Origin of the sequence: Actinoalloteichus sp. AHMU CJ021 (assembly GCF_002895405.1) — a bacterium.
GTDB lineage: Bacteria > Actinomycetota > Actinomycetes > Mycobacteriales > Pseudonocardiaceae > Actinoalloteichus_B > Actinoalloteichus_B caeruleus.
Genome location: NZ_CP025990.1, coordinates 3,681,226 through 3,738,896 on the forward strand (window position 1 = coordinate 3,681,226; position 57,671 = coordinate 3,738,896).

General features: G+C 72.0%; 47 protein-coding genes and 2 tRNA genes (1 of these 49 running past the window's edge). 30 read left to right on the forward strand and 19 right to left on the reverse strand.

The features are described 5' to 3' along the window. Positions 1–459, reverse strand: the beginning of a protein-coding gene (locus tag C1701_RS15965) for a Gfo/Idh/MocA family protein (protein WP_372492995.1). 702 nt of this gene lie to the left of the window's left edge; the window shows 459 of its 1,161 coding nt (coding positions 1–459); the start codon lies at positions 457–459; its stop codon lies beyond the left edge, outside the window. Positions 460–757: 298 nt separating this feature from the next. On the opposite strand from C1701_RS15965, the gene C1701_RS15970 reads away from it, so the two are divergent. Genes C1701_RS15970 through C1701_RS15990 form a run of 5 tightly spaced genes read left to right on the forward strand, consistent with a single transcriptional unit; the run spans position 758 to position 5,749 of the window. Further along, positions 758–2,005, forward strand: coding sequence for an ABC transporter substrate-binding protein (locus C1701_RS15970; protein WP_026419038.1), 1,248 nt, complete (start codon positions 758–760; stop codon positions 2,003–2,005). A gap of 59 nt (positions 2,006–2,064) precedes the next feature. Then, complete coding sequence (locus C1701_RS15975; RefSeq protein WP_051313997.1) at positions 2,065–3,030, forward strand: carbohydrate ABC transporter permease; 966 nt, start codon at positions 2,065–2,067, stop codon at positions 3,028–3,030. Beyond that, complete coding sequence (locus C1701_RS15980; protein ID WP_026419040.1) at positions 3,030–3,923, forward strand: carbohydrate ABC transporter permease; 894 nt, start codon at positions 3,030–3,032, stop codon at positions 3,921–3,923. Before C1701_RS15975 ends, C1701_RS15980 begins: the two co-directional genes overlap by 1 nt. A 12-nt stretch (positions 3,924–3,935) precedes the next feature. Further along, complete coding sequence (locus C1701_RS15985) at positions 3,936–4,529, forward strand: hypothetical protein (protein ID WP_155886146.1); 594 nt, start codon at positions 3,936–3,938, stop codon at positions 4,527–4,529. After that, positions 4,526–5,749 carry a Gfo/Idh/MocA family protein gene (locus tag C1701_RS15990; RefSeq protein ID WP_030105750.1) on the forward strand — a complete coding sequence of 408 codons (1,224 nt, stop codon included), beginning with the start codon at positions 4,526–4,528 and terminating at the stop codon, positions 5,747–5,749. The genes C1701_RS15985 and C1701_RS15990 overlap by 4 nt, the downstream gene beginning before the upstream one ends. 59 nt (positions 5,750–5,808) lie before the next feature. Here C1701_RS15990 and C1701_RS15995 read toward each other — a convergent pair whose 3' ends face one another. The 3 genes from C1701_RS15995 to C1701_RS16005 all read right to left on the reverse strand — a co-directional run bounded on the left by C1701_RS15995 (position 5,809) and on the right by C1701_RS16005 (position 9,319). Beyond that, positions 5,809–6,681 carry an MHYT domain-containing protein gene (locus C1701_RS15995; RefSeq protein WP_081715464.1) on the reverse strand — a complete coding sequence of 291 codons (873 nt, stop codon included), beginning with the start codon at positions 6,679–6,681 and terminating at the stop codon, positions 5,809–5,811. 196 nt (positions 6,682–6,877) lie between these two features. Further along, positions 6,878–8,188, reverse strand: coding sequence for a pectate lyase family protein (locus tag C1701_RS16000; RefSeq protein WP_103056141.1), 1,311 nt, complete (start codon positions 8,186–8,188; stop codon positions 6,878–6,880). 375 nt (positions 8,189–8,563) lie between these two features. Further along, complete coding sequence (locus C1701_RS16005; protein WP_103056142.1) at positions 8,564–9,319, reverse strand: sugar phosphate isomerase/epimerase family protein; 756 nt, start codon at positions 9,317–9,319, stop codon at positions 8,564–8,566. A 311-nt stretch (positions 9,320–9,630) separates the two neighbouring features. Here C1701_RS16005 and lspA point away from each other — a divergent pair, with 311 nt between their 5' ends. Beyond that, the gene (lspA, locus tag C1701_RS16010; protein WP_026419044.1) at positions 9,631–10,329 is read left to right on the forward strand and encodes a signal peptidase II; all 699 of its coding nucleotides are present in this window, start codon (positions 9,631–9,633) and stop codon (positions 10,327–10,329) included. Between the two features lie 59 nt (positions 10,330–10,388). On the opposite strand, the gene C1701_RS16015 is transcribed toward lspA, so the two are convergent. Next, positions 10,389–12,428, reverse strand: a complete 2,040-nt coding sequence (locus C1701_RS16015) for a DUF2264 domain-containing protein (RefSeq protein ID WP_337661732.1) — start codon at positions 12,426–12,428, stop codon at positions 10,389–10,391. A 148-nt stretch (positions 12,429–12,576) separates the two neighbouring features. Between C1701_RS16015 and C1701_RS16020 the strand changes: the two genes are divergently transcribed. The 4 genes from C1701_RS16020 to C1701_RS16035 all read left to right on the forward strand — a co-directional run bounded on the left by C1701_RS16020 (position 12,577) and on the right by C1701_RS16035 (position 20,437). Continuing rightward, positions 12,577–13,884 carry an ABC transporter substrate-binding protein gene (locus tag C1701_RS16020; protein ID WP_051314001.1) on the forward strand — a complete coding sequence of 436 codons (1,308 nt, stop codon included), beginning with the start codon at positions 12,577–12,579 and terminating at the stop codon, positions 13,882–13,884. 99 nt (positions 13,885–13,983) lie between these two features. Next, positions 13,984–16,698 (forward strand): exo-rhamnogalacturonan lyase family protein, encoded by a 2,715-nt coding sequence (locus tag C1701_RS16025; protein ID WP_103056143.1) that lies wholly within the window; start codon positions 13,984–13,986, stop codon positions 16,696–16,698. Positions 16,699–16,994: 296 nt separating this feature from the next. Further along, positions 16,995–17,243: a hypothetical protein gene (locus tag C1701_RS16030; RefSeq protein ID WP_026419048.1), complete on the forward strand. Its 249-nt coding sequence runs from the start codon at positions 16,995–16,997 to the stop codon at positions 17,241–17,243. Further along, complete coding sequence (locus C1701_RS16035) at positions 17,240–20,437, forward strand: helix-turn-helix transcriptional regulator (protein WP_103056144.1); 3,198 nt, start codon at positions 17,240–17,242, stop codon at positions 20,435–20,437. The genes C1701_RS16030 and C1701_RS16035 overlap by 4 nt, the downstream gene beginning before the upstream one ends. Before the next feature lie 70 nt (positions 20,438–20,507). On the opposite strand, the gene C1701_RS16040 is transcribed toward C1701_RS16035, so the two are convergent. Continuing rightward, positions 20,508–21,779, reverse strand: coding sequence for an ABC transporter substrate-binding protein (locus tag C1701_RS16040; protein WP_103056145.1), 1,272 nt, complete (start codon positions 21,777–21,779; stop codon positions 20,508–20,510). 235 nt (positions 21,780–22,014) lie between these two features. Between C1701_RS16040 and C1701_RS16045 the strand changes: the two genes are divergently transcribed. From C1701_RS16045 to C1701_RS16070, 7 genes are all read left to right on the forward strand, one after another. Beyond that, the gene (locus tag C1701_RS16045) at positions 22,015–22,668 is read left to right on the forward strand and encodes a hypothetical protein (protein ID WP_103056146.1); all 654 of its coding nucleotides are present in this window, start codon (positions 22,015–22,017) and stop codon (positions 22,666–22,668) included. A 41-nt stretch (positions 22,669–22,709) separates the two neighbouring features. After that, a complete protein-coding gene (locus tag C1701_RS16050; RefSeq protein ID WP_026419051.1) occupies positions 22,710–23,210 on the forward strand; it encodes a hypothetical protein in 501 nt (166 codons plus the stop codon). A 249-nt stretch (positions 23,211–23,459) separates the two neighbouring features. Next, complete coding sequence (locus C1701_RS16055; RefSeq protein WP_103056147.1) at positions 23,460–24,311, forward strand: hypothetical protein; 852 nt, start codon at positions 23,460–23,462, stop codon at positions 24,309–24,311. 182 nt (positions 24,312–24,493) lie between these two features. Then, positions 24,494–24,919 (forward strand): hypothetical protein, encoded by a 426-nt coding sequence (locus C1701_RS16060; RefSeq protein WP_103056148.1) that lies wholly within the window; start codon positions 24,494–24,496, stop codon positions 24,917–24,919. Next, a complete protein-coding gene (locus tag C1701_RS16065) occupies positions 24,916–25,509 on the forward strand; it encodes a DUF3558 family protein (RefSeq protein WP_103056149.1) in 594 nt (197 codons plus the stop codon). Before C1701_RS16060 ends, C1701_RS16065 begins: the two co-directional genes overlap by 4 nt. A gap of 249 nt (positions 25,510–25,758) precedes the next feature. Further along, positions 25,759–25,881 carry a hypothetical protein gene (locus tag C1701_RS27515; protein ID WP_272500061.1) on the forward strand — a complete coding sequence of 41 codons (123 nt, stop codon included), beginning with the start codon at positions 25,759–25,761 and terminating at the stop codon, positions 25,879–25,881. Next, the gene (locus C1701_RS16070) at positions 25,878–26,459 is read left to right on the forward strand and encodes a DUF3558 family protein (protein ID WP_026419054.1); all 582 of its coding nucleotides are present in this window, start codon (positions 25,878–25,880) and stop codon (positions 26,457–26,459) included. Before C1701_RS27515 ends, C1701_RS16070 begins: the two co-directional genes overlap by 4 nt. A 225-nt stretch (positions 26,460–26,684) precedes the next feature. On the opposite strand, the gene C1701_RS16075 is transcribed toward C1701_RS16070, so the two are convergent. The 5 genes from C1701_RS16075 to C1701_RS16095 form a co-directional block, all read right to left on the reverse strand. Beyond that, positions 26,685–28,187 carry a rhamnulokinase gene (locus C1701_RS16075; RefSeq protein ID WP_103057067.1) on the reverse strand — a complete coding sequence of 501 codons (1,503 nt, stop codon included), beginning with the start codon at positions 28,185–28,187 and terminating at the stop codon, positions 26,685–26,687. A gap of 189 nt (positions 28,188–28,376) precedes the next feature. Next, positions 28,377–28,652: a LuxR C-terminal-related transcriptional regulator gene (locus tag C1701_RS16080; RefSeq protein ID WP_308208866.1), complete on the reverse strand. Its 276-nt coding sequence runs from the start codon at positions 28,650–28,652 to the stop codon at positions 28,377–28,379. 64 nt (positions 28,653–28,716) lie between these two features. Continuing rightward, a complete protein-coding gene (locus tag C1701_RS16085) occupies positions 28,717–30,771 on the reverse strand; it encodes a bifunctional rhamnulose-1-phosphate aldolase/short-chain dehydrogenase (RefSeq protein WP_026419057.1) in 2,055 nt (684 codons plus the stop codon). Positions 30,772–30,932: 161 nt separating this feature from the next. After that, positions 30,933–32,114, reverse strand: coding sequence for an L-rhamnose isomerase (gene rhaI / locus C1701_RS16090; RefSeq protein WP_030105186.1), 1,182 nt, complete (start codon positions 32,112–32,114; stop codon positions 30,933–30,935). Positions 32,115–32,196: 82 nt separating this feature from the next. Continuing rightward, a complete protein-coding gene (locus C1701_RS16095; RefSeq protein ID WP_026419059.1) occupies positions 32,197–32,520 on the reverse strand; it encodes an L-rhamnose mutarotase in 324 nt (107 codons plus the stop codon). A gap of 383 nt (positions 32,521–32,903) precedes the next feature. Here C1701_RS16095 and C1701_RS16100 point away from each other — a divergent pair, with 383 nt between their 5' ends. Then, the gene (locus tag C1701_RS16100; RefSeq protein WP_103056151.1) at positions 32,904–34,025 is read left to right on the forward strand and encodes a LacI family DNA-binding transcriptional regulator; all 1,122 of its coding nucleotides are present in this window, start codon (positions 32,904–32,906) and stop codon (positions 34,023–34,025) included. 133 nt (positions 34,026–34,158) lie between these two features. Beyond that, positions 34,159–34,800: a DUF3558 family protein gene (locus C1701_RS16105; RefSeq protein WP_337661733.1), complete on the forward strand. Its 642-nt coding sequence runs from the start codon at positions 34,159–34,161 to the stop codon at positions 34,798–34,800. Between the two features lie 38 nt (positions 34,801–34,838). On the opposite strand, the gene C1701_RS16110 is transcribed toward C1701_RS16105, so the two are convergent. Both C1701_RS16110 and C1701_RS16115 read right to left on the reverse strand, forming a co-directional pair. Further along, entirely contained in the window at positions 34,839–36,875 is a 2,037-nt protein-coding gene (locus C1701_RS16110; protein ID WP_337661734.1) for a beta-galactosidase, read from the reverse strand. Between the two features lie 108 nt (positions 36,876–36,983). Then, a complete protein-coding gene (locus C1701_RS16115) occupies positions 36,984–38,306 on the reverse strand; it encodes a Gfo/Idh/MocA family protein (protein ID WP_026419063.1) in 1,323 nt (440 codons plus the stop codon). A 369-nt stretch (positions 38,307–38,675) separates the two neighbouring features. Between C1701_RS16115 and C1701_RS16120 the strand changes: the two genes are divergently transcribed. Beyond that, the gene (locus C1701_RS16120) at positions 38,676–39,707 is read left to right on the forward strand and encodes a LacI family DNA-binding transcriptional regulator (protein WP_026419064.1); all 1,032 of its coding nucleotides are present in this window, start codon (positions 38,676–38,678) and stop codon (positions 39,705–39,707) included. Positions 39,708–40,482: 775 nt separating this feature from the next. Here the strand turns inward: C1701_RS16120 and C1701_RS16125 are convergent. Together C1701_RS16125 and C1701_RS16130 are read right to left on the reverse strand one after the other, a co-directional pair. Then, positions 40,483–41,238, reverse strand: coding sequence for a S1 family peptidase (locus C1701_RS16125; protein WP_026419066.1), 756 nt, complete (start codon positions 41,236–41,238; stop codon positions 40,483–40,485). A 168-nt stretch (positions 41,239–41,406) separates the two neighbouring features. After that, positions 41,407–42,087 carry a DUF305 domain-containing protein gene (locus C1701_RS16130; RefSeq protein ID WP_155886147.1) on the reverse strand — a complete coding sequence of 227 codons (681 nt, stop codon included), beginning with the start codon at positions 42,085–42,087 and terminating at the stop codon, positions 41,407–41,409. Positions 42,088–42,554: 467 nt separating this feature from the next. Here C1701_RS16130 and C1701_RS16135 point away from each other — a divergent pair, with 467 nt between their 5' ends. Then, entirely contained in the window at positions 42,555–44,048 is a 1,494-nt protein-coding gene (locus C1701_RS16135) for an LVIVD repeat-containing protein (protein WP_372493021.1), read from the forward strand. Between the two features lie 408 nt (positions 44,049–44,456). Here the strand turns inward: C1701_RS16135 and C1701_RS16145 are convergent, their stop codons facing one another. Further along, the gene (locus C1701_RS16145; RefSeq protein ID WP_156038394.1) at positions 44,457–45,590 is read right to left on the reverse strand and encodes a hypothetical protein; all 1,134 of its coding nucleotides are present in this window, start codon (positions 45,588–45,590) and stop codon (positions 44,457–44,459) included. 192 nt (positions 45,591–45,782) lie between these two features. Between C1701_RS16145 and C1701_RS16150 the strand changes: the two genes are divergently transcribed. The 7 genes from C1701_RS16150 (at position 45,783) to C1701_RS16180 (ending at position 52,357) form a co-directional block, all read left to right on the forward strand. Beyond that, on the forward strand, positions 45,783–46,298 hold the full coding sequence (locus tag C1701_RS16150) for a GNAT family N-acetyltransferase (RefSeq protein ID WP_103056155.1): 516 nt from the start codon (positions 45,783–45,785) through the stop codon (positions 46,296–46,298). 537 nt (positions 46,299–46,835) lie between these two features. After that, entirely contained in the window at positions 46,836–47,039 is a 204-nt protein-coding gene (locus tag C1701_RS16155; RefSeq protein WP_030105195.1) for a hypothetical protein, read from the forward strand. Between the two features lie 138 nt (positions 47,040–47,177). Then, positions 47,178–48,947: an AMP-binding protein gene (locus C1701_RS16160; protein WP_051713373.1), complete on the forward strand. Its 1,770-nt coding sequence runs from the start codon at positions 47,178–47,180 to the stop codon at positions 48,945–48,947. Between the two features lie 193 nt (positions 48,948–49,140). Further along, positions 49,141–49,665: a PH domain-containing protein gene (locus C1701_RS16165; RefSeq protein WP_030105197.1), complete on the forward strand. Its 525-nt coding sequence runs from the start codon at positions 49,141–49,143 to the stop codon at positions 49,663–49,665. After that, positions 49,662–51,485: a PH domain-containing protein gene (locus tag C1701_RS16170; RefSeq protein ID WP_337661735.1), complete on the forward strand. Its 1,824-nt coding sequence runs from the start codon at positions 49,662–49,664 to the stop codon at positions 51,483–51,485. The genes C1701_RS16165 and C1701_RS16170 overlap by 4 nt, the downstream gene beginning before the upstream one ends. A 10-nt stretch (positions 51,486–51,495) precedes the next feature. Further along, entirely contained in the window at positions 51,496–52,143 is a 648-nt protein-coding gene (orn, locus tag C1701_RS16175) for an oligoribonuclease (protein ID WP_026419070.1), read from the forward strand. Between the two features lie 138 nt (positions 52,144–52,281). Then, positions 52,282–52,357, forward strand: a tRNA-His gene (locus C1701_RS16180). Between the two features lie 115 nt (positions 52,358–52,472). Here the strand turns inward: C1701_RS16180 and C1701_RS16185 are convergent. Together C1701_RS16185 and C1701_RS16190 are read right to left on the reverse strand one after the other, a co-directional pair. Next, complete coding sequence (locus tag C1701_RS16185) at positions 52,473–53,228, reverse strand: ABC transporter permease (RefSeq protein WP_103056156.1); 756 nt, start codon at positions 53,226–53,228, stop codon at positions 52,473–52,475. A 59-nt stretch (positions 53,229–53,287) separates the two neighbouring features. Beyond that, positions 53,288–54,253, reverse strand: coding sequence for an ATP-binding cassette domain-containing protein (locus tag C1701_RS16190; RefSeq protein ID WP_026419072.1), 966 nt, complete (start codon positions 54,251–54,253; stop codon positions 53,288–53,290). 767 nt (positions 54,254–55,020) lie between these two features. Between C1701_RS16190 and C1701_RS16195 the strand changes: the two genes are divergently transcribed. Beyond that, entirely contained in the window at positions 55,021–55,470 is a 450-nt protein-coding gene (locus C1701_RS16195; RefSeq protein ID WP_026419073.1) for a MarR family winged helix-turn-helix transcriptional regulator, read from the forward strand. A 118-nt stretch (positions 55,471–55,588) separates the two neighbouring features. Here C1701_RS16195 and C1701_RS16200 read toward each other — a convergent pair whose 3' ends face one another. Further along, entirely contained in the window at positions 55,589–56,827 is a 1,239-nt protein-coding gene (locus C1701_RS16200) for a L,D-transpeptidase (RefSeq protein ID WP_026419074.1), read from the reverse strand. Between the two features lie 380 nt (positions 56,828–57,207). Here C1701_RS16200 and C1701_RS16205 point away from each other — a divergent pair. Continuing rightward, positions 57,208–57,283, forward strand: a tRNA-Lys gene (locus tag C1701_RS16205). The last annotated feature ends 388 nt before the right edge of the window (positions 57,284–57,671 follow it).

A 57,671-nucleotide genomic window follows, 5' to 3' on the forward strand; every position in this document is an offset into this window, starting at 1 on the left:
CTTGAGCAGGCCCGGCAGGAACAGCTTGTCCTGCACGACCCCCGTCTTCACCCCGGCGTCCCTGGCCACCCTGGCCAGCTCGACCGCGCCCTCCAGGGAGGTGGCGGTGGGCTTCTCCGCGTAGATGTGCTTGCCGGCCTTGACCGCCCGCAGCACCGCGGACTCGCGGGCGCTGGTGACCTGGGAGTCGAAGTAGATCGACACCGACTCGTCGGCGAGCACCTCGTCGAGGTCGGTCGTCCACCGGTTCAGGGAGTGCCGGTCCGCGAGTTCGCGCAGCTTCCGCTCGTTGCGGCCGACGAGGACCGGCTCGGGGAGGACGCGGGTCCCGTCGGACAGCTGGACCCCGCCCTCCTCCCGGATGGCCAGGATCGACCGCAGCAGGTGCTGGCGGTAGCCCATGCGGCCGGTGACCCCGTTCATCGCGATTGTCAGCACGTGACTGTCCATGAGTTCCATACCTCTCACACAGGGAAAGCGCTTTCCACCGTAACCGTAGTGCCGCCTCGCCGCCAAGGCCCTCCGTTCATCCCCGACCGACGCCCCCTTGACCAGAGCCCGCCGTTCGAGTGTCCTGTTCCGGTCATGTGATTGACACCACGAACAACGCTCCCTAGTTTTCGGTAAACGTTTTCCACTGCGCCGTGGGGCTCGGTGGAAACGCCGCTACGTCCCAGGAGGCCAGGCTGGCCTCTACGTCCCAGGAGGCCAGGAGATGGGTGTGCAAGGAAGCTCCCCATGGCGCAGAGGGCTCACGGTGTTATCGGCGCTCACGGTCCTCGGCGCTGTCGGAGCCTGCGGCGGCACGAACGACGGCGGCGACGGCGACGTCACGATCCGCTTCACGTGGTGGGGCAGTGACGACAGGGCACGGCTCACCGAGGAGGCGGTGGCGCTCTTCGAGGAGCGCAACCCCGGAATCGACGTCGTGACCTCATACTCCGCCTTCGACGGCTACTTCGAGAAACTCGCGACGGAGACCGCGGGCGGCAACCCGCCCGACGTGATCCAGATGGATTACGCGTACCTGCGGGAGTACGCGGACCGCGGGGTGCTGGCGGACCTCAACGAGTTCGGCGAGGACCAGCTCGGCACCGAGGAGATCACCCCCCTGCTCGCCACGTCCGGCGAGATCGACGGCGCGCTCTACGCGCTGCCGATGGGGCAGAACACGCACACCTTCGCCTACGACGTCGAACGCTGGACCGAGACCGGCGTCGACCTCCCCGAACCGGGCTGGACCTGGGAGGACTGGTTCGACGCCTCCCTCGAACTCGCCGATGCCACCGACGGCGAGAGCGTCGGGCTCACCGACTTCGGCTGGTCCTGGGAGACCTTCCAGGTGTGGTTGCGGCAGCAGGACAAGGACCTCTACACCGAGGACGCCGAGCTCGCCTTCGAGCGCGCCGACGTCGTGGAGTACATGGAGCTGCTCGACCGCTTCCGCTCCGAGGGAGCCTCCACCGAGGGTTCGGTGACCGCGCAGATCGACGGAGCCGTGGAGAACTCCCCGGTCTCGCGTGGCCTGGCGTTCGCCGACTTCAGCTGGGACAGCACCGTTCCCAGCTTCTTCTCCGTGCTCGGAAGGCCGGTCGCGCTCGCCCCCATGCCGAGGATCGGCGAGCGGGTCGGCCAGTTCGCCAAGCCCGCGATGCTCGTGAGCGTCGCCGAGGGCAGCGAGCACAAGGAGGCCGCCGCCGCGCTCGTCGACTTCCTCCTCAACGACGAGGACGCCGGCAAGATCCAGGGCACGACCCGGGGCATGCCGGTGAACGAGTCGGTCCGCGAGGCGGTCGGCGCCGAGTTGGAGGGTGCCGACGAGGTCGTCTACGAGTACGAGGAGCTGCTCGCCGACGAGCTGGAGGAGACCCCGCCACCGCCCCCGCCCGGCAACAGCACGCTGAAGCGGGAGTGGGAACGGCTGAACCAGGTGGTCGCGTTCGGACAGATCAGCATTGACGAAGCCGCGGACCAGTTCCTCAACCGAGCACAACAGGAGCTCTGACGCGAGTCAGTTGGCGGGGGTGCCCGGTGAGCCGGGCACCCCCTGGGATAGGTGAACACATGGTCGCTCAACAAGTCGAAGCAGTGACGTCGCCCCCGCCGCAGGAGAGCAAGCGGGACCAGGCACGTCGCAAGAGGAACGCGAAAGGGCAGACGGGCGTCGCCTACCTGTTCCTCACGCCCTGGATGATCGGGGCGCTGCTGCTCACCGTGGGGCCGATGGTGGCCTCGCTGTACCTCTCCTTCACGAACTACAACCTGTTCACCGCCCCGGAATGGGTCGGCCTGGACAACTACGTCCGGTTGTTCACCGAGGACGACAGGTTCCTCAGCTCGGTGTCGGTGACCCTGCGCTACGTCCTGCTGTCGGCGCCGCTGAAGCTGGCCGCGGCCCTCGCCGTCGCCATGCTGCTCAACCGCCCGCGCAAGGGCCAGGGCTTCTACCGATCCGCCTTCTACGCGCCCTCCCTGCTGGGTGCCAGCGTCGCGATCGCCCTCGTCTGGCGGGCGCTGTTCACCGACAGCGGGACGGTCGACACCCTGCTCCAGAAGGTGGGCATCAACACCGGCGGCTGGATCAACCAGCCCCAGTACGCGACCATCGTGATCGTCATCCTGGCCGTGTGGCAGTTCGGCGCGCCCATGGTCATCTTCCTCGCGGGCCTCAAGCAGATCCCGCAGGACCTCTACGACGCGGCCGCCGTGGACGGCGCGAGCAAGTGGAAGACCTTCACCTCGGTGACGCTCCCCATGCTCACGCCGGTGGTGTTCTTCAACCTGGTCATGGAGATCATCAACTCGTTCCAGGCCTTCACCGGGGCGTTCGTCGTCAGCAACGGGCAGGGTGGCCCGGCCGACTCCACCCTCTTCTACACCCTGTACCTGTACCAGCGTGGCTTCTCCGACTTCCAGATGGGATACGCCTCGGCCATGGCGTGGCTCCTGCTGCTGGTGATCGCTCTGGTGACCGGCCTGCTCTTCTGGAGCTCCGGCCGGTGGGTGTTCTACAGCGGAGAGGACAAGTGATGAGCACCGCGACCGTGACACCTCCGAAGCAGGCCGCGACGCCAACCCCGAAGGCGAGGACCGGTCGTTGGCGGCCCGTCGTCTGGCACGTCATCGTCACCGCGATCGTGCTGCTCCTGCTCTACCCGATCATCTGGCTGGTGGCGGCGTCGTTCAAACCGGCCGACGAGGTCGTGACGAGCCTGAGCATCCTGCCGAACAACCCCACCCTGGAGAACTACACGGCGGCCTTCGACGGGATCGCCGGCGTCAGCTTCTGGTCCTACCTGGGGAACTCGCTGTTCGTCGCCATCGGCTCGGTGGCCGGCAACGTCGTGTCCTGCGTGCTGGCCGCCTACGCCTTCGCGCGGCTGCGGTTCCGGATGCGCGGCCTGATGTTCGCGTTCATGATCGGCACCATCATGCTGCCGTACCACGTGGTGCTGATCCCGCAGTACATCATCTTCCAGCAGATGGGGATGGTGGACAGCTTCTGGCCGCTGATCCTGCCCAAGTTCCTCGCCACCGAGGCGTTCTTCGTCTTCCTCATCATCCAGTTCATGCGGGGCCTGCCCAGGGAACTGGACGAGGCGGCGCGGATCGACGGCTGCGGACCGATCCGGATCTTCTTCCACATCATCCTGCCGCTGGTGCGACCCGCCCTGATCACCACGGCGATCTTCACCTTCATCTGGACCTGGAACGACTTCTTCAGCCAGCTCATCTACCTGAGCACGCCGAGCAACTACACGCTCCCGCTCGCGCTGCGGCTGTTCATCGACCAGACCAGCGTCTCCGCCTACGGACCGATGTTCGCCATGTCGGTGCTCACCCTGATCCCGATCGGGCTGTTCTTCCTGGCGTTCCAGCGGTTCCTGGTGCAGGGTGTGTCCACCACCGGACTCAAGGGCTGAGAGGTGATGGCGGTGTCCTCCAAGACCCGGGCGCCCGAGAACCGGACGACCGTGGTGGGAGAGCGGTTCGCGTTGTTCGCGGACTGCCTCTACCTCGGCCTGCTGGTGCTGGTCTCCTCACTCCCGCTGGTCACCGCGTACGCGGCGATCACCGCGGGGAGCGGGCTGCTGCGCCAACGGGTCCGCGAGGACACCTCCTTCACCATCGGCGGCTACTTCGCCCGGCTGCTGGCGGTCATCCGCCACCAGTGGCTGGTCCTGGTCGCCCCCCTCGGGTTGGCCCTGCTGCTCGGCGTCAACGCCGTCGCGGTGGCCTCCGGCGCCCCGGGCGCCGACGTGGTGGAACCGGTGTTGTGGCTGATCGGCGCGGCCCTGCTCGTCGTCGGGCTGCGGGCCGCGGTGCTGTGGACGCCGGACACCGGCTGGCGGGAGACCGTGGAGGCCGCCGGTACCGCGACCGTCCGCGACCCGGTGGGCAGCCTGCTGCTGCTCGGCGCGGCCTTCGCGTGCTACGTGATCGCCGGGCAGACGCTCATGCTCGTCCCGCTGGTGTGCGGGTTGTTGGTCTTCGCCGCCGTGGCGGTGACCGGAAGGGAACACGGGTGACCACCCCGACTCGCGTACTCCAGGTGGGCGCGCACGGCTACGGCCGGGTCCACCTCGACAACATCGCCGCGCTCGGCGAGAGCGGCCTGGTCCGGCTGGTGGGGCTGTGCGACCCGGTGCCGCCGGCCCCCGAGACCCTCGCGGCCTTCGACGGGGTCCCGGTGTCACCGGAGCTGGACGCGCTGCTCGCCGAACAGCGCCCCGACGTCACGATCGTGGCCACCCCGATCCACACCCACCTGCCGCTCGCCGTCACGGCGCTGCGCGCCGGCTCCCACGTCCTGCTGGAGAAACCGCCCACGCCGACCCTGGCGGACTTCGAGACGCTCCTCGCGGTCTCCGAGGAGACCGACCGGCGGTGCCAGATCGGCTTCCAGAGCCTGGGTTCGGCGGCGTTGGCCGAGGCGGTCGACCTGGTCGGCTCCGGGACGATCGGTGGGTTGCTCGGCATCGGCGCGGCCGGCACCTGGATCCGGGACACCGCCTACTACCAGCGGGCGCCCTGGGCGGGCCGGATGGTGCTCGACGGACGTCCGGTCACCGACGGCGCCCTCACCAACGCCTTCGCCCACGCCGTGGCCTCCGCGCTCCGCCTCGGCGGCGCCGAGCGGGCCGGCGACGTGCGCCGGGTGGAACTGGAGCGCTTCCACGCCCACCCCATCGAGGGTGACGACACCGCGTGCGTCCGGCTGACCAGGTCGGACGGCCTGCCGATCGTCGTCGCGGTCACCGTGTGCGCGGAGCGCACCCGCGACCCGTACCTGATCCTGCACGGCGAGTCCGGGCGCATCACCGTCTGGTACACCCGGGACCAGCTGCTGGTCGAGACGGGGAGCGCCTTCCCCGGCGCCCGGCCCGTCACCGACGACGCCCAGTCCCGCGCGCGGGTGCTGTCCCGCACCAACCTGCTGGCCAACCTCGTCGACCACCTCGCCGACCCGTCGGTCCCGCTGCTCTCCCCCTCGGCCGGCAGCCACACCTTCATGCGGGCGATGGAGGAGATCCGGCTCGACGGGCCGGCCAGGGCGATCGACCCCCGGTACTACCGCGAGGAGGGCACCGGCCAGCGGTGGCGTCCGATCATCGACGGGGTGGACACGGTCGTCGCCAGGTCGGCCGCCGAGCTGCGGCTCTTCTCCGAGCTCGGTGCTCCCTGGGCGGCCGGTTCCCCCCGGGACACCGCGCTGCCCACCCGGCAGGGGGTCTCCTCACCGAGCTAGGCGCCGTGCTCCGGAAGGCGACCGGGAGCGGGGCCCGCCGGTCAGGGGGCGCGTGCGGCTCACCGGTCGTCCTCCGTCGCCCGTTCCCCGTCCCGGCTCGGCCCGGACGAACCCCGGCCGGAGCCCAGCACCTCCGCCCACGGGTCCGCACCGGACCGCTCGGCCAGCCGGGCGAGCACCCGCCGCTCCTCCTGCTCCTCGCGGGCGTTCGGGGCGGTGACGACGAGGATCAACGCCACCACCGTGACGACGCTCAGCACGAGCAGCAGCGGCTCACCGAGGTCGGACGAGACAGTGCCGGGCAGTGGCCCGGTCGCCTCGGTGAGCTCCGCGCTGGTGCCCGCGATCACCAGGTAGTGCATCCCGCAGACCGCCGCGGCCTGGCAGATCGCGGCGATCGTGACGAAGACCCGGCCCTGTTGCGCCACCGAGGTCCACAGCGCGATGACGGACCCGGACAGCGCGACCACCACCGCCGCGCCGAGCACGGCGCGATCGAAGGTGAGGTCCGCGTGCATGCGCAACGCCGCCATCGAGCCGTAGTGCATCGCGGCGACGCCCAGACCCACGACCGTGCCCGCCAGGACGGCGCGGACACCGAGCGGTGCCCGCCCTCCACCGGCCAGGATGGCCAGGCCGAACCCGCTCGCGACGACCGCCACGCCGACGCTGAGCAACGTCAGCGGCCCGTCGTGCCGAATGGGTGTTCCGACGACCGCGAAACCCAGCATCGCCACGAAGTGGGCGGCCCAGGCCCCGGTGCCGCCCAACGCGAACGCTCCCAGCACGACCCATCTGGCCCGGGAGAACGCGGTCGGCCCGCGCCGCGCCCGTTTCAGCGACAACACTCCCAGCAGACAACCGACGAAACACATTCCGACGGCGAGCAACGGGAAAAGGGGGCCTTCGGAGAACGGGTCAATCTCAGCCACGGAAGAACCTTCCTTCACGCTTCGACACCTGCGCGCCCGAAAGAAGGATTACCGGACAACCGACCCCGCGACACGGGAACGGGGGAAATTCCGGTCGTTCCGGGGAGGAAACAACACTGCTGGCGGTACGTCCCGGTGGTCCCGACGACGTCCGGTCTCGCGGACGCCGCCGGGAGGGACGTGACCGGTGGGGGCGTCAGCCGACCCGGCCGGCACCGGCGCGGGCCGGGACCAGTCCGGGAACGGCCGAGGCCGGGTGGATCCGTTCGTGCCAACGGGGGACCCAGCCCACGTCGGCGGACAGTTCCGAGCCGTGCGCGAGGTTGTGCTCGGCACGGAGGTCGACGCGGCGGCGTCCGTCCTGGTCCTCCACCACGTCGCCACGCGTGCGGATGGCGGTGCCGCCCCAGTCGTAGACGACGTCGCCGGCGGTGAAGCGCTCACCCAACCGGAAGTAGTTGTTGTCGGTCACCACCTTCGACTCCACCCCGACACCGACGTGGTACCCGAGGCCGTCGATCGACTCGTAGTAGTTGTTGTAGACGTGCACCTGCCCGAACCGGACCCGGGGCGAACGCTCCAGCGTCTCGGAGAAGACGTTGTGGTGCAGGGTGATCCGGAGCTTCCCCCGATCCTCGAAGCGGCTGTTCGAGTTGCCGATCAGCATGGTCTTGTCGTGGTCTTGGAAGACGTTCCAGGACACCGTCACCAGGTCGGTCTCCCGCACCATGTCGAGCAGGCCGTCATGCCACTGGTAGGGGCGGCCGAAGTACCACGGCTGCGAACTGTCGGGGTACCGACCGTCGTGGAAGGTGTTGTGGTCGACCCAGACGTGGGTGGCGCCGTGCAGCTCGACGGCGTCGTACTCCGAGTTCCACTCCCCCGCCTCGTTGTCGGTGGGGTCCCAGGCCGGGAAGCAGTCGACCGGCGCCTCGAAGGTGATGTTGCGGATGATGACGTTGTCCGCGTCCCGCACCGAGAGGTTGAGCCCCCGGATCTCGGCGTCCGCGCCCAGGCCGACGAGGGTGGTGTTCGAACCGACCCGGACCTGGATGTGGTCCCGCTGGTTGCGCATCGACCGGTCGCGGGCGTCCTCCAGCGGACCGTGCGGCTCCTCCTCGTAGCCCCAGTGCTCCGGGTCGTAGGCGGCGAGGTAGTCATCGAGGGAGTAGTCGGGGTCGGCGAAGTCCGCGCAGCTCAGCGGCGTTCCGTCGTCCGCCTCGTGCCCCTCGATGGCCCCGTCCACGTAGATGATCTTCGGGGTGGGGCTGCCGCCGTCGAGCGCGGCGACCAGCTCGGCGCGGTTGCCCACGTGGAACACCGCGTCGTCCTCGGCCGCGGCACCACCGGTGGTTCCCCCCTCGGCGGCCGCCCAGCCGTCGCGCTCACCGAGCACCTGCCGACCGAGGTCGGGTGCCCCGGTGGTCGTGGTGTCGGCGACCGCGACGGGGGCGGCCAACGCGGCCGTGGCGATGACCGCTCCCGTCAGAACAATGGATCTTCGCACCCTGCGCTCCTTTGCGACCTCGGCTGCGGACCGTCTCCAGCCGCGCCGAACGAACATCCGGCACGGTTTCGGGACTCCTGCGGAGAACGCGAGTGCCCCGGGTCCTGACAGTCGAAAATAGTGCGGGAATCCGGGAAGTCAACGGTTTCCGGCAAGGTTGGGAAAACGCTTACTCGAAGCGCCGGAACCACCCCACGAGAGCCCTTCCCCTTCCGCCGAACAGCGGTACCGCAGCACCGCGAACACCCTTTCCACGGCCCGAACCCCGCCAGCCGGCGCGGGGAATTCCGGCGGTGGACCTCGAACGCCGCACCGGGCCGGGGCCGGCCTCCCCCGCCCGCATCGACCCGGCCCCCTCCGGCGGCCCGGCACCGCTCAGCGCAGCCACTCCAGGAGGGTCGCGGCGTCCCGGGCGAAGGCCGCCGGCGAGTCGTCCCGCACGAACTCCAGCAGCACGTGCCGCCGGGGTCCACCCGCCAACCGCTCGAGCACGGGAACCCAGTGGTCGGCCCGCTCGGCGAGCGGCAGCCGGTCGTGGAAGCCCCCCGGGCCCCAGGAGAACACGTGCGCGCCGTCGATCCGGTCCGACAGCGCCTCGATCTCCCGCACCGAGACCGCCGGGTCCGGCTCCGCGCCCGGCTGCCAGTAGGAGCGGACCTCAGCCGGGTCGAGCTCGTCGAACAGCCGTCGCGCTGACCCCGGGTCGTCGGTCAGGGTCCCCGGGTGGTACTCCACCACCACCCGGATCCCCCGGGCGGCCGCCACCTCACCGCACCGCCGGAGGTCGTCGACCACGGCCGCGCGCCGCTCCGAGTCCACCTCGGCCGAGCCCGCCACCCCGGCCCACACCCGGATCGCGGGAGCCCCCAGTTCCTCGGCCGTCGCCACGACCCGGGCGAACTCGCCCGGGTCGGTGTCACCAGCGCGGTAGTAGGAGCCGTACGCCTCGACCTCCAGCCCGGCGTCCGCGCACCGCACCCTGGCGTCGACCGCCCGGTCGAAGGCGCCGACGGGGACGTGGACGTCACCACCCCAGTGCACCGCCGACAAGCCGTTCGCCGCCGCGAGATCCACGATCTCGGGCACGCCGAGCGACCGGAAGGTGACCGACACCAGACCTGGTACGAGCACGAGCGACTCCCTGAATCCGGCCCCGCCCCGCCGGAGGCGGGAACGACGGGACGACGACCAACCGTCCGGAGCACCCTAACGAGCCACCCGCCCGACGCCGGGCGTTCCGGCCCGGCCGGAACGGGCCCCTCGGCCGGCGACCACCCGTCCGACGGACACCACTCGACGTCGGACGCGGGTCGCCCCGGTGCGGCGGGTGCGCTTCACCCCACCGGCACCAGAGGGCATGTCCCATATATTCGACGCTGTCCGGCTTCCCCGCCGGCGGGGGCGCCAGCCCCGAACCGACCTTCGAAGGGAGCGGCGCCCCGATGAGCGCAGCCGACGCGACGGACACCGCCGAGGGCACCGTCGGCACCGACCCAGCACCCGCCGTGACCGGACCGGCCGTGCGCACCGGCGCCCTCCTCGTCGCGGTCACCGTCGTCCTGGGCATCGCCCTCGACCAGCTCACCAAGTGGTGGGCCCTCGAGGCCCTCGGCGACGGCACGGTCATCCCGCTGCTGCCGACCACCAGCTTCCGGTTGGTCTTCAACCCCGGGGTGGCCTTCGGCATGGGCAGCGAGATCGGCCCCGCGCTGACGGTCGTGCTGATCGGAGTGGTGCTGTTCCTCATCGGCTGGCTGGTCATGCACGTCCGCAGGCGGGAGGGCCTGGCGAACCAGCTGCTGCTGGCCGTCGTGGTCGCCGGTGCCTGCGGAAACCTCGCCGACCGGCTGTTCCGCGCCGAGGACGGCCCGCTCACCGGTCACGTCGTCGACTTCATCGCCGTGGACTGGTTCGCGGTCTTCAACGTCGCGGACATCTTCACCACCTGCGGTGTGCTGGCCTTCGCGGTCCTCGTCTTCTGGCAGGAGGGCCGTCGGCCGGCCGACGGCGAAGCCGAGGGGGATGGCACGAGCGGAACCGGGACCGCCGCCAGGGGTGACGCGGACGGCACCCCGCCTCCCGCCACCCCCGCTCCCGGCGCGGAGCGGTCCGCCCTGGGGGGCTCGGCGAGCACGGACTGACCCCCTCGGCCCGCACGGTCACCACGACCGTGCGGGACGTGCCGGCGCGGCGGGGGTGATCAGGGCAGTGGGACCGTGTGCGCCTGCCCGTCCGGCCACTCCACGGCGACCTGCCCGCCCCGCTCGACGAGCGCGACCCGGGGAGGACGCCCGCCGTCGCCGGGCTCCCCGCGTCCGGCCCCTGGCACGGGCTCGGCGTCCCCCACCAGACCGACCACCACCCAGTACCACCGCCCCGGCCGCACCGAGGACGTGGTGGCGGCGGGCACCGCGTGCCGGGAGCCGAGCGCGGAACGGCCCTGCCCGGCGATCGTGCCCACGGCCCAGTCGGCGTCGGCGGGGCCCGGTCCGGCCAGCAGGCTGCGGAGACCTCCCGCGCTCGCCTCCACCCCCCCGGCCGTCCGCCGTTCGGTCGGCGCGGAGTCCCCGGCCACCGGCCACCCGGTGATCCGCAACCGGAGTGCCCCGCCGGACGGCGCACCGCCCTCGGGGCGATCCGTGCCCGGCGCGTCGACCCGGACCAACCGCACCTCCCACGGGCCGCGCACCACCGACCCGACCGTCAACCAGGGACCCGGGACCAGGTCACCGTCCTCCCCGCCCTCGACCGACGACCAGTGGGCCCGGTGGCGGGAGAACGCCGACAGGGCACCCCCGGCACGGACTCCCAGCGACTGGACGGGAGGCCGGTGGGAGGGCCGCCCCTCGGCGTCGAGCAGCACGACGGCCGAGTCCACCGGCTCGGCGACCAGCCCACGCCCCGGGCGCAGTCCAGTGTCGGGGTCCTGCACGGTCGCGGTCGCCGTGGAGAACCCGTAGGCGGTGTAGACGGGGCGGTCGACAGCGGGTTCGTCGGTCGCCGCGCGGTCCGTGCCGTGGTTGACCACCCGGACGATCCCGTCCGCGCTGGTCCCGGAGACCAGCCAGCCGGGGGCCGGCAGCGCACGGGCCACGTCCCCCCGCTCGATGGCCATCGGTTCCTCGACGGCGGTCCACACCGGGTGGTCCCCGGGCAACAGCAGCCCGGCCATCCCCTTGCTCGCCCAGTAGGGCGAACCGGGGCCCGAATACCACTGGGCCAGCGGCGGGAACGGGCCGTGCCACCCCGTCGTGAGCAGGTCGTCGGTGTCGAGCGCCCCCCGGTCGAGGAAGTACCGGACCGTGCCGCTCGCCCACCTCCGCAGCTGGCCGGCGGGCAACGGGGAGCAGTCGAACAAGGCCGCCGTCCACACCGGGGCGAGCGTCGCCCAGCGGTAGGTCAACGACCGGCCCTGGAAGAGCGGCGCCCCGTCCCCGCCCACCAGGGTGGCGTAGTCGCCGAGGAAGGACCGGAGCCGGTCCTGGTAGCGCGCCCGCAGCTCGGCCACCCCCGGCTCGGTGCCTCCCGACATCCGGCAGTACCAGAGCGGGTAAAAGTGGAAGGCCCAGGCGCAGTAGTGGTCGAAGGAACGGCGTCCGCCGTCGGTGTACCAGCCACCGCCCCGATGCCACGAATCGGTCATGGCGCAGTTGCGCTCGATGTCCTCCCGCGACCACGGACCGCCGACGGAGCGGAGGAAGGCCTCCACGATCGTCTGGAACCAGACCCAGTTGCTGTCGACCGGGGGCTCTCCCACGAACGGGGCGAACCAGGCCACCACCTGGTCCCGGACCCGCTGGTCGAGGCGGTCCCACAACCAGGGCCGGGTCTCGTGCAACGCGATCGCCACCGACGCGGCCTCCACCCTCGCCTGCCGCAGCTCGGTCAGCCGGGGCCACCGCTCGGGGTGGTCGGGATCGGTGCCGTTGGCCAGCCCACGGGCGTACCAGCCCAGCAGGTCGTGGGGGTCGGTCCCGCCCGCCCCGGCGACCCGGAAGGCCGCGGACAGGAACGTCCGCGCGAAGCCCTCCAACCCGTCGCTCCACTCCCCGGAGCGGGACGCCGTCCCGGGTAACCGGACGAGCGCGGACGAGGCCGAGGCGTGCGGCCGCACCGCGAGCAGCAGCCGATCAGCCAGGTCCTCCCAGTGCGCGCGTGTCCACCCCGTGTAGGGCGAGAGCGCGCGGTCCTCCCCGGTCAGCGACACGTCGACAGCCCCTTCCGTTTCGGTTCGGGCCACGGTAGCGACGAAACGCCGCACCCCACCCCCACCGGCGCTGACCGCATCCGGTCAAGGTCGATGACGTGATTGACGGAAAACGTTTCCATACTAGTTTTCCAGGCACGGGTCCGGCGACGCGGCCGCGCCCGAACCGAGGAGAACCGCGATGCGCGCTGACGTACCCCTGCGGGGTGGAAGCCGAACCACGACGACCACGGCCCTGCTCGCGAGCCTGGCGGTCACCGGAACCCTGGGCCTCGCCGCCTGCGGGTCGACCGCCGACGACTCCGGCACGGCGACCATCCACTTCACCTGGTACGGCAACGACGACCGGGCGAACGCCACCATGGAGGCGGTCGAGCTCTTCGAGAGCCGACACGAGGGCATCACCGTGGAGACCTCCTTCTCCGGGTTCGACTCCTACTTCGAGAAGATGTCGACCCAGATCGCCGGTGGCAGCGCACCGGACGTCCTGCAGATGGACGCCGGCTACCTGCGCGAGTACGCGGAACGCGGCGCCCTCGCCGACCTCGACGACTTCACCGGTGACGTCCTCGACATCGACGACGTCGACCCGGCCGGCCTCCGGTCCGGGGAGACCGGGGACGGGCGCTTCGCCGTCCCGCTGGGCCGCAGCACCCAGACCGTCGCCTACAACTCGCGGGTGTGGGCCGAGGCCGGACTCGAACCACCCGAGATGGGCTGGACGTGGGACGACCTGCGGGCGGCCGCCCGCACCATCAGCGAACACACCGACGGGGAGGTCCACGGGCTGACCGATCCCGGCTGGGCGATCGACTGGTTCCAGTTCTGGCTCCTCCAGGACGGCAAGATCCTTTACACCGACGACGGTGAAATCGGTTTCACCGAGGAGGACCTCGTCGACTACTGGACCTACACGCAGGAGATGCGGGACGAGGGCGCGGCGACCCCCGTGGAGATCACCACCCAGATCAGCGGGAACCTCGACACGTCCCCGCTGGCGTCCGGCACCGCCGGCGCCGAACTGAGCTACCTCGGGAGCTCGGCCGGGTTCTTCCCGATCCTCGGCGAGGAGATGGCCTTGGCGCCGTGGCCGAGCCGCAACGGCGAGTACGGGGCGTACGCCTCCACCTCGATCCAGATCAGCGTCAGCGCCGGCACCGAGCACCCGCGCGAGTCCGCGATGCTGGTGGACTTCCTCATGAACGACGTCGAAGCCGGCCGCATCCTGGGCACCACCCGGGGGACCCCGCCGAACGCCGAGGTGCGCGCGGCCGTCGCGGAGGACCTGTCCGGCGTTGAGGAGCTGCTCTTCGAGTTCGAGGAGAGCGTGTCCGACGCCCTCGGGGAGGCCCCGCCCCCACCGCCGCGGGGCTCCGGTTCGTTGAAGCGCAACTTCAGCCGGATCTACGACTCGGTCAACTTCGGCAACCTCACCGTCGAGGAGGGCGCCGCCCAGCTGATGACCGAAGCCCGCCAGCTGATCACCTGACCCGCCCCCGGCTGGCCACGGCCCCGGCGGGCCGAGGACCAGCACATCCCACCCGGTCCCACCCTCCCCCAGCCCCCAACGACGAGGAGCTGATCACCGATGACCGGTTTCGCCAGACGCACCTTCATGCAGGGCACCGCGGCGGTCGGAGCCGCCACCCAACTGCCGTGGCTGCTCGCCCCCCAGGCCACCGCCGCAGACGGTGAGGACGTCCCCGCCGCCAGACCCGCCCCCATCCGGTGGTTGGAGTCCACCCCCACCGAGAACGTGGGCAGCACCTGGGGGGTGTCCTGGCCGAAGGGAACGCTGCCCGCCGACCAGTCCTTCTCCCTCCGCACCGCCGGCGGCGACCGAGTCCCGGTGCAGACCTGGCCGATCGGCTACTGGCCGGACGGGTCGCTGAAGTGGTCGGCCTGCGCGATCGGCGCCGCCGCCCCCGCCGCCGAGGAGTACGTCCTCGAACCAGGGGCCGGCCTGGCACCCCGCACGAAGGTGCGGGTCACCGAACGCGCCGACCACGTCATGGTCGACACCGGGGTCCTGCGCTGCCGGATCAACCGCTCCGGCACCACCCTCATCGCCTCCATGAGCCGAGGGGGACGGGAGATCGCGCGGGGCGGGGAACTGGTCTGCCAGTGGCAGGACGGCGTCGAGGACTCCGAGGAGGGCAGCACCCGCCGGGCCAGGTTCGTCAGCCACATCGACAGCGTCGAGGTGGAACAGGACGGCCCGATCCGGGCGGTCGTGCGGATCACCGGCACCCACCGCGGCCAGCGAGGCCGCGAGTGGCTGCCCTTCACCGTCCGGCTCTACCTCTACGCCGGCGCCGAACACGTCCGGATGATGCACACCTTCGTGTTCGACTCCGACGGCTCCTCCGACTTCATCCGGGCCCTGGGCATCCGGTTCCGCGTGGTGATGCGCGACCAACCGCACGACCGGCACGTCCGCCTCGTCGGCGACGGGCACGGCCTGCTCTCCGAGGCGGTGCGAGGACTGACCGGGCTGCGCCGGGACCCCGGCCAGGAGGTGCGGGACGCGCAGGTGGCCGGACGGGCCACCCCGCCCGTCGACACCTTCCCCGACAACGTGCGGACCCGACTGCACCTGATCCCGACCTGGGGGGACTTCACCCTCGCCCAGCTCACCTCCGAGGGCTTCCAGATCCGCAAACGCACCAGCCCAGGGCACGCCTGGATCACCGTCGACTCCGGTCACCGGGCCGCCGGCTTCGGGTACGTCGGCGGGGTCAGCGGCGGACTCGGCTTCGGCATGCGCGACTTCTGGCAGAAGTGCCCCACCCAGCTGGACGTCCGAGGGGCCGCCGGGGACGAGGCCGAGGTGACCGTCTGGCTGTGGTCCCCCGACGCCCCGCCGATGGACGTGCGGTTCTACCACGACGGCCTCGGCATGGACGACTACCCCGAGCAACGCGAGGGCCTGGAGATCACCTACGAGGACTACGAGCCGGGTTTCGGCACCGCCGAGGGCATCGCCAGGACGAGCGAACTGATGTTCTGGGCGTTGGACGCGACCCCCGAGGCGGACCGCCTGGTGGCGATGGCCGACACCGTCCGCACGCCCCCGCAGCTGGTGACCACGCCCGAACACCACCACCGGGCCGGGGTGTTCGGCGACTGGGCCCCCGTCGACCGGTCCACCCCGGAACGCGCCGAGATCGAGGACCGGCTCGACTTCCTCTTCGAGTTCCACCGCGACCAGGTCGACCAGCACCACTGGTACGGGTTCTGGGACTACGGCGACGTCATGCACACCTACGACGGGGACCGGCACACCTGGCGGTACGACATCGGCGGGTACGCGTGGGACAACTCCGAACTCTCGCCTGACCTGTGGCTCTGGTACTCCTACCTGCGCAGCGGCCGGGCCGACGTCTTCCGAATGGCCGAGGCGATGACCCGGCACACCGGGGAGACCGACGTCTACCACTCCGGCCCCTACGCCGGGCTCGGCACGCGCCACAACGTGCAGCACTGGGGGTGCAGCGCCAAGCAGGTGCGGATCAGCACGGTCGCCTACCGGCGCTTCTACTACTTCCTCACCGCCGACGAACGCGTCGGCGACCTCATGCGCGAGCTCGTCGACGCCGACCGGACCTTCCTGACCCTCGACCCGATCCGCAAGATCCGCGAGGGCGAGTACGCCCCGGACCCGAACGCCCTCGCCATCGGCCTGGGCACCGACTGGGGGGCGCTGTCCGCCGCCTGGCTGGCCGAGTGGGAACGGGGCGGCGACGACACCTACCGGGACAAGCTGCTGACCAGCATGCGCACCATCGGGGAGCTCTCCAGGGGCTTCTTCACCGACGACGTCCGCTACGACATGGACACCGGGGCGTACAGCTCGGACTCCGACGTGGCCAGGGCCTCCCACCTCAGCGCCGTGCACGGCCTCACCGAGATCTGCTCCGAACTGGTGAGGCTCGTGCCGGAGGAGACCGGGTTCGCCGAGGCATGGTTGGGGTACTGCCGGCTGTACAACGCCTCGCGAGAGGAGCAGGAGGCCGAACTGGGACGACACCTGGGGAACCTCAACCTCCGGCAGGCGCACTGCCGGCTCACCGCCTACGCGGCGAACCGGCTCGGGGACGAGGACCTGGCCCAGCGCGCCAAGGAGGAGTTCTACCGGGGCGAGGCCGGCTACCCCCGGGACCTGACCTGGGAACGACGCCGCGTGGAAGGCCCGTCCGCGCTGAACCCGGTGGACGAGACCGACTTCGTGTCCACCAATGCCAGCGCCCAGTACGGCCTGGCCGCCATCCAGACGCTGGCCCTGGTACCCGACCGGTTCTGACGTCCACCGAACCCGCCCGACGGCGTCCCCGGGGCCTCCCGGGGACGCCGCGGACCACGCTGCCCCGCCCGCACCCACCCGTGCCCGCCGATCCACGGCCACCCGCCGCCCCTCGCCGCCGCCCCTCCTGGCGGGGTTCGGCGACCGGGGCACCACGAGCCGCCCGACGTCCGCCCCGCCCGGGGACGGGTAAGGACGGGTAAGGACCTCCCGGACCGCCGATCGTGGGCGGTTGCCCGATGTGCGGGCCCCCTCCTTACCCCCACTCTCGACGGTGGAGAGAGGGAGGTCATCACATGTGGGAGTCGATCGACACGCGCTGGCAGGAGGTCCGGGAGGTCCAGCGGGACCGCCGCGCCGAGGGGGCCTGGTACCGGACGAGGCTGCGGCCCAGCCGCCGACGCGCCCCCGAGTCCCCCGTCAGGGCGGACCGCCACGTCAGGGCGGCCGGCGACGAGGCCGGGACGACGGAGCGGCCCGGAGAGCCGACCACCGGTGAGGCACGCGCGCCCCGCCGCGCCCAGCCCGTCGCGGAGCTGGTGTGATCCCGGCCGACGGCGGCACCGGGGGCGACGGCGCGCTGCTGGTCCGACGGGCGGCGATGACCCTCCTCGCCAGGAAGGGGGCCGCGCGGACGCATCCGGCCGGTGTCCAGTGGCTCGGGCCGGCAGCGGATCGGGTGGAGAACGCGGGCGATGCCACCGCCTGGCCACCGCTGCGGCCCGTGGGATCATTCGACGTGTCTTTCGGACCGGTGACCCCGTTGGTCGCGCGCGTCGACGAGTTCGCCACGCTCCGCTCCGCCTGGCGCTCCGCCCAGCTGGGGAGGGCTGGCGCGGTCCTCCTCGGCGGGGAGGCGGGGGTCGGCAAGTCCCGGCTGCTCGCCGAGCTGACCGCGCTGGCCAACGCTGACGACGCGGTGGTCCTGGGCGGGCGCTGCCTCGACCTCGACAGGGCCGGGCTGCCCTACCTGCCCTTCGCCGAGGCACTGGGCCGCGTGGTGTCCGCGACCGGCGAACTCCCCGCGATCGCCAGCCGCCGCGCCGAACTCGGCAGGTTGCTGCCCGGCCTGGAGATCCCCCACGACACCGGCTCCGCTGACGGGCCACCGGAACGCCTCCGGCTCTTCGACGCCGTCCACGGCCTGCTGGCCGACCTCGCGAGCGACCGCCCCGTGCTGCTCGCCCTGGAGGACCTGCACTGGGCCGACGCCTCCACCCGGGACCTCGTGCGGTTCCTCGTCTCCCGACTCGGACACCAACGCCTCCTGGTGGTGGCCACCTACCGCTCCGACGACCTCCACCGGCAACACCCGCTACGGCCGGTGATCGGCGAGCTGTCCCGGCTGCCCTCCGTCCTCCGGATGTCACTGCGCCCGTTCACGCCCGCCGAGACGCTCGACTTCGTGCGCGTCCTGACCGGCGACCAGCTGCCCGACTCGGTGACCAGGGGAATCGCGAGCAGGTCGGAGGGCAACGCGTTCTTCTGCGAGGAACTGGCGGAGGCGTGCCGGGAACGCGGCTCTCTCGACAACGGGCTCCCCGCCGTCCTGAGCGACCTGCTGCTCGCCCGGGTCGAACGGCTCAGCGGCGACGCGCAACGCGCCGTCCGCGCCGCCGCGTGCGCCGAAGGCGTCACCACCTCCCACGCCGCCCTGGTGGCGGCGTCGGGGCTCGAGGACACCGTCGCCGAGGACGCGCTGTACGAGGCGGTGCGACAACACGTGCTGGTCGCGACCACCGACGGCGCCTACACCTTCCGCCACGCGCTCGTGCGCGAGGCCGTCTACAACGACCTGCTCCCCGGTGAGCGGGTCAGGCTCCACCAGGGTTTCGCCAGGGTCGCCGACGACCAGGGCACGACCACGGCCCTCGCCTACCACGCGCGGCAGAGCAACGACCTGCCCGTGGCGCTCGCCGCATCGGTGACCGCCGCCCGTGAGGTGCGGCGGATGGGAGCCCCCGGGGAGTCGCTGCACCACCTGGAACAGGCCCTCCAGCTCTGGGACCGGGTGGCGGAACCGGAACGGGTCAGCGGAGTCGACCACCTCGCCCTGCTCCGGGAAACCTCCACCACGGCCGAGAGCGCCGGCGAACTCGAACGAGCGGCCGCGCACGCCCGCGCCGCCGTCCGGGTCGCCGACTCCGCCGCCACCCCGGAGGCCCGCGCCGCGGCCCGGGCCGAGCTGGCGGCCCGGCTCATCCCCCTGGAGGTGCACGCCGCCGAGATCAGCACCGTGCTCGCCGACGCGTGGAACCTGGTAGCGCCCCGGGCGGCGAGCCAGGAACGGGCCGCGGTCCTCGCCCTGATGGCCCGGAGCTGGGTGTGGCTGCGGGAGGACGACATCGACCTCCCCGCGCTCCGACGGCACGCCGAGGACGCCATCGTCGACGCGGAGTCGGTGGGCGCCGAACAGGTGGCGATCGACGCCATGGTCACCCTCGCCGTCTTCGCCTCCATGGAACGGCAGGTCTCCCGGTCCCTGGCACTGGGCCTGCGAGCCGCGGAACGGGCCACCGCCATCGGCGCCCACCAGGTCGAACTCCGGGCCAGGAAGAACTACGCCATCCACCTCAGCTGGCTGGGGCACTACTCGGAGGGGCGGCACGCCCTGAAGACGATCACCCAGCGGAGCGAGGAGATCGGGGTGCTCTGGGGCGGGATCGCCCTCGACTGCTACCAGGACCTCATCCTGATCTCGACGTGGACCGGCCACTGGGAGGAGGCCCTGGCGATCGCCGACCTCAGCGACCGCACGCCCCCCGCCCTGTTCCAGCAACGACTCGACGCCGTCACCCTGCCGATCCTTTCCGGCCTCGGGCGCCACGACGAGTTCGACCGGCTGGCCGCCCGGCTCGACCGGGACAGCAGGGAATCGGTCACCCGTTTCCTCGTCCAGTACGGCAGGGCGGTGCACCTCCACTCCCTCGGCCGGCACCGCGAGGCGCTCCACCACGTGCGGCACGCCCTGGCCTGGATCTTCCGGATCGAACGGATGCACGTCAGCAACGCCGTCGGCTGCCTGCGGCTCGGGCTGTCCTGCTGCGCGGAACTCACCCAGGTGGCCCGCCGATCCGGGGACACCGACACCCTCGCCGAGATCCGGGGGCTGGCCGACGGGTTCATCGCCCAGGTCCGGGAGATCCGCGACGAACGCCCCGACCGGCCATGGGGCTCACCGGAGTCCGCCGCGCGGAGCACCCAGGCCGAGGGGAGATGGGCCGAAGCCGAGTACGGCCGGCTCCTGGGGCGGAACGACCCGGCGACCTGGCGGAGCGCACTCGCGCTCTCCGAGGGACTGCGGGCCTGGCAGGCGCACATCCGGTTCGGCCTCGCCCAGGCCCTGACCGCGCGGGGCGACCGGCCCGGCGGCGACCGGGAGGCCGCCGCCGCGCTGGCCCTCGCCGACGAGATCGGCGCGGCCCCGCTCCGCACCCGGATCGAACGCTTCCGTGCCGGCTCCCGGCTGTCGGAACCCGGGGAGGGGGCCCACGACGCGGCACCTGACCACCACCCCACGCCCCCGGGGACACCCGACCCCCTCACCCCCCGGGAACGTTCGGCCCTCGAACTGGCCGCGGCCGGGCTGACCAACCGCCAGATCGGCGAGGACCTGCACATCAGCCCCAAGACCGTGAGCGTGCACCTGTCGAGGGTCATGGCCAAGCTGGGGGCGACCAGTCGCACCGAGGCTGTCGCCCGCGCCTACGAACAAGGGCTGCTGACCGTCGAGAACTGACCCGTGGCGGTGCCGGGACGCACCGCCGGCCCCCGGCCACCAACCCGTTCACGCACAGGGGTGGGACCGCTCAGCGCAGCGCCCGCCCCGCCTCCCGCACGAACCGCGCCGCCCCCTCCGACACCGACCGCTGACCGAAGTTGATCTCGTCGTAGATCCGGGTGAAGGTCCGCTTGTTGGTGCTGGCGCCCGTCGGTGGGGGCGGCGGGGCCTCGTTCAGCTCCTCCGCGACCGACTCCTGGAACTCGTACACCGCGCTGTCGGCGCCCTCCAACGAGCCGGACACCGCCGCCCGCACCTCGCCGTTGACCGGCATCGACCTGCTCACGCCCAGTGCGCGCCCCGCGTCGACGTCATTGACGAGGAAGCCGACGAACGCGGCGGCCTCCTCCGGGTGCTCGGTGCGGCTCGACACGCTCAGCAGCGAGGAGGCCCCGGCGTGCGCACCGCCGTTCCCGGTGTCCGTCGGCAGAGGCGCCAACGCCATGTCGTCCGACACCGTGAAGTAGCTGCCGGCCGTCGAGTCGTAGTTGAACTCAGACCCCGCCTGGCCCCGGGCCAGCGGCGAGGTGTCCAGCGCGCCGTTCACCGAGGTCGTCGTCTCCGGCGGGGTGGACACCCCCTCCCGCACCCAGTCCTGCGCGACCGTCCAGAAGTCGACCAGGTCGGCCTCGTCGAACCCCAGACCGGCGTCCTCGGTGTAGAGGGACTTGCCCTGCTGTCGCAACCAGAAGTCGAACCAGTCCGAGTTCCAGCCGAAGTCGGTCGTCCCCGCCTCCCCGGTCTCCTCGGCCACCCGCTCCGCCGCGCTCCGGTAGTCCTCCCAGGTCCAGTCGATCTCCGGCGCCGGCACCCCGGCGGCGTCCCACAGCTCCCGGTCGTAGACGAGGGCGGGAACGTTCTGGCCCAGGGGCAGCGCGTACAGGGCACCGTCGAGGGTCGCTCCCTCCAACAGGGTGTCCGGCAGGTGCTCGGTGCTGATGGCCTCACCGACGTGCTCGGTCAGATCCATCAGGACCCCGCGCTCCGCGTACTCACGAAGGAAGAAGGTGTCCATCTGGATCAGGTCGGGCGCGGCCCCACCCGCCACCTGGGTGGACAGCTTCTCCACGTACGACTCGTAGCCGGCGAACGACGTCGTCACCGTGATACCCGGGTTGCGTTCCTCGAACAGGTCAACCGCGCGCTGCGTCGCCTCGGCGCGGTCCTCGTTGCCCCACCAGGTGAAGTGCAGCGACACGGCGCCACTCCCGCCGCCGCTGTCCCCGCAGGCGACGAGAGCCGCCCCGAGGACGGCCACCCCTAGGACACCCGCCACCCGGGTTCTCCCGGTCGTCGACATGTGGGACTCCTTCCGGTCACGCCGGACGGTAGGGCGACCGGCACCCGCGGGGACAGTGGCCACGACGCGGGTTGGCCGGAGTGGGCCGCCATGTCGGGGAGTCGACTGGGCCGTCGGGAGTACCCGCCCAGCCGGCCGCGGGCGCGGAGCAACCCCACCTCGCGGTTCCACCGTCCACCCAGCACTCCCCTTCCGCGCCGGGTTCCTCGACCCGGGCCGAGGAAAGGACACGGACATGACGACACGGGCGTTCAGAACCGGGGTGACCGCGACCTGCGTGCTGCTGGCACTCGCGGGATGCGCGGGAACCGGGACACCCGCGACCAGTGGACCGCCATACCCCTCGGCGTCCTCGGCCCACCCGGAACCGCGCCTCGGGTCCGGTGGGCCGAGCGCCGAGGACGGGCCAGCCGAAGCGGGCGCGCACCACCACCCCGCCCAGGAACAGGTGGGCGAGCTGGAAGCCGCCCTCGTCGCCCAGGAACCCGACCGTTTCGGCGGAGCGTGGATCGGCGGGTACGAGCCGGAGTTCCGCGTCGTGGTCGCGCTGACCGAGGTCGACCCGCGCCCCACCGCGCTGGACGACTTCCCCGACCTCGTCGACCACGTCACCCTCACCCGGGTCGAGTTCGCGGCGCTGGAACTCGAGGCAGCCAGGGCCCGGGCCGAGGAGGCGTTGACCGAGGCGGGCGTGCTCGGCGGGATCGGCGTGCACCCCATGGACAACCGGGTGTTGGTCGAGGTCGCGGGGACCGACGTGGACGAGGCCGAACAGGCGGTGTCCGGCATCGCCGGCGTCACCGTCACCAGGGTTCCCGACCTGCCCGAGCGGTACCCCGGCCTCGGTGTCCACGAGACGGCACCGGACGAGCCGACCGGAGGCCGCTGACCGTGGCCTCCCGACGATCGGACGTTCGACGCGGACCGGCGGTGCTCGCCTCGGCGGTGGCCGCCCTGCTGGGCGCGGGCTGCGGACCCGCGACCGCTCCCCCGGCCGGCGACTGGCCGCATTTCGACTCCCTGGCGCGACTCCGCTCAGCCGCCGATGTCGTCGTTGAGGGTCGGCTGCTCGCCACGTCCCAGCGGCGGATCGACGTCGCCCTCGCCTCGGGCACCGAGCGGGCCGGCGGAGAACCGGCGGCCGTCATCTCGTACACCGTCCACGAACTCGAGGTCGAACGGGTCGTGCTGGGAGAACGCGCCGTCGGGGAGACGGTTCGCATCGGCCAACCCTCGGACGCCGACTCCACACGGATGGTCGTCGGGGACACCTACCTCCTGTTCGCCGAACTTTCCAGGGACGACCTGCCGTTGTCCCTCATCAGTCCCGTTCAGGGGGTGTACCGCAGTGTTGGGGACGGCGCCTTCGAACCGGTCCACGACGCGAACCCGCTCAGCTTCGGCGAGGAGGACCTGGCCGCCGCCGGATAGCCGCGAGCGACCCGTGCCCGCCGAAGCCCTCGTCCTCGCCGGTACCCGACGACCGCCAGCTCCCGTCCGCCCGGGACCGCCCGTCCGGCGAGCGGCCCGAGACGGCCCCACCCCGCCGGAGGTGGCCCCAGGAGCGCGGCTGCGCGCTCCCCCGCTCATCACCGAGCGCAAGCCCTCCTGCCCGAACGAGGGACCGCTGGTGCGCCACGGCGAAATGTCCGCTACGGCGCGCTGGCAGGATGAACCGATGTGAGCGAGGGCGGACATCACGGAGAAAACCGGCAGCGGCGAACCTGGACCGCACTGGGGCGCCGTCTCCACTGGACGCTGCTCGGCCTCAGCCTGGTCGGTTTCCTCGTCTGGATGCTGGTCGTGCAGGCGGCGATGCCGGTGTGGCTCGACCAGGGCGCCGCCTGCGCCGCGAGGTTCGACATCGACACGACGAGGGTCGTCGTCAGGACCACCCTGCTCCCCCCTCGGGCGACCTGCACCTTCCACGAGGTTCCCGGCGAGATCGCGCCCGTGGTCACCGAGTACATCTCCCCGAGCCTGGCCCTGGTCCTCACCGTGATGCTCCCCCTGCCCGCCGCCAGCGGCGTGGCCGGGCTGCTCCTGCTCGCGCGACGCATTCTCACCCCGGGGCGGACGGCACGCGGCCCTGACCGGGACGTCCCAGCCCCGGACCCGCCGCAGACCTCGGAAGGCGGCACGTCCCGGCGCACGTCGCACCTGCTCGGCGCCGCACTGCTCGGCGTCGTGGCCGGCACCTTCGGCGCCTCGGTCACGATGCTGTCCGTCGTCTTCGGGAGCTGGCCGGCCAGCATCGCCTCCTACGGGGCCATCGTGCTCGCCGTGGTCGTCGCGGCGACCGCGATGGACGCCGCGTTCGGCCCACGTGAGGGTGGTCGACGAGGATCCCGGCGACGAGGTCTCGCCCTGGGCGGGCTGGGCTGTGCGGTCGTGCTGGCACTCTGCCTACGGCAGAAGCTGGACGGCGACGGCATGGGCGAGGACGGTCACGGGTGGATCCCCCTCGTGTCCACCGTCGTGTTCCTCCTCGTGGCGGCGGTCCAATGGCGCCTCGCGCGCCGAGGACGCTGAAACACGTCCTACCTCCCACGTCGCGCGTGTTGCGTCCCACCTCGACCCGTCCTAACGCGTTCCTGCTCCGTTCGGAGTCGGTGCACCGATTCATACCTGCGGTGTGTTTCCCCGTTGGTAGCGTTGACCAGTGCCGCGGAGTCCGGCTGACGCCGCTCCGCGAAGAGAACGTGGGAGGCAGCGTGCACATCGAAAGCGACGGCGGCGGCACCAGTTCCGCGGTTCCCTCGACGGCGAAGATGACTGGCAGCATCGCGGCGTTCAGCGCGGCCGCCGCGGCGGGAAAGGTCTCGATCAACCCCGAGAGCGCCGAGAGCATGGCCACCAAAATCGACGCCATCGCCGTTCGTGCCAGAGACCGGCTGGAGAGGTTTCGTCCTTTGGAGCAACGCGTTCGACTGGGCTCGAGTCCGGTGGCGCTGACGATGGCCGAGCAGGACCTGGTCACGGCGGTCGGCACGCCGACCTCGGCCAAGGAAAACCTCGTGCTCTACATCCAGGCGCTGGAGGACCTCGCCGCCGCCATCCGCACCTCCGCCCGCAACACCCAACAACAGGACACCAACAACGCCACCCTGCTCAACAACACCGGAGACCACCTCACATGACCCGTCGGACACCCCCACACCGCCACACCACGGCACTCGCGGGAATCACCCTGCTCACCGTCCTGACGGGCTGCACCACCGAAACCACCGGACAAGCCCATACCCCCACCACCCCAAACACCACCAACTCCACCACACCCGATACGACCACCAACCCCGACAACACCACCTTCGCCGAGGACATCGCCAACGTCCTGCCCTGCGAAGTACTCGACGACAACCAGATCACCGACCTCGGATTCGACCCCACCACCGCCGAGTTCGAGGATGTCGGCATCATCTACTGGTGCCGTTATCGAGCGGCGCCCATGGAAACACCAACAATGACCATCGGCCTCGACGCTGATTGGGCATTGGACGAGCTGAACCTCACCAACTACAACTCCACAGAACACCAGATCGGACCACTTCGCGCACTCCTCATCACCGACGACCGCGACCCGACCATGTGCCAGATCTCCATGGAACTCGCAGAAACAGCCCACGCCACTGTCACGGTCAGCTGGGCCGAATCGCAGGAGGCCGCCTGCGAGGCCGCCGAGCGGGTCGCCGCCGTCGTGGAACCCGAACTCCCGCGAGAGCAGAGCTGAGCACACCTCCGCTGAAAAGAGCCGGCCCAGCACAGAGCACACGGCGAGCCGACTCACGGACGCTGAACCACCTCATGCCGCCCCACCGCGCTGCTCGGCGATCCCCCACCCCCACCAGGCGAGGCTGGGAAGCGGTCGCCAGCCAGGAGGGGAACGCTCCTCCCGACCACTGACAGTGGCGACAGCGACCACCCAGGCACGACCCCGGTGACGGCGGTCGGCGCGCCGACCTCGGCCAAGGAAAACCTCGTGCTCCACATCCAGGCGCTCAAAGACCTCGCCGCCGCCATCCGCGCCTCCGCCCGCAACACCCAACAACAGGACACCGACAACGCCACCCTGCTCAACAACACCGGAGACCACCTCACATGACCCGTCGGACACCCCCACACCGCACCACGGCACTCGCGGCAATCACCCTGCTCACCGTCCTGACGGGCTGCACCACCGAAACCACCGGACAAGCCCACACCCCCACCACCCCAAACACCACCACACCCGACACGACCACCAACCCCGACAACACCACCTTCGCCGAGGACATCGCCGACGTCCTGCCCTGCGAAGTACTCGACGACAACCAGATCACCGACCTCGGATTCGACCCCACCACAGCCGAATTCGATGACGTTGGTGTGGCGTACATGTGCCTCTACCGACCCGCGCCGTTGGAAAGCCCGCTCATGTCCATCAACATTGACCGGGATTGGGCGCTGGACGAACTCAACCTCACCAACTACAACTCCACGGAACACCAGGTCGGACCACTTCGCGCACTCCTCGTCACCGACGACCGCGACCCGAGCATGTGCCAGATCTCCATGAAGCTGAGCGAGTCCGCTCATGCGACCGTCGCCGTGGACTTCGCCGAATCGCAGGAGGCCGCCTGCGAGGCCGCCGAGCGGGTGGCCGCCGTCGTGGAACCCGAACTCCCGCGAGAGCAGAGCTGAGGGCGGGGCCTCCGAGGTCGGGGCTGAAGCCACATCCCGGCGGTTCTGGCCCCCCTGGGCAGACGATCCCCTCCCGGCCCCTCGCCCTCGCCCAGAGGTTTGCCGATGTCCTGCCACAGACACGTCGTCCCCGTTGGAAGCGCACCTCGGGCTGGACGACGGTCACGGCCCCCGCGGTGGCGGGGTGGGTGCCGAGGGCGAGCCGAGCGGGGAGGCCGGTCCCGGTCAGCTCGCCGAGCTCGTGGCGCGCACCCGGCGGGCCGCCTCGGCCCAGGCTGAGGTGGTGGCGGCGGAGCGGTCCGGCTCGTAACGCCGGAGCGGCTGGGTGCTGGTGATCAGGGCGCGCATCTCCGGCAGGCCGGCCAGTTCGCTCCGCCCGGCGGCCCTGGCCTGGACGAGGAGGTTTCCCAGCGCGGTGGCTTCCACCGGCCCGGCCACGACGGGGATCCCGCAGGCGTCCGCGGTGAGTTGGCAGAGCAGTTCGTTGCGGCAGCCGCCTCCGACGAGGTGCAGCACGTCGACCTGCCGGTCGGCGAGTTCGCAGGCGGTCCGGAGCGTGCGCGCGTAGGCCAGGGCCAGGCTCTCCAGCACGCACCGTGTGAGCGCGGCGGGGGTCTCGGGCACGGGTTGCCCGGCGCGCCGGCAGGCGTCGGCGATGCGGGCGGGCATGTCCCCGGGAGCGAGGAACACCGGGTCGTCCGGGTCCAGCACGGAACGGAAGGGCTGTTCTCGGCTCGCGTCGGCGAGCAGGCGTTCGATGTCGTGGTCCTGCCCGGCGATTCGCCAGGCTCGCATGGATTCCTGGAGCAGCCAGAGCCCCATCACGTTGCGCAGGTACCGGACGGTGCCGTCCACGCCGAGTTCGTTGGTGAAGTTCGCCCGCCGGCTGTCGTCGGTGAGGACGGGGTGGTCGAGTTCGAGTCCGACGAGGGACCAGGTACCGCAGGAGACGTACCCGAACCGTTCGGTGGTGGCGGGCACGGCGACCACGGCCGATGCCGTGTCGTGGGAGCCGACGGTGACGACGGGGAGCCCGGCTGGCAGGCCGTGGTGGGACGCCACCTCGTCGTGGACGGCACCGAGGGGGAGGCCCGGTTCCCGCACCGGCGGCAGGAGGCCGGGTGGGATCCTCGCCGCGTCCGCCAGTTCGGGCGACCAGCGGCGGGCGCGGACGTCGAACAGCTGGGTGGTGGAGGCGTTGGTGACCTCGGCGACGCGTTCGCCGGTCAGCCAGTAGCCCAGCAGGTCAGGGATGAGCAGGAGCGTCCTGGCGTGGTCGAGCTGGGCGCGGCCGGTCCTCGACCGCAGTTGGACGAGGGTGTTGATCGGCATGAACTGGATGCCGGTGATGTCGTAGATCCGTTCGGCCGGGACGTCGTCGAGCAGTTCGGGCAGGATGTCCTCGGTCCTGGCGTCCCGGTAGTGGAAGGGGGTGCCCAGCAGGGCCCCCTCTGCGTCCAGCAGGCCGTAGTCCACCGCCCAGGAGTCGATGCCGACGCTGGACAACGGCGTCCCGCCGAGCTGGGCGGCGGCGGCGAGGCCGCCCAGCGTCCGCTGGTAGAGGCCGAGGACGTCCCAGTGCAGTCGGGACACCCCGGAGCCGTCCACGGTGCGGACGGGGTCGTTGGGGAACCGGGCCGCCTCGGTGACGGAGAGCTCACCGCCGCCGATCCTGCCCAGCAGCACCCGGCCGCTGGAGGCGCCCAGGTCCACGGCGGCGCAGTGCACGGCTCCGCCCGCTGTCGGGTCGCTGGTGGCCCTGGTGGCCGTCACCGCGTCCTCCTCTCCTCGCAGGGCGGCGGGGCACCTGGTCCGGTGCCCCGCCGCGCTCGTCGTGTCGGTTGCCGCCCCCCGTGGGGGCGGTGGTCGCGGTGGCTGCCGCCGGCCGCGTCCGGTCGTCGCCCGTGGTGGGTGGGCTCAGATGAGCCCGCGCCGGGCGGCCCAGGCCACGGCCTGGATGGGTGTCTGCACGCCGAGTCGGTCGCACACGCCCCTGATCCTGCGGCGCAGGGTCCGGTTTGACGTGCACATCCGCCTGGCGATGCCGTCCAGGAGGTAGCCCTCCGCGAGCAGCGCGAGGATCTGGCGCTCCTCCCGGGTCAGCCGCACCTCCCCGACGCAGTCGGTCCTGATCTGTTCGGCACGAACCCGTTCCGCACTCAGTGCCGTCGCGCGCATAGCCACCGCAACCACTGGGACCTCCTCCTGTGTCCTCGACCGACCCCGGAAACGCTTCCGACGGGCGCCGTTCGGCGCCCTACCGCAGGAACGCCGCGGCGACTCCCGCGTCCACCGGCACGTGCAGCCCGGTGGTCCTGGTCAGCTCGCCGGCGACCAGGACGTGGACGGCGGCGGCGACGTGCTCGGGGAGCACCTCGCGCTTGAGCAGGGTCCGCTGGGCGTAGAACTCACCCAGCTCGGACTCGGGCACCCCGTAGACGGCGGCGCGCTGCGCGCCCCACCCGCCGGAGAAGATGCCGGAACCACGGACCACGCCGTCCGGATTGATGCCGTTGACCCGAATGCCGTGCGCGCCCAGCTCGGCGGCGAGCAGTCGGACCTGGTGCGCCTGGTCCGCCTTGGCCGCGCCGTAGGCGACGTTGTTGGGTCCGGCGAACACACCGTTCTTGCTGGCGACGTAGACGATGTCCCCGCCGATGCCCTGCTTCGCCATGGCCGCCGCGGCCGCACGGGCGACGAGGAAGGAGCCCCGGGCCATCACCCGGTGCTGCACGTCCCAGTCGGCGTCCGTCGTCTCCAGCAGGGGCTTGGAGATGGACAGTCCCGCGTTGTTGACGACCAGGTCGACCCCGCCGAAGGCGAGGCTCGCGGCGTCGACCGCCGCCGCCACCGCGTCGGTGTCGGTGACGTCCACCGTGACGGGAACGGCGACGTCGGCGGTGCGGAGGGCCTTGGCCCCGAGTTCGTCGGCGACCTCGGCGGCGGCGGCGCCGTCCCGGTCGGCGACGACGACGCACGCGCCCTCGGCGGCGAGCCGACGGGCGGTGGCCCGCCCGATTCCGCTGCCGCCACCCGTGACGAGGGCGATCCGCCCGGCCAGGGGCCGGGGCTTGGGCCGCCGCCGCAGCTTGGCCTCCTCCAGCTCCCAGTACTCGATGCGGAACTTCTCGTTCTCGTCGATGGGCTGGTACCGGGACAGCGCCTCCGCGCCGCGCATGACGTTGATCGCGTTGACGTAGAACTCGCCGGCGACGCGGGCGGTCTGCTTGTCGGCGCCGAAGGAGAACATCCCGACTCCTGGCACGAGCACGATGGCCGGGTCGGCGCCGCGCATCGGTGGGGAGTCGGGGGTGGCGTGCCGCTCGTAGTAGGCGCGGTAGTCGTCGCGGTAGGCGGCGTGGAGTTCCCGTAGTCGGGCGATCGTCTCGTCGAGGGGAGCCGTCGGGGGCAGGTCCAGGACGAGCGGCCGCACCTTGGTGCGGAGGAAGTGGTCCGGGCAGGAGGTGCCGAGCGCGGCGAGCTCGGGCATCCGCTCGCGGGAGACGAAGTCGAGGACGACGTCGGTGTCGGTGAAGTGGCCGAGCGGGCCGCGGCCCGGGGCGGGTTCGCCGGTCTCCCGCTGCGAGGTGGCGGCCAGTCCCCGGAGCACGGGGGCGAGCGCGGCCGCTCGCGCGCGTCGTTCCTCGGTGGGCAGGGGCTCCCAGCCGGGCACCACCGCGCCGAGCGGGTCCCGCCGGCCGTGGTTGTCGATGAACTCCTGGGCGGTGCTGATGATCTCCAGGGAGTTGGCGCGGCACTCCTCGGAGGTGTCGCCCCAGGCGGTGATGCCGTGGCCACCGAGGATGACGCCGATGGCCTGGGGGTTCTCGCGGCGGATCTGGGCGATGTCCAGGCCGAGTTGGAACCCGGGTCGCCGCCACGGCACCCAGGCGACGCGGTCGCCGAAGCAGCGGGCGGTCAGTTCGCGGGAGTCGGCCGCGGTGGCCAGCGCGATGCCCGCGTCGGGGTGCAGGTGGTCGACGTGGGCGGCGTCGACGAGGCCGTGCATGGCGGTGTCGATGGACGGCGCGGCGCCACCCTTGCCGTGCAGGCAGTAGTCGAACGCGGCGACCATCTCGTCCTCGCGGTCCACGCCGGGGTAGACGTCGACGAGGGAGCGGAGGCGGTCGACCCGGAGCACGGCCAGGCCCTCCTCGGTCAGGGTGCCCAGGTCACCACCGGAGCCCTTGACCCACATCAGCTCGACGGGTTCGCGCGTCACCGGGTCCGTACCGGACGCCTTCACGGAGGCGTTGCCACCGGCGTAGTTCGTGTTGCGCGGGTCGGAGCCGAGGTCGTGGCAGCGGGCGATGAGCGCGCTGACCTCCGGGTGCGTTCCCCGTCCGGTGTCCGGGGCGCCTGACGCTGAACTCGACACTGCGTTCCACTCTTCCCTGTTCGTGCGCCCCGGTGCCGGGACGGTGTTCCACTGGCTGCTGGCGCTTCCCGGTGTGGCCGGGTGCCCTGGTGCGGTCAGGCTCCCCAGCCCATCGCGTTGCCGCCGACCCGTTCCGCCTCGATGCGCTGCTGGTACCCCGAGCGGCGGTAGGCGGCGATCGGGTCGGGGTCGAGGCCCATGTCGGTGCGGAGTTCGGCGACCAGTGGCCGCACGTCGGTGTGGTAGGCGTCCATGAGCACCTCGTTGGCGCCGAGGACGTCACCGGCCTCCTGGGCCGAGCGCAGCGCGTCGGTGTCGACGAGGAGCGCCTTGGCGGTGGCCTCCTGCACGTTGGTGATGGATCGGATCATCGCCGGGATCTTGGGCTCGATGTTGTGGCACTGGTCGAGCATGAAGGCGAGGTCGGAGTCCGCGGCGAGGCCGCCGCCCCGGTTCACCTCGTACATGAGGCGGAACAGCTGGAACGGGTCGGCCAGGCCGACGATGAGGTCGTCGTCGGCGTAGAAGCGGGAGTTGAAGTGGAAGCCGCCGAGCATCCCGGCCCGCAGCAGGAAGGACACGATGAACTCGATGTTCGTGCCCGGGGCGTGGTGCCCGGTGTCGACGAGGACCTGCGCGGCCGGTCCGAGCTGAGCGCAGTGCGCGTAGGAGGTGCCCCAGTCGGGGACGTCCATCGTGTAGAAGGCGGGTTCGAAGAACTTGTACTCCAGCAGCAGCCGCATGCCTTCCGGCATCCGGTCGTAGACCTCGCGCAGCGCCGTGGCCAGCCGGTCCTGCCGGGCCCGGATGTCGTCCTGCCCGGGGTAGTTGGTGCCGTCGGCCACCCACATCGACAGGATCTTCGACCCGGTCTGCTCGGCGATCTCCACGCACTCCAGCAGGTGGTCGGTGGCCTTGCGGCGGATGCCGGGGTCCGGGTTGCAGATGCTGCCGAGTTTGTAGTCGTCCTCCTGGAAGACGTTGGGGTTGATCGCCCCGAGTTCGATGCCGGCGTCGCGGGCGTGGGCGGCGAGCCCGGCCCAGTCGTCGACCTTGTCCCAGGGGATGTGCAGGGCCACGCTGGGTGCCGCTCCGGTGAGTTCGTGGACCTTGGCGGCGTCGTCGATCTTCTCCTGCGGGGTGCGTGGCACTCCGGCCTGCGCGAACACCTTGAACCGGGTCCCGGAGTTGCCGTAGGCCCAGGACGGCGTCTCGATCCGCAGGCCGCGCAGGATCGACTTCACCGTGGCGCGGCGACTGGGACTGATCTCGGTCATCAGGAGGCTCCTTGCGGATGTGGACGGCGGCGACCACCGCGACCAGGGGACGCGGAGTGCGTGGGACGCGGGGGAGGGACCGTCAGGGAAGGTGGAAGACCTCGGGTAGTGGACTCATGTCCTCGTCGGCGGCGCCGGAGTCGAGTTCGGCGAACAGCGGGGCCATCTCGGCCTGCCAGCGTGCGTTGACCTCGGTGCGGTTCATCGCCTCCCTGGCGGCGTCGAAGTCGTCGCACTCCAGGTAGCCGATCAGCAGGCCGTCCTCGCGGAGGAAGAGGGAGTAGTTGCGCCACCCGGATTCGGATAGCGCTTTCCGCATGTCCGGCCAGACGTCCGCGTGCCGTTCGCGGTACTCCTCCAGGCGGTCAGGGCGCACCTGGAGCGTGAAGCAGATCCGCTGGGTCACGAGCGACCACCACGAACCACGGGGCCCCGAGCGACGGCTGTCGCCAACTCGGCCCGAACGTGCCGAAAACCCGTCATTGCGCGCGACCGCATCATGCGCCCGGCCTCCTCGTTGAGTGGGTCGTCCCGACAAACGCCGGCCGCCCCCTCGTCCTGGGTTGCCACCGGGTTAATGAATCGTTTCAACAACGCGCTTGTGCTGAGTTTGCAGCACGCCTCTTCGCGGTGTCAACCTCTCGTGCGGGACTTTTTGCCCGAGCATTCCCACCAGTGCGGCATACTTCCTCCAGGCTTCCCCACGGTGCGGGAAGCGACTCCATCACGGTGATTGACACGTTTCAAGACGTCAGCCAGCGTCTCGGCGTCTGCCCAGCGGGAGGTGCGGTGGGACAGCAGGCAGCAGCCAGCATCCGGCAGGTGGCCAGGGCCGCCCGGGTGTCGGTGGGGACGGTGTCCAACGTGCTCAACCGCCCGTCGGTCGTCGCGCCCGCCACGCGCCGGCGAGTCCTCGCCGCCATCGACGAACTCGGCTTCGTCCGCAACGAGTCGGCGCGGCAACTCCGGTCGGGGACCGCCCGCACCATCGGCCTGGTCGTCCTCGACGTCGGCAACCCGTTCTTCACCGACCTCGCCAAGGGCGTGGAGGCGGCCGCGACGGAGGCCGGGCACGCCGTGATGCTGTGCAACAGCGACGGATCACGGGACCGGGAGTCCCGCCACCTGGAACTGCTGGCCCAGCAGCAGGTGCACGGGGTGCTGATGTCCCCCGTGGAGGACGACCTGTCCTCGGCGCGCGAGTTGGCCGCGCGGGGGGTCTCCGTGGTCCTGGTCGGACATCCGGCCGAATCCGAGGACCTGTGCTCGGTGGCGGTCGACGACCGGGTCGGCGGGGAGGTCGCCGTCACCCACCTGCTGGCGACCGGACGTCGCCACCTGACGATGATCGCCGGTTCACCCGCGACCCGGCAGTGCGCGGAACGGCACGCCGGTGGGCGGCAGGCGCTGCGCAGGGCGGGCCACGACCCCGCGGACCTCGAGTTCCTGGAGGTGGCCACCCTCGACGTCGCGGCGGGCCAACGAGCCGCGGAACAGCTGTTGGCGCGGGGGGAGCTACCGGACGGCGTGTTCTGCGTGAACGACCTCGTCGCGCTCGGACTGCTCCAGGTGCTGCTGCGCGCCGGCGTCTCCGTGCCGGACGACGTGGCCGTCGTGGGTTACGACGACATCGACTTCGCCGCCGCGGCCGCCGTCCCGCTGACCTCCGTCCGACAACCCGCGACGTTGCTGGGACGGACGGCCGCCGACCTCGTCATCGCGGAGGGCACCGGTTCCGGGCACCAGCACCAGCAGGTCATGTTCACGCCGGAGCTGGTGGTCCGCGAGTCCACCGGACACCGGGAGGACAGGGGCCGGGCGACGGCCGGCCCCGCCTGGGGCGCCCTGCTGCGGCCGGTGCGCGAGCTCGGCGGCCGCGTCGGCGCGCAGGAGCCGGAACCGGCGGGCTGACAGGCTGACCGGGTGTCCCGGGCGGGCGCACCGGCGACGCGGGCGAGGTCCCCCCTGCCCTCCTCGACGGACCCCGTACGCTGGCCCGCCGCGGTACTCCATGCCACCGTCCGATCACCGGGAGGCACCAGACATGACGGGATCCTCGCGCCCGCGAGTCGCGACACCGCTGTGGGCCCTGCTCGCCTGCGCCGTCCTCACCGCCTGCACCACGGTGGAGGGAGGTCGCGCGCTGCCAGCCGAGGAACCGCCGGCGTCGCGCGCTTCCGAGGGCCCACCGGCCGACCAGAGCACCGGAGCTGGTCCCGAGCACGCCCCCGGCACCCCGGTCTCCCCCGGAGCTGGTCCCGAGGGCGACCAGCCGCCCTCGACGGAGGACGCGGCGATGATCCAGGCCTGTGAACTGCTGACGGCCGAGGAGACCACCGCCTTCGGTGTCGACGGGTCCGCCGCGGAGTCGATGCCGGGCACCGACGTCGCCTCCTGCCGTATCCCCGCCCTGGAGCGGGGCGGCCCGACCCTGTTGCTCGGCATCTCCGCGCTGCGGGGCGTCGACCCCACTCTGCTTCCCGACGACGCGGTGGAGACCCAGGTGGGTTCCCGGCCCGCCATGCGGTCGACCGAGGACAACGCCTGCGATCTGACGATCGCCCTCGGTGCCGATGCGCACGCGCTCGTGCGCGCACGCAGCTCGGAGAACACCGACACCGCCTGCGCGCTGGCGGAGGCGGTCGCCGCCACCGTGGAGCCGCGCCTCCCCCGCGGCCTGGGCTGACGTTCGCGGAGGAGGCGCTGGCGGCGGCTCCGGTGCGACTAGTCGCGGGCGAGGCGCAGCACGGCGACTCCCCGCCGTTCCACCGCGACCTCGGTCAGCGGGTCCCCGGGCTGGAGGACGTCGGTCCCGGTCGTGGGCAGGGGGATCCGCACCGGCTCCTCGCCCCGGTTGAGCACCAGCAGGTAGCGCTCACCGCTCTCCGCGACACGCTCCCAGGCCCGCACGCCGGCCGGCAGGTCGGGCAGCACCGGCGCCACCCCGGCCTCGGCCCGGATGCCGTCGACGAGGCCGCGCATGGCGTCCTCGGGCAGCCGGGTGCCGAGGTACCAGGCGACCCCGGAGCCGAACTCGTTGCGGGTGATCGCCGGGGACCCCGCCAGCTCCCCGCCGGCGAACGACGCGACGGCGGCGGCGCCCTCCAGGTGGATCTGCTCGGACCAGACGGTGCCGAGGACCTCCGTGTCCTGGTCTCCCAGGCCCCGCACCGGGACCGTCCCGTTCTCCGGCAGCGGCCAGAACTCCTCGACCCAGACGCCCAGCACGTCGCGGAAGGCTCCCGGGTAGCCGCCCAGGTAGACCTGGTCGCGGTCGTCGACGATGCCGGAGAAGAAGGACACCGCCAGGTGGCCGCCGCCCCGGACGTACTCGCGGAGGTTCGTGGCGGCCTGCGGGCTGACGCTGTAGAGGTTGGGCGCGATCACCAGCCGGTACCCGCTGAGGTCGGACTCCGGGTGCACGACGTCACAGGCCACGCCGGCCTCGAACAGCGGTGCGTAGTGCGCCAGACTGGACTCGACCTGCCGGACGTCGACGCTCGGGTGGGAGTCCATCTCCAACGCCCACCAGCTGGACCAGTCCAGCAGCAGCGCCACGTCGGCGACCACCCGGCTCCCGGCGACCTCCCGGGCCCTGGCCAGTTCGTCACCCAGGGCGCACACCTCGCGGAAGATGCGGGTGTTCTCCCCCGCGTGCGGCACCATCGCGGCGTGGAACTTCTCGGTGCCGCCCTGGGAAGCCCGCCACTGGAAGAACATGACCGCGTCGGCGCCCTGCGCCACGGCCTGCCAGCTGTCCAGCCGCATGACGCCCGGGGCCTTGGGCGAGTTCCGGTCCCGCCAGTTCACGCCGCTGGTGGCCTGTTCCATCAACAGCCAGGGCTGACCGGCCCGCAGTGACCGCATCAGGTCCGAGTTGAAGGCGATCTCCCGCTGGCTCTGGCGGTCCCACGGGTCCGGGTAGGCGTCGTAGGAGACGACGTCCATCTCCTCCGCCCACGCGAACGCGTCGATGGAGGCGCCGGAGCTGATGAAGTTGGTGGTCGCCGGCACGGAGGGCGCGGCCGCGCGGAGGATGTCGGCCTCCATGCGGTAGCAGGCCAGGAAGGCGTCGGAGGTGAACCTCGCGAAGTCGAGGCGCTGCCCGGGGTTGGAGTGGAAGGGAGCGGCCCTCGGCGGCAGGATCTCGTCCCAGTCGGTGTACCGCTGGGCCCAGAAGTCGGTGTACCAGGCGGTGTTCAGCTCGTCGATGTCGGTGTAGCGGCTGCGCAGCCACCGCCGGAAGTCCACCGCCGACTCGTCGCAGTAGCAGGCGGGCAGATGGCAGCCGTACTCGTTGTTGATGTGCCAGAGGGCGACGGCCGGGTGGTCGCCGTAGCGCTCACCGATCCGCCGCACCAGTTCGGCGGCGCGTTCCCGGTAGATCGGGCTGGAGGGGCAGTAGTGCTGGCGGGAACCGTGGGAGAGGCGGGTGCCGTCGACGGTCACGGGCAGCGTCTCCGGGTAGAGACGGCCCAGCCAGGCAGGGGGCGACGCGGTCATGGTCGCGAGGCAGGCGCCGATCCCGTTCTCGGCGAGCCCGTCGAGGACCCGGTCGAACCACGCGAAGTCGAACTGGCCGGGACGGGGTTCGACCCTGGCCCAGGAGAAGATCCCGACGCTGACGAGGGAGACCTTGGCCTCCCGCATCAACCGGAGGTCCTCGACCCACACATCTTCCGACCACTGCTCGGGGTTGTAGTCGCCGCCGTAGGCGAAGCCGCCAAGGCGTGCTCGGACAGCCTCCATGCTTCTGGTCATCAGTCGCTGCTTCCCTTTCCGCGGCTGCCGCCGCCGGTCGTCGCGCTGTCGGGTCTGGACGGTCGTGGGGGGGGTGGGCGTGGGCCGGGGCCGGGGCCGGGGGGCCGGTCAGAGCGGGAGCAGGTCGGAGACCCGGACCGGCGCGCCGGTCCGGAACGACTCGGTGGCGGCCAGCCCCACCGCCAGCGCGTTCGCACCGGCGACGTGGTCGGCCCGCAGGCCGAGCGGGTCGGCGGCCGGCGGGCCGAACAGGGCGCGCAGCATCAGCTCGTCACCACCGCCGTGCCCCGGTTCGAGCGGTTCGTCGAGCAGCACCTCCGGCTCGGCGAACAACGGGTACCGCGTGATGGTGGCCCTGGTGAAGTCGGCGGCGTCCGTGCCGGGCGGGCGCTCGAGGCGGAAGCCGTCCTCGACGGGCGAGCGGGCGTAGTCGTTCTCCCGCACGGCGAGTTCGAGCCGGCCGCCGGACCCGTTGAAGCACACCCGGTAGCCCTCGTACGGCGAGTAGGCGTGCAGCTGGTAGTTCAGCGAGACCCCGGAGCGGTAGCGGGCGAGCACGGACATGTCGTCCTCGACGGTGATGCCGGAGCCGAACACGTTGCGGTCCCGCAGGTACCCGTCCTCGTGTTCGGCGTCGAGGTAGAGCGCGCGCATGCGGGGCGAGGCGGCGAGGTCGAGGGCGAACGGGTCGCTCCTGGCCTCCTCGGAGCCGGCGGCGCGCGCGTAGTCACGGGCCAGCCCGTGCCGGGCGCCGTTGGACTCGCCGTAGAAGAAGAGCCGCCCCATGCCGAACACCAGCTCGGGCCGGTCGTCGAGCCACCAGTTGACGAGGTCGAAGTGGTGGCTGGACTTGTGGACGAGGAGCCCACCGGAGTGCTCGCGTTCCCGGTGCCAGCGGCGGAAGTAGTCCGCTCCGTGCTGCACGTCGAGCAGCCACTCGAAGGTGACCGAGCCGACGCGTCCGACGGTGTCGTCCGCGAGGAGCTCCCTCACCCGTTGGTGCACCGGGTTGTAGCGGTAGTTGAAGGTGACCTCCACGGGAACGCCGGTGCGGCGTTGGGTGTCGAGGATGGCGCGGCACTTCGCCACGTCGACCGTCATGGGCTTCTCGGTGATGGCGCGGCGCCCGTTGTTCATCGCCGAGACGAGGTAGTGGTCGTGCGCGCTGTCCGTGGTGCAGACGATCACGGCGTCGACGCGTTCGGCCGTGAGCATCTCCTCGAAGCGGTCGGGGGTGTAGGCGGGCAACGCCGGGTGGCCGGCGTCGGTCAGCCAGCCGTTGTAGGCGGCGATCCTCGTCTGGTTGGAGTCGCAGAGAGCGACCAGTTCGGCCGTGTCCGGGAACCCGCTGGCCAGCGCGTTGACGTACATCTCGGCCCGAGATCCCAGCCCGACGAGGGCGTACCGGGTCCGCTGGTTGCCGTCACTCACCTTGAGGTGCTCCTTCCACAGGCGCTGGGCCTGTCCTCGCCGGGGCGGGTGCGCGTGGACGGGTCGCTCCGCACCTCCTGCCGCCACCCCGGCCGTCCGGCCGCCGCCCCGGCGTTCTCGTGCCGGTCTCGACCGCTGCCTGTGCGGATTCAACCTGTGTCCAACTCGCCCAGCAAGCGCTTACCGGCCCGACCGGCAGGCTGCTGACCGGTTCCGGCCAGCGCGGTCGGCGAGGCGGGACCACCTACCCGACCGGAGCAGCCTCTGCCATCATCCGCATGGCGGAAAGTGCTTTCCCAACCACTCGGGCGGTGTGTGGCCAGGCTGGTGCGGGGCGCGGAGCGACGAGGCTCGAGGGCGGGAGGGGCGGTGGCACGACGACAACCAACCCTGGTCGAGGTGGCCCAACACGCCAGGGTCTCGTTGGCGACCGCGAGCCGGGTGCTCAACGGCTCGAACCGCAGGGTGGGCGAGGAGCTGCGGAACCGGGTCGTGGTCGCGGCGACCGAACTGGGCTACCTGGTGAACGCCTCGGCGCAGGCCTTGGCGCGCAGCGCTTCCCCCGTGGTCGGGCTGCTGGTGCACGACATCGCCGACCCCTACTTCTCCAGCATCGCCGCCGGCGTCAGCCGCGTCGCCGAGGACCGTGGTCTGGTGGTGGTGCTCGGCGTGACGGGCCGCGAGGCGCACCGGGAACTGTCGCTGCTCTCCACGCTGCGAGCCCACCGGGCCCGCGCCGTCGTGCTCGCCGGCAGCCGGACGACGGAGTCCCTGCACACGGAACGGCTGAGCACCGAGATGGTGGCCTTCATGGAGCAGGGCGGCCGGGTGGCGTGCATCTCGCAGGACCGCCTGCCCGTGCACACCGTGGTGCCCGCCAACAAGGACGGGGCCCGCGCGCTGGCGAGCAGGCTGGCCGAACTCGGTCACCGGCGGTTCGGGGTCCTCGCCGGTCCGGCCGACCTGGTCAGCGCGGTGGACCGGACCACGGGTTTCCTGGAGGGGTTGGCGAACCGCGACGACCCGCTGCCGGAGCCGGTACTGGTGCACGGCGCCTTCACCCGGGACGGTGGCTACCAGTCGACCCGGGAGATGCTGGCCAGGGACAGCGGCATCACCTGCCTGTTCGCCGTCAACGACGTGATGGCCACCGGGGCGATGGCGGCGATCCGCGACCAGGGGTTGCGGGTCCCCTCGGACCTCTCGGTGGCCGGCTTCGACGACATCCCCACCCTGCGGGACCTGGTGCCCTCGTTGAGCACGGTCCGCTTGCCCCTGGAGCAGATGGGCGAGCAGGCCGCGCGGCTGGCCTTCGGCGACCAGCCCATCCGGGGGACGCGCACGGTGCGCACCCGGGCCGAGGTGGTGCTCCGGCAGAGCACGGCCCCGCCGCCCCGCTGAGGGCGTCGCCCCCGGGAACACCCGGCTCCACGCACCAGGGAGCCGGACGGGCGGCGGAGGCGCGAGTCGAGGCGGGACGACTCCCGGACCGCATCCCTACCGCCAGGCGCGTGACCGGTGGGCCCGCTCCAGCCGCCCGCGTGGTCCTGGTCGCACCGCCGGCACGGAACGAGGTGCTGTGGACGGTGATCTGGCGACGGTCGCGGGTGGAGGTGACCGGGGGATTCGCACCGAACCGGATCCCGAGAACGCCGGTTCACCTGAGTCGCTGGGCGCCCGCATGGCGGCGATCCGGGACTCGCGCACCCTGGCACCGCCCAGGTCGTCGGCACAGGCCATCCGGCACCCGGCACCCGGCACCCGGCACCCGGCACCCGGCACCCGAGGGTTGACCCGACTACGGAGGTGCCGCGAGCGGCCGCCCGACCGCGCCACGCGGGTCGCGCCCAGCAGTAGCCCTGGACGGCGTCACCGACCGAGACGTCGGGCTCGGGGGTCGGAGGCGGGATCGCTGCCTACGGGCTTCGCCATCTGGGCGAGGGCCACATCGGCCGCGGGATGGGAGGCCCAGGCACGGCCTGTTCCACCCGGGTACCCGCTGTTCTTGTCGAGGTCGTCGCAGTGCGCGGGGTACCCGTGGCCCGCCGACCACTGCGTGCTCGGCGGGCCGAGCCCCGGTACGGCGCGGCGCCCCGGGCCGGTGGGTACGACCCGGGGCGCCGACGGCTCACACCCGGCCCTCCTCAGGAGGACGCACGGCGGGGCGTGTCACCGCTCAGACACCGGTGTGCTGGGTGATCCAGTCCCGGTACGGGGTGATGTGGGTGTACACGGTGACGCTGCGGCGGTCGCTGGTGGAGGCGACACCGATCTGGTACCCGGACTCGGCGAACATCGGGCCGCCGGAATCACCACCGGCGGGGATGCCGTCAATGCGGGAACCGCACACACCCAGGCCGCCCCGGTAGTCACCGCGGCAGGTGCCGTCGACCCCGGTGACCTCGACGTTGGCGTACTTGAGGTACTGGGACTGGCAGCTGGCCTCGCCCTGGCCGGGCGCGGGGATGCAGGTGGCGCCCCACCCGTAGGTCTGGACCGTATCGCCGACCGCGACCTGCTGGCTCGGGGCGAGGGGCGTGAACTCGGTGTCGACCTCGTTCGCCAGCCTGATCAGCGCCAGGTCGGCGCTGGGGTGGGTGATGACGCCGTTGGGAGCCTGGTCCACCAGGGTGCCGGCGTGCTGGTCCAGGTCGCCGTACCGGACGCTGTTGCCGCTGCTGGCGACGCAGTGCTCGGCGGTGAGAACCCATTCAGGGGCGATGACGGTGGCCGAGCACACCTCGGCGCCGTTGCGGAACAACCGGGCCGCGCCGCGGGTCTCCTCGGCGAAGTTCCCGTCGATGATCATCGGCTGGTTGGCCGTGTCCAGTTCGGCCGGTTCGGCGGTAGCGGCACCCGCCAGGGGGGCGACCAGACCACTGATCGCGAGACAGGCCGCGGCGGCGACAACTCGTAGTGGGCGCAAACTCAACTCCTCGGCTTGGGCGGGCGACCAGCCCGCCTTGGGCAGGGAACGAGGAATCCAACCTCGCGGTGAGTTTCACACGATCGAGTGAGGACGAAAAGGATTAACCTGGACCTTGTCCGGCGATGTCCACCTCGCCACCCGGTTGGAGCAGCGGGTCGTCACCGAGCGAGATCAGCCGAGGAGTTCGCGCATCGTGTCGATCTCGGCCGTCTGCCCCACCATCATGTCCGCCGCCATCGCCTGGAGGGCGACGTCCGACCCGCGCGAGAGGACCTCGTCGGTCATCTCCAGCGCCCCCTCGTGATGGGCGATCATGAGACGGAGGAACAGCCGGTCGAAGTCCGATCCCTCGGCGGCGGCCAGCGCCGTGAGTTCCTCCGGGGTGGCCATCCCCGGCATGTCGGCGTGGTCGTGGCCCCCGTGGTGGTCCTCGTGGTGGGCATGCCCGGTCGCGTCGACGATCCCGTCGCGCCACCCCAGCATCGCCCCGATCTCCGGCCCCTGGGACCCCTCGATCCGCCCCGCGAGCGAGACGATGCGGGGGTCCGCTGCCCGGCTGGGGGCGAGCGCCGCCATCTCCAGCGCCTGCTCGTGGTGGGGAACCATCATGTCGACGAAGGTGAGGTCGTGCTCGTTGGCCTCGGGTTGTCCGGCGCTGAGCGGACCGTCGGGGGCGACCCGGCGTGGTTCGTCACCCGGCCCGCCCGGGGCGACCAGCGGCGGCGCCTCGGTACCCGTGTGCTCGTCCACACCGGATCCGGTGCATCCCGCGAGGAGTACCGCCCCGACGACCAGGACGGCCAGCCGTCCCATGCCCGACGCCCCCGGTCCGCCCACTCCCCGCACCCGCACCCGACTCTCCCGTCATCTCGTCACCGACCGGGCGGTACGCGGACCCGTCCAGGTCCACGGTGGAACCGCCGGCGCGCGCACCGAACGCGATGCGACTCGGGAGCCAGCCTAGGCGCGGTCACCGTCGATTCCTAGGCCGGAATCACGCCCTCCTCCGATTCGCCGCGCCCTCGACCATTCCTCCTCCCAAACCACCGCCGGACGGGTGAAACACATCATTCACATTCCCGTCACGGAATCCCGTCCACGGCCTGGGAGAATCGCGGGACAACGGGACGATGACATGGCACTACCCCACAGCACCGCGCTCACCAGCACTGATTTCCCTCCTCACCCAGCGTTGCCGCCCGCATGAGATCCACGTGAAATCATCACTCTTTCGGCGGATACATTCGCCCCGACGGTCCTCCACATACTGCTAGGTGGTTCGACGTGCCACCGGGGGGGCGCATTCCCGAGGGGAGATCATTGTGAGGCAGGCTTTCCATTCCCGTGCGCGCAGAGCCCGGGCGGCTCTGGTCGCGGCCGCCGGTCTCGCGGCCGCCGCGACGCTGGCCGTCCCGGCGTACGCGCAGTCCGCGGACCCGCTCGAGGCGGACCCGTTCGCCACCGAGGGCGTCCTCCCGCAGTCGGTGGACGAGGAGGTCTTCCACAGCGACAACATCCGCCACGTCGCCCACCTGCCCAAGCAGGCGCCGTTCGACAACACCGACAGCGTCGGCAGCGACATCGGTTTCCGGGACGACTACGCGTTCTTCGGCAACTACAACGGTTTCGTCGTCTACGACATCGCCGACCCCGAGGACCCCCAGATCGTCTCCCAGGTGTGGTGCCCCGGCGGGCAGGGTGACATCACCGTGCACGGGGACCTGCTCTTCCTGTCGGTGGACTACCCGCGCACCAACAACACCTGCGACTCCGAGTCGACGACCGCGGCCGACCCGAACGGGTGGGAGGGGATCAGGGTCTTCGACATCAGCGACGTGACCAGCCCCCGCTACGTCGCCGACGTCCGCACCGACTGCGGCTCCCACACCCACACCCTCGTACCGGACAAGGGCGGTGAGGTCGCCTACCTGTACATCTCCTCGTACGCGCCGTCGGCGAACTTCCCCCAGTGCCAGCCGCCGCACAACAAGATCTCCATCGTCGAGGTGCCGTTGGACGACCCGGCGGCCACGGCGCTGATCGCCGAGCCGGTGCTCTTCCCCGGGGACACCGGCAACCCCGGCCCGCCCGCCGGCCAGCGGAGGACCACCGGGTGCCACGACATCACCGTGTTCCCGGCCAGGGATCTCGCGGCCGGCGCCTGCATGGGTGACGGCATCCTCATCGACATCGCCGACCCGGTGAACCCGGTCGTCATCGAACGGGTCCGCGACGACGTGAACTTCGCCTTCTGGCACTCCGCCACCTTCAACAACGCCGGCACGAAGGTGGTCTTCACCGACGAGCTCGGCGGAGGCGGCGCGGCGACCTGCAACGAGGAGGTCGGACCGACGCGCGGAGCGAACGGCATCTACGACGTGGTCGACCGGGGCGGCGAGCCCAAGCTCGAGTTCCGCAGCTACTACAAGATCCCCCGCCACCAGGAGGACACCGAGAACTGCGTCGCCCACAACGGGTCGCTGATCCCGACGAAGCACGGCGACTTCATGGTGCAGGCCTGGTACCAGGGCGGCATCTCCGTCTTCGACTTCACCAACTCCGCCCGGCCGAGGGAGATCGCCTACTTCGACCGAGGACCGTTGAACCCGGACCGGCTCCAGGGCGGCGGCTCGTGGTCCGCCTACTACTACAACGGCTACATCTACTCCAACGGGATGCAGCGGGGCCTCGACGTCGTCGAACTCGACGACCCGAGGACGAACACCGCGAAGCGCGTCACCTTCGACGAGTTCAACCCGCAGACCCAGTACGTGTACGACTGGCCGAACGGCCTGGTCGTGCCGGGCAACTGACACCACCGGACCAGCGGCCGTTCCGGCTGCCCCCCACGCGAACGGGCCCGGCACACGCCGGGCCCGTTCCTCGTCCGGCCCTGCCCGGGTGACGCGGGTGATCCGACCGGACCGGCCCACCGCGGCGGGACCAGCGCCACCCGCCCCAGTCCGGGCGGGCCGACCTCGGGCCCCTCAGCCGCCAGCGGAACCCCTGCCCCCACCCACCCGGCGGCGACCACCTCGCCGCTGGGGACCGGCGGGGGCCGACTGCTCCGGCAGACGCGCGGGCCTCCTCGGCGCGACGAGGCACCAGGCGGACAGGACCGGTGTTCCCGCGCCCCGAGGACGTCGAGGCCTGGCGGGACGTGCGCCTGACGCACCCGGTTCGCCCCACCCACCCCTGGACCAGGGTTGACCGGGCGGGGCTCAGCGCCGAGCCGCGTTCCGCGCGAGGCCGAGCAGGCCGGCGGCCGCCGAGACGAGGACGACGATCGACAGCGGTTGCACGGTTCCCGGCGAGACGAGAACCAGCAGGGACCACCCGGCCAGGAGCACCGTCCCCGCACCGAGCACCGCACCGCAGACCAGGAGGAGCGCCCTCCCCCGCAACGCGCCGATCACCTCGCCTCGGCGGGCTGGGGGCACGCGGCGCAGTCCGTGGGCGGGCAGGAGGACGACGGCGATCGCCACCAGCAGCCCGGCGAGTCCATGGATGCGCGTCGAGTCGGGCATCGAGGTCAGCAGCAGGAGGAGCGCCCCGCCGGCCTGGACGAGCCACATCTTCCGGAACAGCGGCCACAGGACCGCCTCGACACCCCGGCCGAGCTCCTGCCGGCGGGTGTCCCGTTCGATCCGTTCCTCGTCCCGGCCCTCGTCCGGCGTCCCTGTCCCGCCCACCTCGGGCTCGCCCGACCCGCCGTTCCTCCGCCAGCGGCGAGCGACGGGCCCACCGCCGCGCGCCGACCGCCGCTCCGCCCTGGCCCGGGCGTCGCGCTCCTTGCGGACCACGCGCAGGCCCCGTTCCGCCACCGCCGACTTCGGGCGGAGCCGCAACGCCGTCCGGTAGGCCCACTCGGCGCGGCCCCAGTCGTGGCGCAGCAGGGCGGCGTCGCCCAACACCTCGTACGGCCGGCCCTCCTCCGGAGCGAGTTCGACGGCACGCGCCGCGCTGTCCTCGGCGTCCCGCAGGGCGCCCTCCCCGCCCTGGGCCGTCAGCGCCTCGGCCAGTCCGGAGTGGCACTGCCAGACCCGTGGTGCCTCCGCCACCGCCGTGCGGGCGGCGGCGACCGCGTCGTCGTGTTCCCCGAGGTCGGTGTGGGCCAGCGCCGCCAGCAGGTGCGGGGAGTGGTGGCCGGGCAGGACGATCATCGCGCGGCGGGCCAGGGCGAGTGCCTGCGTCGGGGCACCGACGTGCAGCTGCTCGCCCGCGAGCTGGCAGAGCACCGCCGCGTTCCCCGGGTGCTCGGACACCAGGTCGGACAGCAGGCGAACCGCCTCGCGGTGTTTGCCGGAACCGCTCAGTTCGGCGGCGCGGCGCAGGGTGGCGGTGACGTCGGGCACCACCCCAGTCTCTCAGCTCCCCGCGAGCCCGTTCCAGCGCTCGGCGACGAGCGGGTCCCGGTGCCGTCGACCCCCGCTTCCCCGTGCCCCTGTTCCTCGGGCGGCGGGGCCGGAACCGCGTTGTGGGAGGCCGGGGGCGCGCGGCAGGATCGGCCTCGGCCGTCGTCCCAACCCCGCGACCAGAGGAGCACGATGCACCCACCACCGATCCGCGTGTCGCGCGCCGAGGACCTCCCCGTCCTCGGCGAGGTCAGCAGGGCGGCGGACCGGCTGTTCGAGGACGTGGGACTGGTCCTGCCACCGGACGACCCCGAACACGCGCTGCGCTCCGCCGGCGAGGTGCTGGTGGCGGGAGAGCCACCCGTCGGTTTCGCCGCGATGGACGAGCTCGACGGCAGGACGCACCTGGACCAGCTCGCGGTGCACCCCGCCTTCGGCGGCCGGGGTATCGGTGGGGCGCTGCTGGCCGAGGTGCTGGCCCGGGCCGGCCGCCGGGGCTCACCCGCCGTCACCCTGACCACCTTCCGCGATGTTCCCTGGAACGCTCCCTGGTACCGGCGGCGCGGGTTCGTGGAACTGCCCCGGTCCGACTGGGGACCGGAGCTCCGCGCGCGTTGGGAGAAGGAGCGGGGCGCGGGCATCGCGGTGGCGCCCCGCATCGTGATGATCGCGTGGGCGGACCCGGTGCCCGGGGGGTCGGGGAGCTGAGCGGACGTCCGCTCCGCCCGGACGCGGGGCTGCTCCCTCGTTCGGTGACCGTCCACCGCTCACCCCGACCACGGACCCGGCCGAGATCGGCGGACTCGGACTCCCCAGCGGCGAGCGGTGCTCCCCCACCGCTGCCCGAGGACGCGCGCGGGGTGGTCGGGCGGCGGCTGGTGGCGGTCCTCGGGCCGTCGAGCCGGTCTGTCCCCCAGATCCACCCGACCGCGCGCCGCGATCACCCGGGCGGATGGTGGCGCCGGTCGTCAGGGGTGTGCCAGCACGGCGTTCGCCCCTGTCACGGGCCGATCGCGTCCCCCTGGCCACGATCGCGGCTAGTATCCCGATGTGATTGAACGCTCCACCAGTTTGGGTGATCTGAGCGTCGTCACCGGCGCGGTGGGTGTCGATCTCCTCGCCTGGGGGCGAGAAACACTCGGAAAGCGGCCACGACGGGCGTCATGACCCCGGCGGCGGTGGCGTCTCACCACCGCGAGCACCGAGTGCAGGAGACCGCCGGTCACCGGCGGAGGAGTGGGGGGAGTGGTAGTGCGCAACGAGTGGTCCGTCAACTGCCGGGACGTCGCGGGGCGGCGACGGGACGTGGTCGTCTTCGTCGACCAGGGACAGGTGGTGCTGACAGCGCCCCCAGGGGAGACCGCGGTGCTGAGCCCGCTGGAGGTGGGACGGTTGCGCGCCGCCCTGCGGGACGCGGTGGTCGCCGCCTCGGTATCCCCCGAGGAGTGAGCGGGTACCCCGCTGCCGGGAGGTGACCGCGCCGCGCCCGCCTCCGAACGCTCCGGCGTCGGCCCGGACCAGCGGCGCACGACGACCGGCCGCCCGGCGGGTCGGGGACGACACAGGAGGGAGGCGCCGTTGACACGGGTGGAGGTTCGCCGGACGTTCGCGCAGTCACCGGACCGCCTGTGGTCCTGGCTCGGCGAGCCGACGACCTACCCCAGCTTCCTCCCCGAGGTCACCCGGCTGCAGCCCGTCGGGCACGAACAGCACGCTCCCGGTGACCGCTACCAGCTGTCCCGACGTGGCACGGCTGGTCGACCCGCCACCCACCTGACGGTGGAGGTCCGGGACGCCGCCCGTCGCATCGTGCTCTCCCAGGGACCCGGCGACATCCGACGGTTGGAGTTCCGGCTCCGCCCGCTGCACGGCGGCGGGACCGAGGTGCGTTTCGGGGTGGAGACGCTGGTCAGCGGGCCAGTCCGGCGACTCCTGGACAGCGCCGGCGCCCCCGTCCTGCGGCGCTGGGCGACCCGGGCGCTGGTGCGGCTGTCCCACGCGGCCGAGGGCTGGCCGGCCGGGCACGACGCACGGGCCTCCCGGCGGGGGCACCACCTGGTGGAGCGGTGGCGCGACCTGCGCGTCCTGGTCAACAACGGTGTGCTGCGCCCCGACCGACCCGACCGCATGGTCCGCCTCGCCGGCGCGTGGTGGCGCTGGGGCACGTCCCTCCCACTCGGCTACACGGCGGCGGCGGTCCGCCACCCCGACCGGGCGGCGCTGATCGACGAACACGGCGCGGTCAGCTTCGCCGAGCTGAGCGAGCGCACCACCCGGCTCGCCAACGCCCTGGCCGACCGGGGGTTGGGGGAGACCGACGCGGTCGCGTTGCTCTGCGGGAACCACCGCCTGCTCGTCGAACTGTTGATCGCGTGCAGCAAGCTGGGGGTCAGGACCGTCCTGCTCAGCCCCCGGTTGAACGCGGACCAGGTCAGCGGGTTGCTCCGCGAACAGCGCGCACGGACCGTGGTGGCCGACGCGGAGTACCGGCCGCTCCTGGTGCGAGCCCCGAGGAACTGCCAGCGGATCACCGCGTGGGTGGACGCCCCGACCCGGGCTCTGACGGTCGAACAGCTGATCGCGGACTTCCCCGCCACCCCACTCGGCCGCAAGGCGGCGGAGGGCACGACGATCGTCCTCACCTCGGGCACCGGCGGAGTCGCCCGCGCCGTGCCGTGGCAGGACCCGCCCCGGGTCACCCCGGCCGCCACGGTCTTCACCCGCGTCCCGCTCCGCGAGGGCGAACGCACGCTGATGGCGGCCCCCCTGGCCCACACCCGTGGTCTGTCAGCACTGCACCTGTGCGCGGTGCTCGGGGCGACGCTGGTGCTCCGACGTGATTTCTCCCCCGGGCAGGCCCTGCGCGAGGCGGCGCAGCACCGGTGCACCTCGATGTTCGTCCAGCCGGACCTGCTCAGGGGCCTGCTCGACCTGCCGCCCGCCGAGCGTCTCGAACACGACCTCGGCAGCCTGCGGGCCGTGGTCAGCACCGGTGCTCCCCTGCCCGCCGACCTGGCGGCGGACTTCCAGCGCGAGTTCGGCCCCCTCCTCTACAACCTCTACGGCTCCACGGACGTGTCCTGGGTCAGCATCGCGACGCCCACCGACCTGTCCGCCGCGCCCGGCACGGTCGGCAGGCCGCCGCGGGGTATCCGCATCGCGATCCTCGACGAGGACGGGAACCCGCTGCCCGCCGGTCGCGAGGGGCGGATCCACGTCGGCACCCACGCCAGCCACGGCCGGCACCGGGAGGACGTCGGTGGGGAACCACCGTTCCCGGAACTGGTGTTCACCGGCGACCTGGGGCACGTCGACGTGAGCGGCCGGCTGTTCGTCCGGGGCCGCGAACGGGACTGAACCCGCGTCCCGGGCCCCGCCTCCCGCGCCGGCGGGCGGACGTGGTGACCACCGCCCCGCGCCAGGCGAGCGAGGAACGCGGCCTCTCACCGGGGGTAGGCCGCGGCACCGGAAGACCGGAGGAGGACCCGCCCGGGATCGCCCGGTACCCGCCGTCTTCGACAAGCACACCCCGGTCAGGCAGGGTAGGCGGGTGACTTCGATCGACCCCTCCTCCGGCGGAGGACCGGCAGACCTCCGGCTGCGCGCGCCCGAACACCGCGTGGCTCCCAGGGCGATCCTCTGGTGGTCCCTCCAGGCCCTGATCGGCTGGCTGGTGGTCACCCTGCCCCAGGCCGGCCTGCTGCTGTTCACCGACGACGCCCCCATCGGGGCGATGTGGGCGTTGTGGGCCTGCGTCACCGTCGGGGTCCTGCACGTGGCGATCATGCCCAGCTGGCGCTACCGGGTCCACCGCTGGGAGGTGGCGGCCGACGCCGTCTACACGCAGACGGGCTGGTTGACGCAGGAGTGGCGCGTCGCGCCGGCCTCGCGCATCCAGACCGTGGACGCGAAACGAGGGCCGCTGCAACAGCTGCTCGGCCTGTCCACCGTCACGGTGACCACCGCCTCGGCCGCCGGCCCCCTGCACATCGAGGGACTCGAGCACCAGCTGGCCGCGACGCTGGTCGAGGAGCTGACGGCGACGACCCAGGCCGTCCCGGGGGACGCGACGTGACCGGACCCGAGGGCACCGCTCCGGGCGGGGGTCCCACGCCGGACCAGCCGAGCCCGCAGGGACCGACCGGCCCCCACCTCGGCCCGGCGGGGGTGGGCCCGTCCCAGCAGGAGGACGCGATCTCCCCGCCGAAGGACGGGGACGTCGACCAGTCCCCGTTCGGGCCGGACGCGCCCCCTCCGCCCGAACTGTCCGATCCGGACGTGGACGAATGGCGACGGCTGGACCCCCGGATCATCGCGGCACGACCGCTCGGGGAGGCGGCGGGCCTGCTCTGGCTGCTGGTCGTCGCGCTGTTCGTCGGTGGGGACAACGGGTGGCAGCTGCGCATCGCGGGTGTGGTGATCGTGATCCTCGGGGTGAACGGTCTGATCCGCTGGCTGACCACCCGCTACCGGATCACCGAGGACCAGGTCCTGCTCCACACGGGGTGGGTCTTCCGCAAACACCTGTCGGTGCCCAGGGATCGCATCCGCACCGTCGACCTGACCTCCCCGCTGCTGCACCGGGTGTTCCGGTTGGTCGTGGTGACCGTCGGCACCGGCCACAGCGCCACGAGCCCCGACGAGCTGTCCCTGAACGCGGTGACCGCCGCCGAGGCCGAACAGCTCCGCGTCCTCCTGCTCCAGCGCGCCCGGGCCGGTGGGGAGGCGGCTGCCACGAAGGGGGCGGCCGAGGGGGCACCTCCCGACGGGGACGAGGTCGGGGAGACCTCGCCGGCTGGGGCGACCCCGCACGAGGACGGGGAGCCCGTACCTCCACCCGACCAGCTCTCCCGGCTCCGGCGGTCCTGGCTGCGCTTCGCGCCGCTGACGCTGGCCGGGCTGGCGGCGTTCGGTGTGCTGTTCGGCACCTCCTACCAGGCGTTGGAGGGGTTGAACGTCGAGATCACCGACTCCTCCGTGCTCGCCGGCATCCAGGAGTGGGTGACCGCGCTGCCGGCCCCCGTGCTGGTGGCCGTCGCGGCGCTGTCGTTCCTCGTCGTCATGGTCGGCGGCGCCCTGGTCGTCTACGTGGTGCGCTACTGGAAGTACGAGCTCAGCCGGGAACACGACGGGACGCTGCGGGTGCGGCGGGGGTTGCTCACCACCCGCTCGGTCTCGATCGAGGAGAAACGGCTCCGAGGGGTCGAGGTCGTCGAACCGCTGCTCCTGCGCTCCGCGAAGGGGGGCAGCGCGGACGCGATCGTCACGGGCTTCGGTGCGCTCAGCGGCGACCGCGACCTGCTGCTGCCGCCGGCTCCCGTCACCGAGGCGCACCGCGTCGCCGAACTCGTCACCAGGACACGTCCCGCCCCCACCCTGACCGGGCTGGCCCGGCACCCCTCGGCGGCGCGCCGTCGACGGCTCGTGCGAACGGTCGTGCCCACCCTGGGCCTCCTCGGGGGCCTGGCGTGGGCCGTGGTGGAAGGCCCGGTCCCGGTGTGGGCCGGGTACCTGGGGTTGGTGGCGCTGCCGTTGGCGGTGCTGCTGGGCGTGGACCGCTACCGCAACCTGGGCAACCAGCTGGCGGACCGGTACCTGGTCGGTCGACGCGGTTCGCTGGTGCGGCGCACCTTCGCGTTGCGGACGGACGGCATCATCGGCTGGAAGGTCCGCAGGTCCCTGTTCCAGCGGCGGGCGGGACTGGCCACGGTCGTCGCCACGACCGCGGCCGGCGCGGGTCACTACGAGATCCAGGACGTCGACGTGGCGCGGGGACTGGCGGTGGCGGAGGCGGCCGTCCCGGGGTTGCTCACCCCGTTCCTGACCGAGGGGCCACGGCCGCCGGTCGAGCACCACGCCGACGACCTGAGCGAACGGGACGGGAGGCGGAACTAGAATCGCCACGGTGAACGGCCGGCTGGTATGGATCGACTGCGAGATGACCGGTCTCGACCTGCGCTCCGACGCGCTCATCGAGATCGCCGCTCTCGTCACCGATTCGGAACTCACTGTGTTGGGCGACGGGGTCGACGTGGTCATCCACGCCGACGACGCCGCGTTGGAGTCGATGCCCGAGGTGGTGCGGGACATGCACTCCCGATCCGGGCTGACCGAGGAGGTGCGGCGGTCGACCGTCACGATCGCCGAGGCCGAGCGGTTGGTCCTGGACTACGTGCGCGAGTACGTGCCCGATCCGCGCACGGCGCCGCTGGCCGGCAACTCGATCGCCACCGACCGGGGTTTCATCGCCAGGGACATGCCGGAACTGGACGCGCACCTGCACTACCGGATGGTGGACGTCTCCTCCATCAAGGAACTCTGCCGGCGGTGGTACCCGCGCGTCTACTACGCCCAGCCGGAGAAGGGGTTGGCCCACCGGGCCCTGGCCGACGTCCTGGAGTCGATCAAGGAGCTGCGTTACTACCGGCGGTCCGCGTTCGTTCCCCAACCCGGCCCGACCACGGACGAACTCCAGGTCATCGCCCAGGAGATCCTGAGCGGGGAAGGCGGGGTCGGCGGCACCGAACTGGCGCGCCGCGGCGGTACCGCCTGATCCGGCGAAACCGGCTCCGGGCTTCGGGAAACCCGGACACCGGCCCCACCGCGCGGTCCGTTCGCGCCGCACGCTAAGCTGTCGGCACCACGGTGGTCGGAGGGCATCCGCGCGGTGCGCCGAGACCACGGCGGCATGGAGGGTGTAGCTCAGTAGGTAGAGCACTGGGTTGTGGTCCCAGTTGTCGCGGGTTCAAATCCCGTCATCCTCCCCAGTCACGGAAGGCCGGGCCGGTACTCCTCGGAGTGTCGACCCGGCCTTCCGCGTGTCGGACGCGCCGCGGAGGGGCCCGGTGCCGCGCCGTCAGCGGGAATCGCCGGAGACGGCGATCAGCAGGAGGCGCGCCGCATCGTGCGCGCGCCGACGGCCAGGCCGACGACGGCCACCGCCACCGCCGTCAACGCCGCCCACAGCACCGAGGGATGTGCCAGGTCACCGGCGAACAGCGCCCGCTCCGCCTCGACCAGGTAGGTCAGCGGGTTGAACCGGGACGCGGTGTGCAACCAGTCGGGAGCGAAGTCCATGGGGAGCAGGACACCCGACAGCAGGAGCAGGGGGAAGAGCAGCCCCTGCTGGATTCCGTAGAAGGTGGACGGCTGGTCCCGCATGGCCAAGGCGAGGCTGATCGAGAGCGACCCGAGCCCGACCCCGAACACGGCGAGCAGGAGCAGGCCGACCAGCGCTCCGAGCGGGTGCGGGTCGAAGCCGACGGGCAGCGTGGCCAGGACGATCAGCAGCGCCTGCACCAGCAGGGTCGCCACCTCCTTCCCGGTGCGCCCGGCCAGGATGGCCGTCCGGCGCAACGGGGTGGCCAGGAGCCGTTCCAGGGTGCCGGCGCTGGCCTCGGTGAGCATGAGGTACCCGGCGCCGCTGGCGCCGAAGAGGCTGAGCATGACCACGATGCCCGGCACGAACCACTGCCAGGTGGATCCGTCGCCGACGGAGGGCATGACCGCGAGCAGCGGTCCGAAGAGCACGAGGAAGACGAGGGGCTCGGCCATCTGGAAGACGAGCCCGAGCGGGTTCCGGAGTCCCGGGCGCATCTCCCGCACGAAGACGATCCCGGTGTGGCTGACGCGGTTCACGGTGTCCGTACTCCTGTCGGTACGACGTGGTTGGTGGGGGCGGACGTGGTCGGGGGACCTCACTCCTCCGGCGCGTCGCCGTCCCGCAGCCGACGGCCGGTGAGCGCCAGGAAGACGTCGTCCAGGGTCGGGGTGCGCACCTCGGCCGTGAGCGCGGGCGCGGCGGACGTGTCCAGGGCGCGCAGGTACTCGGGCAGCACGGCGACCCCCCAGGTCGCGCGGACCCGGACGGTGGTCCCGTCCACGGTGGCCTCGGACACCGAGGGCATCCGGCTGGCGATCGCCGCGGCGGTGCCGGCGTGGTCGGTGTCGGCGAGGGTGAGGGTGATCAGGTCGCCGGCGAGCTGGGCCTTGAGGTTCTCCGCGGTGTCGTCGGCGACGATGGCGCCCCGGTCGACGATGATCACCCGTTCGGCCATCGCGTCGGCCTCGTCCAGGTAGTGCGTCGTGAGGAACAGGGTCGTGCCCGATTCCCGGCGGAGCCGGAGGATGTGTTCCCAGAGGTGGGCGCGGTTCTGCGGGTCCAGGCCGGTGGACGGCTCGTCGAGGAACAGCAGGGCCGGGCGGTGCACCATCCCGAGGGCGATGTCCAGCCGCCGCCGCTGCCCGCCGGACAAGGTGCCCGCGGGCCTCGTCGCCAGTGACTCCAGGTCGAGCATCGCCATCAGTTCCCCGGTGCGCCGCACGGCCTCGGTGCGGCTGAGCCCGTACGCGCGGCACTGCGTCATCAGCTCGTCGCGGGGCAGCATGTACTCGCCGGAACCACTGCCCTGCCCGATGTAGCCGATCCGCTGGCGCACGCGCGCGCCCTCGTGGGTCACGTCGTGACCAGCGACGAGCGCGGTGCCCGAGGTGGGCGGCAGCAGCGTGGTGAGCATCCGCAGGCTGGTCGACTTGCCGGCCCCGTTCGGGCCGAGGAAGGCGACCAGCTCCCCCGGTTCCACGTCGAGGTCGATGCCGCGCACGGCCTCGACCCGTTCGCCCTTGACCTGGAAAGTCCTGGCCAGTTGTCGGGCGTGAATCATCGGTCCTCCGATACTCAAATTTGGGCATGCGTCCTCGCCGACGCGGGGTCGGTACGCACTGGTGGAGAGGGGGCCACGACCATCCGCCGGGCCGCGGAGCCCGGAAAGCTTAGGACGGAAAACACGTTGATCGTCAGGGTGCCTGACGATCAACGGAGAACTGCCGGTTCGGCGGCCCGCGACCGGGACCGAGCACGGCTCCGGTCCGAGGCGGGCGCACCGCCCGTGTCCCCGGTGGGCATCAGGGCATCAGGGCATCAGGGCCCGGGCGTGGCGTGGCACGGCCGAGCCCGGCACGGGAACGCGCTCCGCCACCGGGCGGCCCCAGGGCAGGGATCCCGGCCCACCCGGCCGCGTCGACCGCGCACGGCAGGACGGCCGACCCGACCCCGGAAGTCCCGACCGGTTGGAGCGGCGCGACCGTGCGCGGGGTCCCACTGACAGCGACGCCCCGGCGCCCGGAGCCGGGCCGCACCCGTGCACTCAGGCCGACCGGTCGAGACGCCGTGGCGCCCCGACGGGATCACGGGGTCGCCGCCTCGGCGTGGTCACCGATCGATCGACGTCGTGCCGCACGGCGTCCTCGTCGACCACGACCTCGGTCACGCCCCCTCGGCCGGGCTCCGCGCACCCGCTGGTGAACAACACCTCCCACGGCACGGCGCGGTGAACCCGGGGGCGCCGGTCGACGGCGGCAGGCACGGGAGACCGGACCGGGAGGCGACGGGCGGCGCCAGTCGAGTCACGCCGCCCGTATCGTCGGCGCGATGGACGAGCAGCCGGCGCCCGCCGTTCCGTACCTCCTCGCCTACGCCTTCACCGTCGCCACCCGCCAGGCCAACGAGGCGCTGCGCCAGCACAACCTCACGATTCGGCAGTTCGGCGTGCTCGTCCAGCTCGATCTCGAGCCGGAACTGACGATGTCCGACCTGGCCCGCCAGCTCGGTGTGACGAGGCAGTCGCTGCACGAGATGGTGGGCGCGCTCGAGCAGGCTGGTTACCTCCGCCGGCTCCCGGGTTCCTCCGGCCGCACCCGGCGGCTCGAACTGACCAGGGGGACGCGACGCCTGATGAACCAGGTCGACGACCGGCTCCGCCTGGTGGAGGAGGAGTTCCTCGGCGGCCTTCGGGCCTCCGAGATCCACACGCTGCGGACACTCCTGCGGCGGCTGCTGGCCCACGCGACCGACGACGAGAGCTGGCTGGGTACTCCGTGACGCGGAGCGGGGTCGCCCGGCGGGTCCGGACCGGCTCGGTCCACCGCCCGCCGCCTGGAACGACGCGCGGCCCGGGCCGAATGGCCCGGGCCGCGCCTCCGCCCGTCGCGCTCGCGGATCAGCCGGCGCGCACGCCGCCGGTGAGCCACTCCTCCCACGGGATCTGCCAGTCGTTGAAGCCCCCTCGGCCGCCGTCCCCCGGCAGCTCCCGGCCGCCGGAGTCGGTGATCAGCACGACGTCACCCCGCTTGACGTTGTCGTAGAACCACTTCGCGTTCTCCATGGACAGGTTGATGCAGCCGTGGCTGACGTGCTCCTTGCCCTGCTGCGGCACGGACCAGGGCGCGGCGTGCACGAACTCGCCGTTGTTGGCGATCCGGGTCGCCCACTTGACCTGGGTCTGGTAGCCCCCCTGGTCCAGCGGCAGCCCGTAGGTCGAGGAGTCCATCAGGTAGTCGGCGTGCTTCTCGGTCACCACGTGCACCCCGTCCCAGGACCGGAAGTCGGGCTTGCCCAGGGACATCGGGAACTTCTTCACGACCTCGCCGTTGATCTCCACCGTCAGCTGGTAGGTGGAGCCGTCGGCGTGGGCGACGAAGGAGTCGCCGATCGTCAGCTCGGAGGTGCGGCTCTCCTTGCCGTAGACGCCGTTGCCGAAGTGCCTGCCGTAGATGTCGGCGTCGATGCTGATCTTCGTGCCCGGCTCCCAGTACTCCTCCGGCCGCCAGTGCACCCGTGTGTCGTCGAACCAGTAGAAGGCACCCTCGACTTCGGGGTCGGTGGTGATGGTGATCGAGTCCTCCACCGCCTGCTTGTCCTCCAGGGGGACCCCCTCGGAGAAGTAGAAGGCCAGTGGGTGTCCCACGCCGACGGTCTCCCCCGGGAGGGGCGAGAAGCCGACGTAGGTCTGCTGCGCGGGCTGGACGGTGGTGAAGGTGATCTCCTCGGACCGCTCCTGGCCGTCGTCACCCTCCCCCGCCACCGACAACGTGTAGGTCCGTCCGTAGCCGAGCGGCTCGGCCGTCGTCCACCCGCTGCCGTCCTCGGCCAGTTCCCCGTCCACCTCGACGCCGTCGGGGTTCAGCATCGTCACCTCGGTGAGCACGCCCCCCTCGGCGGCCACGGTGACGGGTTCCCCGGGTGCGACGTCGGTGGCCTCGTCCTCGGTGCTGAAGACCAGGGACAGCGGCTCGTTCTCCGGCGGCGCGGAGCTCCCGGGGGCGCCGCCCCCGGACGGGGCCGCGCTGCCGCTGGTGCAACTCGCGGTGATCACCGCGGTAAGACCCAGCACCGCTGCGAGCAGTCGGACACGCCCCGACTTCCGCCTGCCGCTCGCGACGCCAGTGATCCTGTGCATAGTCGTTCGTCCTCGTTCCCCCAGGCCCACCAATGGTGGACCGCCATTGCGCTCAACGGAGTAACAGGCGGTTCGGTGACACGACGAGGACCGCCACGCACGGACTCGCCCTGAACCTGCCTTTACCCAGGTAGACGTATGTACGGCCGAATCGGTTGCCAGAAGGGGCGAAGGCACGCACCTCTTCATCCATTCGGAGCACGACCAGGCATCCGGGTGAAGATCGCGTTGGGTCGGACCACTCCGGGCACTGGGCGGGGGGCCGGTGCGGGGGCCACGAACGGGGCTGTGTTAGAGTTTCCTCGCCGGTCGGGGAGAGCGACCAGACCGGCGAGGAATACTGGAGGAGCACTGGCAGCCAGCCAGTCAGCACCCCACAGGCGCCATTAGCTCAACTGGCAGAGCAGCGGACTCTTAATCCGCGGGTTCGGGGTTCGAGTCCCTGATGGCGCACCAGCTGGCACAACCCGTTCGACCAGCGCGAACGGACCAGCAGACGATACCAGGTGAATCCCCGTGAGCCCTCGTGGCCCACGGGGATTCGTCGTTCCACGTGCGGCCGTTCGCGACCTCCCGGACCGACCGCTCCGGCGTGGTGTCCGGCTCACGACCGCCGTCGCACTGTCCTCGACCTCAGCCCCGCGACCAGCTCACGAGGTTCGCGAGCGCGAGCACCCCCGCCACCGGGGCCAGGGCGAGGCCACGGCCGGTGACCACGGGACGCCGTTACCCCAGGCGCAGCGGGCCGGGTACTTCCGGTCGAAGTCCGGGGGGAACCGGGGCCGACCGAGCGTGGACGTACCTGGTCGACCGAGGTCCGCGAGCTCCACCGGCCGCGCACCGC

What these genes read in the sequence shown, in the direction of transcription:
- C1701_RS15980 (WP_026419040.1), top strand. Translation starts at nt 3,030, where the DNA reads ATGAGCACCGCGACCGTGACACCTCCGAAGCAGGCCGCGACGCCAACC.
- C1701_RS16190 (WP_026419072.1), bottom strand. Translation starts at nt 54,253, where the DNA reads ATGATTCACGCCCGACAACTGGCCAGGACTTTCCAGGTCAAGGGCGAA.
- C1701_RS15975 (WP_051313997.1), top strand. Translation starts at nt 2,065, where the DNA reads ATGGTCGCTCAACAAGTCGAAGCAGTGACGTCGCCCCCGCCGCAGGAG.
- C1701_RS16020 (WP_051314001.1), top strand. Translation starts at nt 12,577, where the DNA reads ATGCGCGCTGACGTACCCCTGCGGGGTGGAAGCCGAACCACGACGACC.
- C1701_RS16105 (WP_337661733.1), top strand. Translation starts at nt 34,159, where the DNA reads ATGACGGGATCCTCGCGCCCGCGAGTCGCGACACCGCTGTGGGCCCTG.
- lspA (WP_026419044.1), top strand. Translation starts at nt 9,631, where the DNA reads ATGAGCGCAGCCGACGCGACGGACACCGCCGAGGGCACCGTCGGCACC.
- C1701_RS16110 (WP_337661734.1), bottom strand. Translation starts at nt 36,875, where the DNA reads ATGACCAGAAGCATGGAGGCTGTCCGAGCACGCCTTGGCGGCTTCGCC.
- C1701_RS16025 (WP_103056143.1), top strand. Translation starts at nt 13,984, where the DNA reads ATGACCGGTTTCGCCAGACGCACCTTCATGCAGGGCACCGCGGCGGTC.
- C1701_RS16195 (WP_026419073.1), top strand. Translation starts at nt 55,021, where the DNA reads ATGGACGAGCAGCCGGCGCCCGCCGTTCCGTACCTCCTCGCCTACGCC.
- C1701_RS16065 (WP_103056149.1), top strand. Translation starts at nt 24,916, where the DNA reads ATGACCCGTCGGACACCCCCACACCGCCACACCACGGCACTCGCGGGA.
- C1701_RS16070 (WP_026419054.1), top strand. Translation starts at nt 25,878, where the DNA reads ATGACCCGTCGGACACCCCCACACCGCACCACGGCACTCGCGGCAATC.
- C1701_RS16030 (WP_026419048.1), top strand. Translation starts at nt 16,995, where the DNA reads ATGTGGGAGTCGATCGACACGCGCTGGCAGGAGGTCCGGGAGGTCCAG.
- C1701_RS16040 (WP_103056145.1), bottom strand. Translation starts at nt 21,779, where the DNA reads ATGTCGACGACCGGGAGAACCCGGGTGGCGGGTGTCCTAGGGGTGGCC.
- C1701_RS16150 (WP_103056155.1), top strand. Translation starts at nt 45,783, where the DNA reads ATGCACCCACCACCGATCCGCGTGTCGCGCGCCGAGGACCTCCCCGTC.
- rhaI (WP_030105186.1), bottom strand. Translation starts at nt 32,114, where the DNA reads ATGACCGAGATCAGTCCCAGTCGCCGCGCCACGGTGAAGTCGATCCTG.
- C1701_RS16045 (WP_103056146.1), top strand. Translation starts at nt 22,015, where the DNA reads ATGACGACACGGGCGTTCAGAACCGGGGTGACCGCGACCTGCGTGCTG.
- C1701_RS16200 (WP_026419074.1), bottom strand. Translation starts at nt 56,827, where the DNA reads ATGCACAGGATCACTGGCGTCGCGAGCGGCAGGCGGAAGTCGGGGCGT.